Origin of the sequence: Planococcus dechangensis (assembly GCF_042654465.1) — a bacterium.
Classification (GTDB): Bacteria; Bacillota; Bacilli; order Bacillales_A; family Planococcaceae; genus Planococcus; species Planococcus dechangensis.
The window spans coordinates 1,691,423-1,748,058 of sequence record NZ_JBHSGL010000005.1 but is presented as its reverse complement, the minus strand read 5'-3'; the positions used below and the strand labels follow the sequence as shown (position 1 = coordinate 1,748,058).

Below are 56,636 nucleotides of genomic sequence, written 5' to 3'. Positions count from 1 at the left end.
CACAACTTCATCCAGTTGGCCTTTCGACATTTGTTCCGTCATCTTTTGTACATGGTAAAGGTGATGGGTAATTGTTTTCTCCCATAAGTCATCTTTGTTCATATTCTCTAAATTCAGTTTTAGCCGGTTTTGGGGTGCGGTTTGGTCCCGCAATAATTGCTGCAAACCTTTTTGAAACTCACTATAGCCTTTATAACCTAGATTTGAAGTTAAACGCATAATTGTTGTGGTGCTGGTATCCACGCGTTGAGCCAGTTGATTGATAGTCAGAAAGGCTACTTCCGAAGAGTTTTTCAAAATATAGTCCGCAATAGCTCGTTGAGCGTTTGTTAATTTGGAGAATTGTTCTTTTATAACGATAAGGGGATCTGTCATTTATACTCTCCTTTTTGGTGATTTATTATCTATAGTTTATAGGTTTCATACAGTTTACTACATTTGATTGATGAACTTATCATTCATTTCATTGAACAGTTTTAATACTGCAGGTCGTTATCTTAAACTAGTTCCGGCAATAGCCCCATAGAATCCCGGATTGTAATGATAATGCGTCTTATTGAAAAACAGAAGAATCGAACTTCCTTCTAAACAAAAATGTTAAAATATTCTCATAACGAATTGCGAGGAGGACGGCTATGGAAACGTGGTTTGCGGCGAGGTCCGATTCTTCTTTTGAACTTTTTTCCTTTAGCCATTTGCTGGTGTTGGGCATCGCCCTCACTGGATTGCTTTGCATCGTTCTTTTGAAAGGCCAATTAGCTGTAAACGCCAAGCTGTTTCACTGGCTGCGTTGGCCATTGTTTGCCGTCCTGTTGATTACGGAAATTTCTTATCAATATTGGGCCGTTTTCCATGGATTTTGGAGTTTCGGCCTTCATGCGCCGCTTCACTTATGTGGCGTCGCTTCTCTGACGGCGATGCTCGGCTTGTTGACGCTGCGTCCTTTGTGGATCAAAATCTCTTTTTTCATCGGCATCTTTCCTGCGTTTCTAGCTTTGGTGACTCCGGAAATGCCATATGACTATCAGCATTTTCGGTTTTGGGTTTTCTTCGTCCAGCACACCGCGATTATTTGGGCGTGCTTGCTGCTCGGTGTAAAATTTTCCACTGTCATCACCGTTCGTTCGGTGTTTTTCGTCTATATTTTATTGCTCATGTATGCCGCAGTGATCGGATTCTTTGTGAATCCGCTGGTGGACGCCAATTACCTTTACTTGGCGGGACGTCCGACCACCGCTTCTCCATTGGATTTTTTCGGGGACGGCGTCTGGTATTACATCAATCTATGTTTGGTGGCATTGCTGTTGTTCTTGATTCAGTACGGGATGTTCCAATTGTTCTTCAAGAAGCGCCGCGAGAAAAGAACCAGTTTCAACTGATGCGCGCCGTCATCGTTTATATAATTCGCCGTTAGTTTCCTGTAAAATAATAGCATACTAGTTTAGGACGTGAAGAATTTGCCGGATTGGACTTACCATACGATGTTCAAGCCGGTGCTTTCCGAGTTGCCGGCGAAAACAGGGAGAGAGTTTATCCATCGGGGCATGCATAGGATTGCAGCGGTGCCGGGTGGCAGTATATTAATCGAATACTTGGGGCATACCGCGCCTGCTGAACAGCTGAAAACGCATCTGTTCGGATTGGAAATCTCCAATGCGGTCGGCTTGAGCGGAAAAATCGACCCTCAGCTTACAGGGACCAAAGCATTTGGCCATTTGGGCATGGGGTTTATAGAAATCGGTCCGGTAACTAGCGAGGCCGAAAAATCCGGCGCGCCGGTCTTCACCCAATCCAAGGAAAATATCGTTTTTCCTCGCGTCTTGGAGTCGCTCGGTGCCTTGCAAACGGCCGCTAAGCTGAAAAGCTTGCGGTCATTCAATAAGCCGATCTTTATCCGTATCGGGAAGACCAGCTCTTTTGATGAGACGCTGTTTTTGCTGCAGGAAATGTCCAGCAATGCTTCAGCATTTATCGTCGAAGACCGTTTCACCGACCATGAATGGCAATCTTTGAGGCGCTCAGGAATCGTTCAGCCTTTGTTATATGCATGTCCAGCTGATCAACTTGATGTCTCCTATATTGATAATTTATCAGAGAGAAAATTAATAGACGGCATTATCATCGATGAGCAGGGAACGAACGAAGGTGAAGGCATGGCATACGCCATCGCCCAAGCGGATTATTTATCCGGAAAAGTAGCGGAAGTTAAAAAGCACAGCGAGCTGCCGGTCGTCGTTTCCGGCGGCGTCACTGAACCGAAAGATGCGTTGGAATTGTTCCGTGCAGGAGCGGATTTGGTCATGCTGACAGCAGGCTATGTGTTGAGCGGCCCAGGATTGCCAAAGCGCATCAATGAAGGCTTGCTGGATACCCAACAACAATCACCCGAGATCTATAGCGGGTGGATATGGCATTGGCTATTCGGGTTTCTCATGCTGTTGGGCGGAGCCGTCGCCATGCTCGTCAGCATGACCATCGTCATCATGCCGTATGACGAATCGTTTCTGGGTCTGACGCGGGAGGAACTGATCGCGATCAACCCGAATATTTACCGCTTTATGCAGCATGACCGAATGACTGTCGCCGGAACGATGATATCGGGCGGGGTGCTGTATATGCAATTGGCACGGCACGGCGTCCGCTATGGGCTTGAATGGGCGAAGCGGGCCATTCATATTGCCGGCGTGTTAGGATTTCTCGGCATTCTGTTGTTTATCGGATTCGGCTATTTCGACTGGCTCCACGGCATCCTGTGGCTGATTTTGTTGCCGTTTTTCTGGAAAGGCTATAGGACGTCAAAAGATCATAAAGAACATGCATCTTCCCGCAACCGGACCAACCATAAAGCGTGGAAGAAGAGCCTATGGGGCCAGCTGGCATTTGTGGCACTCGGCTTTGCGCTCGCCATTGCGGGGCTGGTCATTTCCATCATCGGGGTCAACGGCGTTTTCGTCCAGACCGATATCGCATACATTTGCATGAGCCCCGAGCAAATAGCGGCGATCAATGAGCGGCTGATTCCCGTCATCGCCCATGACCGTGCAGGGCTCGGGAGCGCGTTGGTCAGTGTCGGCCTGCTATTGTTGATGCTCGCCCTTTGGGGGTTCCAGGAAGGCCAGAGGTGGGTCTGGTATACGTTTTTATTCGGCGGCATCCCGGCGTTCAGTGCCGCAATACTCATCCATTACGTCATCGGTTATACAAGTTTTATCCATATTTTACCGGCGTATATCGCTTTATTGATGTTCGCAATCGGCTTATTCTATTCAAGAGCATTTTTTTTCAAGCAATCGGCATAATCGTGCACCCTTTTGGCTTTGAAAAGCTGAAAGGGTTTTTTTGAGCGGATTAAAAGCGAAACGATCGGCCAACCCAGCTGAAATGGAGTTGGCCAATCGCCTTTTTTCTTATTCATGAATGCGACGTTGCTTATCGCAATAACAGCGTGATGAAGATGCCGATAGCCGTAATCAATCCAACGAGTGGGCCGCCTTTTTCATGGGCTTCCGGCATCATGGTAGAGGCAATCATCGCAATGATCGCACCTGCAGCAAACGAGGAAATGACCGCTTGCATCGATTCAGGGGCTTGGTCAAGCAGCGTAAAGCCAAACAAAGAGCTGAGTGTGGAGGCAATGACTACAGAGATCCACATGAACATCACTTTCTTGGTCGTGTATCCGGATTTTTTCAAGCCTGTCGTGCTCGAAATCCCTTCCGGTAAATTGCTGAGGAAGATGGCTGTGATTAATGCGATGCCCACTCCACCGCCTTGTGCGATGCCGAGGCCGATCATTGCGGATTCCGGGATGGCGTCCATGACTGTTCCGATGAAAATGGCAAGCCCGGTTCCTTCTTCAGAACTTGCAGGCTGCTCACTGCCATGGCCGGAACGCTTGCGGTGCCTGCCGCCTTTGCGGTTAATAAGTGCATCAAACGCTGTAAAAATGGCTGCGCCGCCTAAAAACCCGAGTGCGATTTCTTCGAGTCCGCCTAATTCCAGCGCTTTTCCCAATAGTTCAAAACTGACCACCCCGATCAAAGCGCCGGTCCCAAGGGCCATCACATACGCGATGAACCGCTGTGGAAATGGAACAAGCAATACTAGAATCGCGCCGAGCAAATTGGCTGCCCCGGCAATGGCTCCCCACAATAAGGCTGCTTCCATTAAGCCCATCCCCTAACGGTTAGTGTTTTCTTGGCTTTACCCTTTATAAACTTTTCCTTAACTTGCGGTCACTGCTTATGAAGTCGGACCAAGCTTTAGTGAAGAAGGTGGATTCATAAAAGCGCATTGATATGAACCAACCCCCGAAGAGTACCACTTTGAAAAAAGCGTCTCTGCAGGGGTTGGTTTAAATTCAGCTTTATATCGGTGAAAATACAAGTCCGAAAGTAGAAGATTCTATAAAATTATATACGTACTTCCATTATTTCTCGGTCGTTTTTTTCCAGCTGTCATCCATGACCATCTTGCCCGGCCATGTGTAAGCGGTGATGCCGCCGTCCACTACAATGTCTTGCCCAGTCAAATATGAGCTATCGCTTGAGACGAGGAACAAAACGGTAGTGGCGATTTCTTCCGGTGCGCCGAGACGCCCTAAAGGTGCGAGCCATCGATTGCTCTCTCTGAACTCGCGGCCAGCTTCTTCCTCTTTTGATCCGGCGAGTTCATCGATCAATGGTGTTTCAATCGTTCCAGGCGATACGGAATTTGCGCGGATGCCGGATCTGCCATATTCGATGGCGATGGATTTGGTGAAGTTGATGATGCCGCCTTTCGCTGCGTTATAGCCTGAGCGGTCTAAATCGGCAAAGCTGCCGGACATGGAGGCGTTGTTGACGATCGCTCCGCCTTCGTCCATCATGAGCGGGATGAAATACTTACTCATCAGGAAAGTGCCGCGCAAGTCTGTTGCTGTAATTTCATCGAATAAATCGACGGGATATTCATGGACCTTGCCGCCTTCTTGGTCGATGCCGGCGTTATTGAAAAGCGCATAAACCGTTCCGTATTGTTCTTTCACTTGATTCGCGAAATTTGTAACTTCCTCTTCCTTGGCGATGTTCACCTGGAAGCTTTTTGCCGTGCCGCCGTTTTCGTTGATTTTGGCGACCGTTTCTTTCAGTTCGTCTTGTTTGATGTCCGCGAGCAGGACGATGGCGCCTTCTTGTGCAAAGACCTCTGCCGTCGCTTTCCCGATGCCTGTCGCTGCGCCAGTAATGACCGTTACTTTATCTTGTAGTTTTCCCATCATCTTTTCCTCCTCTAAATTTCTCTTCGTTTTATAAGCAAACCGGCTCTCGTGAAGGGCCGTAATTTCGCTGTTGTTTCAACGATACTTCTTTAAAGTACCACCATATTCTGGGATTAAACCGCATTTTATAATGTAACCGCTTCACTCATATGAAATTTTTTTTAAGAAAATATGATCTAATTTTGCACTCGCTCCGTTGAGCTTATAAGAAAACAAAAACAAGGAGTGGTTTAGATGAACATGAAAAAAATGTTAATCCCCGTATTAGGAGCATCGTTATTGATCCCTGGAATGGGCTCTAACGTATTGGCAGCTGAGGAAGTACCACCGACGGAAACGACAGGCGTAGAACTTCGCGCCACATTGGACTCCTTATTGTCCGAGCATTACGCACTCGCTGTTGATTCCATGATGAAAGTATACGATGGAGACGAGGCCGCAGATGCAGCCGTTGCCGCACTTGATGCCAATGCTGCGGACATGGAGCCAGTCCTCGCTTCTGTATACGGTGACGAAGGCGGAGCTGCTTTTGTTGAAATCTTCGACAAGCACAATATGGGCACCGATGATTATGCCGCAGCAGTAAAAGCGGATGATGAAGCGATGCAAGAAGAAGCTTTGGCACAAATCCAGTCGTTCGTTGACGAAATGGGCGAATTCCTTGGCACCGCAACAGAAGGCAATCTTCCAGAAGACGGCGCGACTGCCGCACTTCGTGAGCATGAAGACTTTATCCAGGAAACATTCGATTTATATGTAGAAGGAGATTACGAAGCAGCTTATACATCGTACCTAGATGGCTTCACTCAAATTTTCGGAGCAGGCAGTGCCATCAGTGGCGCGATTTCTGCTCAGTTCCCGGATCAGTTCTCCGATCCGAACACACCAGCAGGTGATTTCCGTGCAACGGTTAACCGCATTGCTGCAGAGCACTTTGCTTTAGCGCAATTGAGCATGACAAAAGGCTTTAATGGTGCAGAAGACTTTGATTTCGCTGACTGGGCACAAGACCAGAACACAGAAGAGTTCCGTACAGCACTAGCATCTGTCTACGGTGAAGAAGCAAGCAACCAATTTGTGGAACTATGGAACAACGAACACATTTCTGTACAAGGCGATTTGGCCAATGCAACAGCTGCTGACGATCAACAGGGCGTCGAGCAAGCAAGTTCTACCTTGACGAGCACATTCGCAACAGAGCTCGGCACGTTCCTGAACAGCGCAACAGAAGACCGTATGCCATTGGATGAAACCATTGCTGGCGTACAAGCGCATGAAAACTCAGTCGTTGATACATTCGAACAATATGTAGCAGGTGACTACGCAACATCTTATGAAACATACCGCGCTGGATATGCGATCATGTTTGATATCGGAAAAGGATTGAGCGGCGCGATCGTCGATCAATTCCCTGAGAACTTCGAAAACACAGCACCTGAAAAAATGCCGGCCACTGGATTTGGCGGCACTGCAAACCAATCGAACACAATGCTTCTATGGGTTGCACTGAGCATGATGATCTTGCTTGGAGCTGGAACTATGATGTATCGTCAAACTAAAAAACAGCAATAAGATGGGGGAGAGGGCTGCTGGCTCTCTCTTTTTTATTAGATCTGATGTAGAAGCACCCTGTTCGTTGCAATTGTCGAAGTTCTTATAGTATCTTTAAAAAGTGATGCAAATATCATTTGCGTACATGCCCTAAGAGGAGGGATATCATGGAACATAAGACAATTGGCCCTTCCAGGAAATTTCAGAGCTTTAATGATGCAGCCAATCAGATACTGAAGATGCTGAGCGATCAACTAGCGATCAATACCTTATTCATTGCTGAAAATGATGGGAAAACCAATACAATTAAAAAAGCGTTTAATAGAAATGAAGAATTGGTGAAAGAAGACAGCCAGTCACCTTTGGATCAGACCTTTTGCAGTTTATCGATCAATTACGGCCAAGAGCCACTGTTAATTGACGATATTTCAAAAGACGCAAATGCAGGAAAATTGGCGATCGCCTCCCAGTTCGATAACGGCTCGTTCATCGGCATCCCGATTTATTTTGATGACGGGGAAGTGTATGGCACCATTTGCGGCTTGGATAAGCATCCGTATACCTTTACCGAGGAAGATCAGAAATTATTTGAAATGATGTCTTCTTTGCTGACCTATATTCTGGAACTGGAGAAGGCACGAAAGGAAATTCAAACCCTATCGTCCCCACTTGTTCCACTGACAGACCAGATTTCCATCTTGCCGATCATCGGCCATATCACCCTTGAGCGAGCCTATCAGCTCATTGATGATGTCGTTATAAAATCAAGTGAAGGCATCGATTTTTTAATCATGGATTTTTCAGGAATTACACAAATCGATCCGCGCATCGAGCAGCCTTTGCTGGACTTGATCAAAACCTTGAAAATCATGGGCATTACCCCGATCATTACTGGCATTCTGCCTACCATGGCGATGCAGGTTCCGCATTTTGCCCATTCCTTGAAAGGGGAAAAGATGGAAGCGACGCTGAAAATCGCTATCGAGCAGCTTGGGTTTGTCTTGATACAGAAAAATGCATCCGCAACTGCCTCTTTGAAATAAAACTTAAGTGGCGGTAGCAAGAGTGAAAACCAGCTTTTCCCTGCTTGTCTATCGCCCGACTGACGCTGCAAATCTCCTACATAGTATGGTCTGGAGAATAAGCGCAACAATTCCCTAAAAGCTTGAGCCATTTTGGCCTCAAGCTTTTTTTGTGCCTGTTTTTCAAATCAGCTGTTTTCGGAAATGATGAAGAGAAAAAGATTCTATAAACCGTGAAAATCGTATACTATGACAAGAGAAGAAATTTTACAATGAAGGTTAAATTTTGAAATTTTTTAGCTATAGAAATGCATAAAGGGCAGGGGGCAGGGCATCATGAATAAACGATCGGAAAAAGGCATCAGGCATAAGTATCTTCGATTAACATTATCTTCTTTGCTTGTTTGTTCGCTATTGATTGCCGCAATTTATTTTTATATGAACAAACAGCAACAGGACCAGCAGGCGGAATATGATTTGCTTGCTGAAAAGCAGGAAACCCTGCAAGAGCTCTCCGAATCGCTGAACCAGCTGTTTTTCCGGACAAGGGGATATTATGCTTTCCAAAACCAGGAAGAGCTCCGGCTAGCCTATGTAGAATTGGAAACCTTGAAGGATTCGATTGACCGGTTGGAGAGCTTACCTATAAACATGGTAGAGCAAGAGCAAATTTCAGAATTAAAAACGTTCATCACCACGTTTGAAGAACAAGTCTTCCCTCAAGCCGTTGAAGCGGTGCAAAACGATGACTACGCTGCATTGCGGGCAATTTCTAGTGATGGCACAAATGCGACCGTGAATGAATTCGTTGCTTTCGCTGATGAGTATAAATCTACTTCCGAGGCAGAGTTGCAGCAATTGAACCAGGGCATGGTCCGGCAGGCAGAGAATTTTTCCTTTGCGTTGGTTTTATTGTTCATCCTATTATTCATCATCACCGCTTTGATTATCTACAGGGCCATGAATGATATCGTCAAGCCTCTAGAAGGAATGCGGGAATCGATCGAAGAATTCGGCCAAGGCGAGACAGTATCGTATAAACCTCTCCAACGTCCCGATGAAATCGGCTTGCTGTCGAGGACTTTCCATAAGATGATGAACACCATCCACAAAAACCAAGAAGACCTGACTTCCCAAAACCAGGCTTTATTAGTGAACAAAGGCCAGTTGCAGGAAAAGCAGGCAGAACTCGAAGATGCGTTGGAAGAAACCGGGAAAACCAAAGATCGCTTGCTTCGCTTCAACGATTTGAACCATATCCTGTCGTTTACTTTGGATAAACAGAAATTGATCGATGCCACGCTTCAGTATTTCACTGATACGTATGAAATCGATACGGGTGTGCTGTGGCTCGCAGATTCCGGTGAATATGCGTTAAAAGGATTTACCGACAGCATGTTCGAGCAGTTCCAGCACCAGCAAATCCCTTATCTGTCGTCCAGGCTGAGAGAAGATGAATCTTTCACGGTTAGGCGGGAAGCGCAAGAGGAAAAAGGATTTGTAGACGGCCCTGTCTATATTTACGATCTATACGCTTCTGTAAGAAACCAAGACAACGAAGGCATTGCGTTGATCGGCTTGTCACGCGTTGGACGGGCTTTTTCAAAAGAGGAAGAAATCGATATCGACGGGCTACTGAAACGCATCCATTTGGCCATCGACCGGATTCAATTATATGACGCCGCAATCCACGAACGCACCTTGAATGAACGCATCGTCAATAATATCAATGAAGGCATTCAGTTTATTGCAAAAAATGGCAGCATGGTGCAGCGCAATGAAACGATGTGCAAAATGCTGAGCTGTGGAAATGCGCCGCTGGATGCCGCCATTTCACAAGATGTGTGGATTCACAGGATGGCCGAACAAACGACAAACCCATCAGCAATGGTAGAGTTTCTCGATATGTGCATCCGAGAAAAAGAAAGCGAAGCAAAGACGTTCCAATATACTGTCAAAGAGCCATATGAACGGGTCATCGATGTGTATAGCACACCTGTTATCGTCGACGGGGAGCGGACAGGCACCATTTTAGTGCACCGTGACATTACACGTGAACACGAAGTCGACAAGATGAAATCTGAACTGGTCAGCACCGTCAGCCATGAGCTTCGGACGCCGCTGTCAAGCGTGCTCGGCTTCACGGAGCTACTGCTCAATAAAGAACTAAAGCCGGATAAGCAAGTGCGTTATTTGAAGACAATTTATAAAGAAGCGAAACGTCTGACGAATTTAATTAACGACTTTTTGGACTTACAGCGCATGGAGTCCGGAGACCAGGTTTACCGGATGGATAAGCTGTCGATGAATGAACTGGTTATCGAAGCGGCGGAGAAATTTAGGACACAGACAACCCATTCCATCGTCTTGATTGATGATGCTTCGGATGTGAAAGTCGAAGGCGACCGGGAGCGGCTGGCGCAAGTATTGATGAACCTGATCGGCAACGCCATCAAGTTTTCCCCTGAAGGCGGCAATGTAACTATTTCCATGACGAACAAGTTGAACAACCTGCGCGTCTCGATCCAGGATGAAGGAATCGGCATCCCGGCTGAGGACATTCCGAAGCTGTTTTCCAAATTCCAGCGTATCGATAATAGTTCGCGCCGAAAAATCGGCGGAACCGGGCTAGGCCTTGCAATATGCCAAGAAATCATCCTGAAGCATGACGGCAAGATTTGGATAGAATCGCAGGAAGGGCAAGGTTCGACCATCCACTTTGAATTACCGCTTGTGTCTGGGATTCAGGAATATGCTGTGCAAGAAGGCGCTGAAGAGAACCCGACGGTGATGATCGTAGAAGACGACATGAGCCTGGCATTGCTGCTGTCAGAAGAGTTGAAACTAAATGGCTTTAAAGTGATTTACCACACCTCGCCAAGAGAAGCATTCAAAGAGGCAAAGCGCACGGCTTTAGTCGGTGCGGTCATAGACATTATGCTCGGGGAAGAATTGAGTGGCTGGGACCTGGTCGATATGATGAAAGAAGATCCTTCTACACAGGAGATTCCGATTGTCATTTCTTCTGCCCTCGATCCATCGGCTGATGCCAACAAAATCAACAAGATCAATCACTACCTGACCAAACCGTATGCCCCGGTGAATTTATCGGAAGTGATGAAGAACCTGCAAAACGGCCAGGAGCAAAACGGCGTCATCTTCTACGCCACATACGGCCTGGACAACGAGCCGGAGAGCTAAGGAAGAGTATAGGGAATAAAAAAACGACCAGCCCCTAAGTTAGGGGCTGGTCGTTTTTGTAGCGTTAACTATTTTTAAATTTTACATAGATACATAGGGCGCGAAAGCTTTTCGCATCTTAATGAAGCAGTGGGCTATCCAAGTGTTCGGAGAACACAGCTTATCAGGACACCAAAATATCTTCCACAAGCGCCAAGAGTTCCATCGGGCTGAACGGTTTGGACATGAAATAATCCGCCCCGTTCAAGATCGCTTTCTCGCGGTCCGCATCTTGTGCTTTCGCCGTCAGCATCAATACTTTCGTATCGTTCTGGTCTTTTCTTACTTCCTCGAGCACTTCCATGCCCGTCAAATAAGGCATCATATAATCCAGCACGACCAAATCGTAGTCATTGGACCGGATCTTCTCCAAGGCTTCTTTGCCGTCCTCGGCTTCTTCGATCAGGAAGTCGTCTTCCAATGTGTCTGCAATCAGTATGCGCAAAATGTCTTCGTCATCTGCGACCAGTATTTTTTTCATATCTATGTCCTCCTTGCGATTAAGTCGAAATTCCTTTGCGTTTCATGTCGCCCCAATGCGCTTTCTTTTGGAATGCGGCGAAAATGCCTCTGACTCGCCATAGCACCATAAGCGGGCGGTACCAAAAGGCCTCAGTCAAGGCCCAGAAATACAGGCGCATCAAATGGGAAACTTTCGGGTATTTGTGGAGCGTCAATTCTTCCAATAATACGGCGAGTGCCGAAATGAGTGAGCCGTAGAACACCGTCACCAAGAACATGATTCCAGCTATCTGCGGATCGACCAGCGAGAAGAAAAAGCCGCCGAAAATGATGAAATAGCCGATAAATTCGAATACGGCACCAAGAAGTTCGATAAACAAAAAATAAGGCATGGAAAACAAACCGATCGAACCATATTTGGGGTTCAGCATCATTTTCCTATGCGTCCACAAAGTTTCAAACAGCCCACGCTGCCAGCGAATGCGCTGAGACTTCAAAACGTCGAGCGACTCGGGAGCTTCTGTCCAGCATACGGGATCGGGAATGTACTCGATGCGCTGCTTGGATTTTTCCTCGCGCAGCAGCCTGTGCAGCCGGACCACCAATTCCATATCCTCGCCGACTGTATTTTTATTATAACCGCCGGCCTGGATGACCCGTTCCTTGTTGAAGACGCCGAACGCCCCAGAGACGATCAGCAAAATATTCAAATGGCTTAAAGCGAGACGCCCGATCAAAAAGGCACGGAAATACTCGACCACTTGCATGATAACGACGGGGCTTCTCGGAAGGCCGACGACTTCGACTTTACTCCTTGATATGGTCGAGCCATTGGCGATTCGTACCGATCCGCCGGTGACGATGATTTGCCCATCCGATTCGATGATCGGTTTCATGCACTTTAGCAGGCCGTCGTATTCCAATATCGAATCCCCATCAATAGCGCAGAAATAAGGGAAAGAAGATAAATTGATCCCGGCATTCAGTGCATCTGCTTTGCCGCCGTTCGCTTTTTTAATGAGGCGGATGTAAGGAAAGATGGAAGACTGATAAATGTCCTCTATTTCCGCGGTCTCGATGTGCATGCGGACAGCGAAAGGGACTTTCTTCATTTTGAATTCTTCAATCATCCGCATCGATGTGCTGTCTTTCGATCCGTCATCGATGACGATAATTTCTTTTTCAGGATATTCCAGTGCCAATAGCGAGCGCACCGTGCTGACAACGCCGACTTCTTCATTGTAAGCAGGCACCAAAATCGATACTGGATAAGTGGATTGATTTCTCAGAAAGTCCTCTGTGGACTCCCGTTTATCAAGCTTGTTCTCTCTTTTCACTTTGCCGAACGCAAGCGCAAAAAGCCCGATGTAGCTCAGGCTTGAAAAAAGCATATAAGCGATGACGATATAGGCTAAAATCAGCGCAAATTCTTGCATCATTGTTCACTTCCTAAAAGAGAGGTTTTCCATTGATTCGCCATGTCGCGTGCATAGCGGTCGGGATGGCTTTCTGCGAGATGGGTGAGCACGATATCTCCTTCAGAAAACTGTGTCAAAGCCTCGGCGGATGAGTAGCGGACCCACCACACCGGATCCCCGAGCAATTCACTAAGCGTTTCTTTGTAGCGCGATAATTGCAGCTTGCCTGCAATCTGCGCGGCAAACATGCGCTCGGGCCAAGATTGAGATTGGAAAAAAGGCGCAAGAGCGCTTGGGGAATTCATGTATTGAAGGTGGAGTACAGCTTTCAATGCCTGAATCCGCATCTCAATCTCAGAGTTCTGTAATTCTTCCTCAATGCGCGGAAGAAATAGCGTCATGCCGGCCATGCCGATATACGAAACAGCCGCGTGCTTGAGCGTGTCATTGGAACTTTCGTTTTTCAAGGCTGCGTCCAATTCATCCAACTTGGTCAGCTCATCGAGCCGTTTGAACACATCGATATAGAGCCGTGCCGGGGCAGCCGGATATTTCGCCAGCGCTGCAATGGCCGATGTCTCGTTCAAGGAAGCGAGTGTGCGGATCAATTGCTGTGCCTCTTGGTCGAGTCTTGAGCTCTTTGCTAATTTGTCTTTCAATAGCGGTATGAGCGATTCCATCCGGAAATCTTCGATAAAATACAAAGTATTCATGCGCATGGCCCAGTTGCTACGCTTGAGCCGCTTGCGATAGCGCTGGGCAAGAAACTCTTCCGACAGATATGCAACCGCTGGAGAAGCGGCGCCCGCTTTTGCCACTGATACGTAATGGTTCAATAAGCGCTCCAGCACAACGAGCCGGTACGGGGAAAGCTTCAATTCCTCAAGAAACCGTTCGTCTGTCGGATCCATCATATAGGAACTAAATGAATCGGTTAAGGCGTTGTATTGCCGCTCAATCCCGGCTTCCCGTTTGTTCGATTGCTGTTTGCGCCAAGCTAAAATCAATAAAAGAAGCAATTGGCCGATGAATAAGGAGACAATGAGGATCCAGAAATGCAGCAAATTCAACTGAACATCCTCTTCGTGAGCCGCTGAACACGGGCTAACACTTCTTGTGCATAAAATGGCTTGACGATATAATCATCGGCTCCGCTTTTCAACGCCAATACGATGTCGGATTCATTGGTCCGTGAAGTGAGCATGGAAATCACGATGTTATCGTGCGGGTATTGTGAGCGTAAGTGGCTCAGTACTTCAAGCCCATCCATTTTAGGCATGACACCGTCGAGCAAGATCATGTAATTCTCTTGAGGGCGGTACCAATCGGAATCGACGAGAGCAAGCCCATCTGGATATTCCTCGATGTGAATATCGAACTCCTCGGCTTTCCAATTGGAAAACTGCTTAGAGACCAATTTGCGGACGAGTAAATCGTCATCAACAATGACGATATTCAGTTTGCGCTTAAAGTCGTTCTGTTCAGATTCATTGACCATTGTCTGGTTGCGGCCGTTTCTTTTTGCTTGGTATAAGGCTTGTTCTGCCTTGTTCACAATCGTTTCCTGCTTAAGCCGGTACTCACTGATTCCGGCGGAAAAAGTAAGATGAATCGGTTCTTCAGGGATGATGGAAAATCCAGTTTCAGCAAGTGTTTGATGCAGGCGTTCCATTAAAGCAACAGCTGCTTGGGGTTTTGTTTCAGGAAGGATTAAGGCGAATTCCTCTCCACCGTAACGGAAGAAATGGTCCGAATCGCGCTTCGCGTTCATGACAAGTTGGCTGAACGACCGCAACACTTCATCTCCAGCCGGATACCCATATTGATCATTGATTTTCTTGAAATAGTCCAAATCGAGCAAGGCCAAGGTGAACGGCTTGCCGTTTCTTTCTGCCAAATTCGTCATTTGCAGCAAAGACTCATCAAATTTGTTGCGATTTCCGGCTCCAGTCAATTCATCTATTCGCGCACCTTGCAGGATGATCTCCTGGCTCCGCAGACGATTCACGATATAAGGAAGGAAGTATGCCATATTCAATGGCTTGGGCAAGAAATCTGTGGCTCCGATTTCCATTGCCCGGATGTAGTTGTCGATATGCCCGTCTTCACTCATGACGGCAAGCGGCAAGTGGCGGCTTCTGCCGGCTTCTGCGATTCGTTCGGCCAGGTGGAATCCATCGACATCCGGCAAATTCGTATCCAATAGAACCATCTGCGGATTCAGCGTATAGAATAATTCCGTGCCCTTTTGGCCATCCAGCGCAATGACGACAGGAATTCCTTGGCGCTCCAGTAGCTCTTTTAGCTGTGCCGCGAATTCAGCGTCGGAATCGATGACCAAGACGAGCGTTTCGCCGTGAGCGGGCGGATCAACAGCTTTTTCCAAACTTGGTAGCGCTTCGGGTGAGACTTCCTCTTCAGTGAAATAAGACCGGAACGACGCCATGAAAGCTGACAGCGACTCAACCGGCAGCAGGGTGGTGCTATGCTCTGAGAAAGAGTCCAGCTGGCTCGTGCAAAAATCGGACAGCTCCATCATCCCGATCGTGCCTGCTGTGCCTTTCATTGTATGCAAAAAACGATAGACTTCATGCTCCTGAATGTCGCCTTGGGCAGTCCATTTTGAAAAGTCCCGTTCCATGCGAGTGGCAAGTAAAGCCTTATAATCTGTTTGGGCCAATTCAATTCAACCTCCTTAAAAAAATGCCGCAAAATTATACAGGACCATATACGGATAGTTTATGGTTGGATAATAGATTCCATAATATGTAATTTAGGCAATTAAATAGATAATATTTTCCACTAATAGAATAACACCAATCAGCTTCCATGTAAGAGATTTACCCCTTGAAACCTGACTTTTTCGTAACATCCTTCTGACAATCCCTTGAATTAAGAATCCGGAAAATAAAAAGACACTTCCAAAAAGCATGAGAAGTGTCTGTATTTTTTATGGCTTGAGCGTCATCCAACTGCCGACATGATGAATGGCAATTCCTTCATAAGCAGCATGCTGCGAATAATGGGCAGCCACTTTAGCCAGCTGAACATTCATATATGCTTCACCTTCTTCAGCGAAGGTGATGATGCTGCCTTCATCGGTGACACCTGTTTCCACGCCTACTACAACGTTCTTGCCGTGTTTTTGGGCCATAGCGATTTCATTTTTGACAATGTCGATAATCATCGGTGCGGAATCCCGGTAAGCCATTAACGTTACCCCGTCCGTGTTTTTGATGACCCATTCAGCCAATAAGCCGCTGCCGTAAGTGTTTTTATAGGAGATTTCATCAAACCAGAAAGGCATATCAGCTTCAAGCGGCAAGTTCAGCTGTGCTGAACTTACTGCCGCTCTTTGAAGAAGCGCTTGATAGGATTTGACTGTGGCGGCGCGGTTTGACTTCCAACCGCTGTACAAATATGGCTCCACGTCCAGGTGGATCCCGTCAAAGCGTGCTTGCTGACTCGATCCGCCTTGGTAATTGCTCAGCCAGTTCATCAGCAAGTTCTGGCTCGTATAACCCTTCGGCGCAACCCAAGCAGGGGCACCGTCCAGTGCGAAAACGGCGATGCCGCGCGCATGTGCTTGAGCTATAAAACTGCGGTAAGTATTTTTCGGGATGTCCCGGTCGATTTGCACGTAAACTTTATTGACGTTTTTATTTTCGAGAAAAGCCAGTACAGAAGCTTGGTCTTCCACGAACATCCATGGATTCCATAGCCAAGTAGCACGGGTTTCAGGCGTTCCGCCGCTTGCTTGGACATTTTCTGCATGAAACGCCAGCATGAGAGACATCGCGAACATTAGTATCGCCGCTTTCTTCAACATATTCTCTTCCTCCATTCTGTGAGCCGAGGCCCGCAAAATGGGTGCCTGGCAACCTGACGACCGTGCACTGCGCAGGCAGTGGATAGGCTCATGGCTTTGCGTCCTTCCTTTTCAGGTAAGTTTGCCTTTTTCAGTTTTTCCTTATTATAATTCCAGTATGTTGAATTTAAATAGTAACTATGTACCTATTAAAAGTTTTACAAGTAATGTGATGCGTTGAACATTTACCAAACTTTATATAATCGTCATAAAGCCCAGATTTTTTTCTCTAATTGCCGAGCGTTCCCTAATTAATAGTAGAGCCGGCAGGAGAACTGCTATAGACTGGAAATATAGAGCACTTCCTTTTGCGACATTCATTTTCATATACGTGGTCAACAAGTGTTTATTTTCAGTGTGTATAGCTTGAAAGGGGGATTCTGGATGAAAAATTCAAAGTATTTGGATCTACTGGCGCAAAAATACGATAGTGAAGAAAAAGTGGCAACGGAAATCATCAATCTAGAAGCCATTTTGAACCTGCCGAAAGGCACCGAGCATTTCGTCAGTGATCTGCACGGCGAGTATCAGGCGTTCCAGCATGTGTTGCGCAACGGCTCCGGCAATGTCAAAGTGAAAATCAGGGATCTTTTCAAGGATGAACTGCAAGAAGATGAATTGAACGAATTTGCGACACTCGTCTATTATCCGGAAGAGAAATTGCAATTGATCAAAAGCCATTTCAGCAGCAAAAAAGAATTGCGGGACTGGTACATAGAAGTCATCGAACGGCTATTGAAGCTTGTTTCGTATGCTTCGTCCAAATACACCCGCTCGAAACTGCGCAAAGCCTTGCCGAAGCAGTTTGTTTATATTATTGAAGAACTGCTCTACAAAACCGATGAATTCACCAATAAAAAAGACTATTACGCGAAAATGCTTGAACAAATCATTTCCTTGGGCCAAGTGGATAAACTCATTATCGGCCTGGCGTACACCACACAGCGTTTGACGGTGGACCATTTGCACGTTGTCGGGGATATATACGACCGGGGCCCGGATCCGCATAAAATTATGGACACGCTTATCGGCTATCATTCCGTCGACATTCAATGGGGCAATCATGATGTGTTATGGCTCGGCGCCTACTCAGGTTCGAAAGTATGCCTCGCCAACATCATCCGCATCTGTGCGCGGTACAATAATTTGGATATCATCGAGGATGTCTACGGCATCAATTTGCGGCCGCTATTGAATTTGGCAGAACAATACTATGACGACAATCCGGCATTCCGCCCGAAACGCATTTCAGATGAAAAGCTGACCGAGCAGGAGCAGCTGCAAATCACCAAAATCCATCAAGCCATTTCAATCATACAATTCAAGCTCGAAAGCCCGATCATTAAAAGGCGCTCGTGCTTCGACATGACCGACCGCCTGCTGCTCGAGAAAGTCGATTACGCTAAAAATGAAGCAACGATCCACGGCAAAACCTATGCTCTCCAAAATACATGCTTCGCGACAATCGATCCCGAACAGCCGGACCGTCTGCTCGACGAAGAACAGCAAGTGATTGACAAATTGCTGTTTTCCATCCAGCACTCGGAAAAACTGGCGCGCCATATGAAGTTCCTCATGAAAAAAGGCAGCCTTTACTTGCAATACAACGGCAATCTATTGATCCACGGGTGCATTCCACTCGAAGAAAACGGCGATATGAAAAAGATGGACATCGAAGGGGAAAGCTACGCAGGCCGCGAATTGCTTGATGTATTTGAGCAGTACACACGCTATGCCTTTGCCCACCCGGAAGAAACCGACGATTTTGCCACCGACATGGTGTGGTATCAATGGACCGGCGAAAACTCTTCGCTATTCGGCAAACGCGAAATGACGACGTTCGAGCGTTATTTTATCCAAGATAAAGAAACACACAAAGAACGCAAAAACCCGTATTACCATTTGCGCGAAGACGAAGAGATGTGCCGCAAGATGCTCGCGGAATTCGACTTGAATCCAGAACACGGGCGCATCATCAATGGCCATACGCCGGTCAAGGAAATCGACGGGGAAGACCCGGTCAAAGCGAATGGCAAAATGATTGTCATAGACGGCGGCTTTTCGAAAGCGTATCAATCGACGACCGGCATCGCCGGCTATACGCTATTGTACAATTCCTACGGCATGCAGCTCGTCGCCCATCAGCTGTTCAATTCCAAAGAAGAAGTATTGCAAAATGGAACCGACGTGCTATCGATCAAGCGCTTGGTAGACGAGGAACTGCAGCGGAAAAAGGTGCGGGAAACGAACATCGGTGAAGAATTGCTGCAGGAAATCAGCAGTTTAAATAGCTTGAGAAAGCATCGCTATATGGAATAATAGAACGCTAGTGGAAAAGGCAAAACCGGACTCTGGTTTTGTCTTTTTTCGTTGGACGAAAGCATGCATGATCAGGCAATCTCCTTTGTATATCCCAGTTAATTGGAATTCGACGTGGGAATTTTTGGATTTCTCTGTTAGGCTTATAGGAGAACTTGCCACGAAATTGTGAAATTATACGCTTTGTCCATTTAAACCATTAAGAAGGAGGGACACTATGCCAATCTGTCAGAATTGCTACGAGCAATGGAACTGGAAACAGACGGTGAAAAAGATGTTCACGCTCGCAACAGGGATCCAATGCCCTTACTGCGAAAAAACGCAATTCCTCACAACGCGGTCGAGAAAAAGAAGCAGCATAACGGTTTTCATCGCGCCGCTCGTCATGTTGTTGGGTATTTTAATCAATCTATCGCCTGTCACCACTTTAATGCTATTAGCAGCCAGCTTCTTCGCGGCTATTGCGGTGTATCCGTTTTTGATCGAATTAACGGATGAAGAAGAGCCGCTTTGGTAGCTTATTAGCCAGCGGGATTTTATTTATTCGTTGAAACATGAATAATCAAAGGTGGTGCGCTTATTTTTTACCCAATCAGTTTTTACATAGCCATTGTCATCGCCATCGTGTACTGTGCTGTCTTGTGAATGCTGCGAAACCTGGAGAAATTCAGGATTCCTCTGTTTATCTACGGGCTTGTGGTGCAGCTATCGTTCCTTGTATTCTTTTTTGGAATGAGCCGTTATTTCAGGACTAGCGATAGTGTGAACCGGGATTATTTCGATGTCTTTGGGAACGGCCTTGCCATTTTCTATTTTTTGATGGTCGTTCCGCTAGCCATTGCCCTATGGGTGCAAGTCTATAAAGGCATATGGCGGTTGGATGTCGGAAAAGTTTCCAAAATCATCATGATGGGTTTATTTGTCCCGGTGACTTTGATGATTTCTTTCGTCGGTTTCTATGCACACATCTTGTTTTACTATGGATTTGCGCCGTGAAATGGCTGTGGACAACAGAAAAAACTTGCTGCACCGGTATCGGCGCAGCAAGTTTTTTACTAGTGAGTTGAATGTCTTTGTTTAGGCAGTCGTCATGCCGCCTGTGATGCTGTAGATCTGCCCTGTGACGTAACTTGATTCGATAGAAGCCAAGAAGACATAGACAGAAGCAAGTTCTGCCGGCTGTCCTGCGCGGCCGATCGGCGTCTCCGGTGTGCCCTTGCCGAATTCCGGGATGTTTTCCTGCGGTTGTCCGCCGGAAATTTGAAGAGCTGTCCAGATTGGGCCTGGCGCGACCGAGTTGACGCGGATGCCTTTGTCCGCCAGTTGTTTGGACAAGGATTTCGTGAAGCCGATGATAGCGAATTTCGTTGCTGAATAATCGAGCAGCATCGGGCTTGGGTCAAATCCTTCCACAGAGCTCGTCGTGATGATCGACGCGCCTTCTGGAAGATACGGCAGCGCTGCTTTCACTGTCCAGTACATGGAAAAGACATTGACTTGGAATGTTTTTTCAAGTTGTTCTGTCGGAAGGTCGGCAATGTCTTTGACGGCTTGCTGCTTGCCGGCCACCAATGCCAAAATGTCCAATCCGCCAAGCTCAGCGTTCGCTTTTTCCACCATTTCCTTATTGAACGCTTCATCGCTCAAGTCGCCGGGGATCAACACAGCTTTGCGGCCTTCTGCTTCGATCAATTGTTTTACTTCATCGGCATCAGATTGTTCCGCCGGCAAATAGTTGATCGCTACGTCTGCACCTTCTCTGGCATAGGCGATTGCTGCGGCACGGCCAATTCCGGAATCGCCCCCAGTGACTAGCGCTTTGCGGCCTTCGAGTTTGCCGGAGCCTTTATACGTTTTTTCGCCACAGTCCGGCACAGGCGTCATTTGGTTTTGTACACCAGGCGCTTCCTGGTATTGTTTCGGAAAATCTTCTGTCGTATATTGTGTTTTCGGGTTTGGAATGTTGGGCATTTATATCTCTCCTCAGTTTGGTAATAGTTGGTTTCTACCTTTATCTACCACTTGCGGGCGAGCTCAAACCTGTTTGAAAAATGTAAGCGCTGCATGTGAAAAAGTTATTTTATCGCATTGAAAATAATGTGGTTTTGTACCTTGCCTATTTTTTGAGCGCAGCTGTGAAATGAAACAAGCCCTCCATCTATGTTATAAAGAAACAGGAAAATACATAGGCCTTGCGCGGATATTCGGCAGTAGCGCCGGCACCAGAATGGAAAGGATGATTTTTTTTGTTGGATTTTGCGAGTTTCAATTGGGAAGCATTGCTTCTGGATGCGGGAATCATTGCCGCTCAAGTTATCGGGATTTTGATTGCATTTGCTATCGTCAGGGCGATCGGTAAAAAGCTGATCAACCGTTCATTCGATAGGCTGACGAAAAAAGGCGATGTGACGAATGGCCGCGCGTTGACATTGCGTGCCTTGTCGGAAAATGTGTTTTCATACGCATTGATTTTTATTTTGGTCGCGACTCTTTTCAATATTTTCGGGCTTTCTGTAGCAAGTCTCATTGCTGGGGCGGGAATCGTCGGGCTCGCGATCGGCTTCGGGGCTCAAGGCCTCGTCAGCGACGTGGTCACTGGTTTCTTCCTGCTGTTGGAAAAACAGATTGATGTGAATGATTTTGTCACGGTCGGTGCCATCGATGGCATCGTCGAATCGGTCGGCTTGCGCACGACGCAAATACGCAGCTTTGACGGGACGCTAAACTATATCCCGAACCGTGACATTACGACCGTCAGCAACCATTCGCGCGGCAATATGCAGGCGCTTGTGGATATCGGCGTGTCCTATGATGAAAATATCGACGAAGCGATGGCGGTCGTGCAAGCAGCTTGTGAGGGTGTGAAAATGGAAGAAGGTATTATTGTGGAGGCACCAAAGGTCATTGGCGTGCAAGCTTTGGGGACCTCCGATGTGACCTTGCGCATCATTGCAAAAGCGAAAAATGGCGAGCAATGGGCCGTCGAGCGTGAATTGCGCAAAACAATCAAAGAAGCATTGGATGCGAACGGCATTGAAATTCCGTATCCTCATCAAGTCAATATTCATAAAGGAATCGGCAATCCGGTCCAATCGTAGTCTATCGCGCTTTAGATAGTGTCGATGAACGGAACGGGGATGCGTGACACTAATGAAGGAGTTGTACAAAAGTCGCTTGGCGATGATTTGTGCAGCTTTTTTAATGGAATACTCTTAGAAAAGATCAGAAAGGATTCTTTGTGTAAACCAAAAAATTATGTATTTTTTTGTTAATCAAAGTTTCTTTTTTTCTTCTTGTGGGTATTTAGTTTAAGGAGAAAGAGGTGCTAAATGACTACGGATGGCCAATTGATTGAAAGATTGCATTTTAAAGATCCTACTGCCCTGGAATTAATATATGATCAATACCATCCGTTGTTATGGAACATCTGCTCTCGAGAATTTGCCGATCCGGTAATTTGTGAACGTATCCTGAGCGGCATTTTTCAAAAGCTATGGCAAAAACCACAAAAGTTTAGCGGTGAAAGACGCTTGTTATTTTATTTAATCATATGCTTGAAAGAGGATATACACATAGAAAAACAGGCATTATGCGGACTTCGAGGCGAAAAAACCTGCAGTTAATGATTGCGTTTTAGCCGGTCCCTCGGCAGATCAAAAAATCACATTCAAAATTGATGCATACAAAAGGGTGACTTCATTGAAGTTATCTTTTTTTATATATTTTTGGAGCGGAAAAGGATGAACAACGATGTGTCCTAAACTACTAAGAAAATATGAGAAAATGTTGACAAGGGAACTTAACATGCGTAGTTTTTAGAGTATTAAAAACAAACGGCAAGATGAAATTGAAGAGCTTTTTTTCTTGCTGGGGGATTTTGCTTTGATGGGGAAATAGAGAAGAGGGAATAACTTGAAAAAACAATTTGTAGTAATTGGTTTGGGGAGATTCGGCAGCAGCATCTGCAAAGAGCTGTTTAAGCTTGGGCATGATGTCATGGCAATCGATTCATCTCCGGAGCGCGTGGATGCCATCCGCAATTTCGCCTCTCACGCCGCCGTGGCGAATGCGACGGACGAGATGAGTTTGCGTGAACTCGGCGTGCGGAATTTTGAGCATGCCGTGGTGGCGATCGGCGATAATTTGCAGACCAGCGTATTGTGCACATTGATGCTTAAGGAAATCGGCATTCCGATTGTCTGGGTCAAAGCGAAGGATTTGCAGCATCAAATGATTCTTGAAAAAGTGGGAGCGGATCGCGTCATCCAGCCCGAAAGAGAAATGGGCATCCGCATCGCCCACCACATGGATTCGGAAAAAGTTATCGATTATATCGATTTGTCCGAAGACTATAGCATCATTGAACTCGTGGCTTCCAAAAAACTTCATGGCCAGACTTTGCTGGAATTGGATATCCGTGCGAAATACAAATGCACCGTTTTGGCCATCAAGCGCGGGGAAACGGTGAACGTTGCGCCGATGCCGGAAGATGGGATCGAATTGAAGGATATATTAGTCGTCATGGGCCATCGCAATGATTTAAAGCGCTTCGAGGAAAAAGGGATTTAAAAAAGATGCCCATTGCGTGCAGTGCATGGAGTAGGGACCAGACAGGAAACTTGAAAGAAAACCGCTTTAATAGAAGCGGTTTTTTATATGGAATAGGGATGGGCTGATATGCAGCAGGAGAATGCCCGGTGAGGAGGGAAATAGTTAAACCATGGGACAACAGCGGGTGGCGCAATCCACCAGCAAAAAGAATGGAGACTACATCATGGCAAAGGTCTGTTTTGGAATGATCATGTCGCTTGATGGATTCGTCAACGACCGGGGCGGAAAACTCGACAAGCTTTATGAAAGTTTCGAGCCGAACGCGGAAATCGAAGCGACCATGGCCAATACCGGTTCTGTCATCATGGGGCGCAAGACGTTTGAAATGACTCCGGATGTCGATGCTTATGCCGATAATTACGAGTTTCAAGTGCCGATATTCGTCTTGACCCATCATCCGCCGGCGAAGCATCCAAAAGAAAATGAAAACTTGACCATCACCTTCGTGACCGACGGCGTCGAAAGTGTCGTCCGACAAGCCAAAGCCGCAGCAGGCGAGAAAGACGTCGTAGTGCTGGGTGCGGACGTCGGCCAGCAATTATTGCGGGCGAAACTTGTAGAGGAAGTGCAAATCGCGATCGCCCCAATGCTTCTCGGAGCAGGAACACGGATGTTCGACCATTTAGAAGACTTGGAGATCAAGCTGGAAAAAGTGCGGGCCATCGAAACAAGCCAGCAAATCGAAGTCTATTACAAAGTGATCTACCCGCGCTAGGAAACGATGCTCGTGTGTCAGTTTTCATTCGAAAGAATCGCAAACACTTGGTGGTCTTCCCAGCGGCCATTGATTTTCACGCCTTGTTGTTCGATACCTTCTTTGTGGAACCCGGATTTTTCCAAAACACGCATCGAACCGATGTTGGTTAGCATGACACCGGCTTCCACGCGGTGAAGTTTTAAATGACGAAACGCAAACTCGACGGCCAACGAGACGGCTTCGGTCGCATAGCCTCTGCCGTTATATTCTTGGTCCAGTGAATAGCCAAGCAAAGCCCGCTGGAGTGCGCCACGCGCAATGCGGGCTAAGGTGACATCACCGATTAATTGCTCATCGTGTTTTGAAAAGATGCCAAAGGTGTATTGTTGGTCTTCTAATCTTTGCTTGGCACAATGATTGATATAGTCCTGCTTGGAGTCCAATGTGTAAAAATCAGCCCCGAAAGTCGGTGCGTATTGCTGGAAAAAATCACTGTTGCGTAGCTGCAGATCGAGCAATGCGCTGGCATCTTTGTCTTCAAGAAAGCGGATGAAAATATGTTCTCCGGTCAATTCCATAACAAATCAGCTCCCTTATAATGTTGGTTCATATATAGAAGGTTTGAGAATTGGTTATCTTATGAGGAAACGGCTTAAACAGTGCAAAAGAGCAGGCCGCTATCTTATTATAATTCAATAACGACCTTGTAAGTATCGCGCTAGCTTCGTTTTTATAAAAAGAGAAAAGCTATTCTTGGCTGAACATGTTGCGATTAAATAAAAGCTAGTGATTATTGAGCTAACAACTTGCGTCTTCAGCTCCATTATTTCCCCGGAAATAATGGAGCTGAAGAAACGTGGAACGCTTTTTTAACAGAATAGGAGTGTAACTGTGATTAAAATTCGAAAAGCTGAAAGCCGCGACGCAGAACAGATCGTGCAGGTCATTAAAAACGCTGAGGATTCAGGATACATGATGTTCAATCCAGGTGAACGGCAAATTTCAGCCGAATCGTTCGTAAAGTTCATCGATGTGTTGAATGCTAATGAAAAGTCAGGCGTTTTTATCGCGTGCGAAGAACATCAAGTTCTAGGATACCTGATTGTTCAACATGAAACCCCCCAGCGAATTTCACACCGCGCTTATATTGTAGCGGGTGTCTATAGCGATAGCCGCGGAAAAGGTGTCGGAAAGGCATTGTTTTCCCATATGATCTCTTGGGCAAAATCTGTCCAACTGCACCGCTTGGAGCTAACGGTGATAGCAGAAAACACATCAGCAGTCGCTTTGTATCAGAACATGGGGTTCGAAATTGAAGGCGTGAAGCGGGATTCGCTGCTCGTCAACGATGGTTATGTGGATGAGTATTATATGGCAAAGCTGCTTTAATAAGCTGCATAAAAGGAGGCTATCAGCATGGCGAAATCCAAAAGCATTGCATTGATCACCGGCGTCAGCAACGATACCGGAATCGGAGCGGCCGTATGCCGGAAACTGGCACAGCAAGAAAAGGATATTTTCTTCACCCATTGGCAGGCAGAACCGGCTTTTCCAGAGCGCTTCCGTTCTGAAATCATGGATCTGGGCGTGTGTTGTGAGTTTGCGGAGGTCGATTTGCAGCAGCACGACGCCGAAACGGCTATCCTAGCGCATGCAACAAGCGCCATCGGTTTCCCGAATATCCTTATCAATAACGCGGCACATTCAATCGATTCCAACTATATGGAGCTGACCGGTAAGGTCTTGGACGATCATTATATGGTAAATATGAGAGCGACGTTTTTATTGTCCACAGAGTTCGCGAAAGGATTTCAGCAGACTGGCCGAAACGATGGGCGCATCATCAATTTAACCTCCGGGCAGGAGCAGGGGCCGATGCCAGGAAACTTGGCGTATGCCGCAACAAAAGGCGCGATTTCTGCATTCACTTCCTCTTTGTCCGCAGAAATCGCGGAACTGGGCATCACAGTGAACGCCGTCAATCCAGGACCGACTGACACCAATTGGATGGATGACAACATCCGGGATTATTTGCGGCCGAAGTTCGGCTTAGGGCGCATCGGTAAGCCGGAAGATGCCGCGAACCTCATCGCGTTTTTTGCCAGTGAAGAAGGCGGCTGGATCACCGGTCAAGTGATTCATTCAGAAGGCGGGTTTTTAAGAAGTTAAAAGTTTGTATAGAAAACAGGCTGCCGAAAATGAACATCCACTTGCTGGGGGAACAGGAACAAATCAAAATAACCAAAGTAAAAAGAAGTTATTTAGCTTCAGTGGACTTTTGGGACGCTAATTGGCTGGATACGGAAATCACCATAAAAATCCCTGGATACTCTGCTCATTTTGACACGTAATTGAGGACAGATGAATTCAGGGATTTTTGTAAACAGTTAAAGAACATGAATGACAAACGAAAAGGAAAAGCTGAATTGACTTCAATGGAAGGAGTTATTGAGGTGCAATGCCGGACAAATTTACTTGGACGAATTGCTTGGCAAGCAAAAACCCAGTACCCCTCCGGAACCGGAGCGGTGCTCACTTTCGAGTTTGCTTCGGACCAAAGCTATTTGTTGCTCTTGCTGAGAGAGTTGGAAAATATTTTGGCAAGCTATCCCGTAGTTGGCACATCCTAATGCTCATTCTTCTAGCATTAGAATTAAAACTCTTTATAAGGGAAGATCTTTTCTGTTAAAGACTATGATGCCAAGAATATGCAAAGCCAATGCGAGCCCGGCAAGGACGAGCAGTTGCACGCCATAACCATCTCCTGAAATGATTGCGGCAGAGTCGAATAGCGTGACGATTGTCGCGTTTTCGAGTATTTCCAAACTTTCATTCATGCCGGCGAGCATATTCGCCGCAAAGAAAAATACCGTCAGTCCAGCGCCAAGGGCCAGCGAATGACTGGAGCGGTTGAACAAGCACGAGGCAAAAAAAGTAATTCCGCTGATAGCCAAACTTAACAACAAGAAGCCTAAAGTGAGTATAGAAAAGGTTTGTATAGGCAGTTCACCTGGCTGAACCAATTCTGCCACGCCAACCCCTACGAGAAACACCAATGCAAACATTGCCGTTAGGGAAGAGATGAAGTAGACAGAGCTCGTAAACGTATACTGGGTTCTCGTAATTGGAGTGGAAAGATGGTAGGCCATGCTGCCTTTGTCCACTTGGTCGGCCACCAATTTGTTTCCTATCATAACGCAATAAATCATCGCGAAAATAAGGGCGAAGTTGCCGAAATACTGATTGGCGACAAAGGCGATCAATGTGGAAATATCACCTAAAGGATTCACGGGTGCATCCATATTAGTTTGGGCGATATCATTCATCGTCTCAGGGGTAAATACACTCATGACAATGCCGATTAACACCGAAAGGGCCGTCGCAATGATCAAAAAGGATCTGTAGTTTGTTTTCACCAAATGGGCAAATAAATTCGGGTTAAACATGATCATGTCCTCCCTTATAGAAGTTCATAAACGAATCTTCTAAAGAATGTTTTATTTCACGGAGCGCTGCCACTTCGCGTTTTGCAAGAGCGCGCAGCAACATATTCAATTGATGGTCATCTATGTCGATGACGATGTGCAGGGTATCCTCATAGGCTTCGCGAATATGAAATTCCTCTTGCTGGATCGAATGGAAATCGTGCAGGCTTCGGAAGCTGATTTTGAAAGTGGTTCTATCAAACTTCTTCACACTTTGGGCATCCATCACCGAAATCAAGCGACCTTGCTTAATCATGGCAATCCGATCGCACGTCCCTTCAATTTCTTCGAAGAGGTGGGAGGACATGAGAATGCTTTTGCCCTTTTGCTTTTCCTGGTGGATCAGATCTACAAATACGGATTGCATGAGGGGATCAAGTCCGGTTGTAGGTTCATCCAAAATCAGGACTTTGGGGTCGTGCATAAACGCACACACAATCCCTACTTTCTGTTTCATCCCTTTGGACATTCGCTTTATCTTTGCAGAAGGATCCAAGTCGAACATATCGACCAATTCCTCGGCTTTTGCTGTGTCGCGAATACCGCGCATCTTGGCGGTATGTTGAATGAGTTGTGTGCCGGTCATATTCTCCGGGAAGGCGATTTCTGCAGGCAAATATCCGAGATTTTGCTGAATTTTTTTTGCTTCGCTCCAGCAGTCCAATCCCAAGATGGCAGCTCCTCCGCTTTGCGCTTTGGTGAATCCTAGTAAATGACGTATGGTTGTAGTTTTCCCTGCACCGTTAGGACCCAAGAACCCAAACACCTCGCCTTCTTCGATTTGCAGCGAAAGATCAAAGACTCCTTTTTGATTGCCGTAATCCTTTGTAAGCTTTTCAATAATTATCGTCGTCATGATAACATCACCTGCTCATTCATGTTTATTTTTCCGACAACGTGTCGTATGATTTAATTGTATGGCGGACTTATCTTCCCATCAACCGACAGTTTATCCGAAATGTCGGATTTTGAAATCGAACAGGAGGGAGCAGAGATGAAAAAGAATTCAGCGGTGGCTGCCCAAACAAAACAAAATTTAACCGATGCTTTCTGGGACATCTATTGCAATAAACGAATCGAAAAAATAACGATTAAGGAAGTCACCGTGAAGGCGGGATATAACCGTTCCACTTTCTATGAATACTTTACCGATGTGTATGATGTTTTAGAGCAGCTGGAAGACACCTTAATTTCCAAGCTTCAGGAACTCCCCGTGCAACAGCTGTCGTCGACCGATTCTGCCTTTTCATTTGAAGCGCTGATCAATGTGTATGTGCAACATAGCAAATACCTCGCCGTCTTACTTGGTGATCACGGAGACCCGGCTTTTCAAGCCAAAACCAAACGCAGCATGAAACCTTTGATGAAAGAGGTGTTATTGAAACAAGGGGCAAAAGACGATTTCGAACTGGACTATACCCTGGAATATGCCTTGTCGGCGATGATTGGCGTATTGAGCTATTGGTTTAACCAAGAGCATGCACCGCCGCTTGAAAATCTGATGGAGTTATTGGGACGGCTTTCAACTGAAGGGGTGATGAAGAATCCCGATGGTCGATAAAAGCTTTTGTTGTTGAGCCGTTTCAGCAAAAATGAGGCATGAAAAAAAGCAGCACCGCAGAAACAGATCTGCGGTGCTGCTTTATTGTGTAATTGGCTGGTATAAGATTCACCCTGTAAAGACATCGCCTTTCGGGTGGCTGACCGGTTCCCGATGTTGGCGTGCCAGTGCAAACGCCAAGGTGACCGGGCCGATGCGGCCGATAAACATGAGCGCCATGATGACCAGCTTGCCGACGCTGGATAATTCACCGGTCAAGCCCATCGACAAACCGACGGTCCCAAAAGCGGAAAACGCTTCGAAGATGATCCATTCGAATGGCGCACTTTCGGTATAACTCAAAATGAGGATCCCGATAAAGATGGCAGACATGCTGATGAAGACAATCGCCAGTGAACGTTCCAGCAAGTGGGAAGGAATAGCGCGTTTAAAGATGACGGCTTCTTTTTTTCCGTTAAGGTGAGCAGCGACCACCAATAGGATGACAAAAAAAGTGGTCAGCTTGATGCCGCTCCCGGTCGAGGCGCTGCCCGCACCGATGAACATCAATAAAGTAATGAGCACGATAGAGCCGGTTTCCATACTGCCGATATCCAGTGAATTGAATCCCGCAGTCCGCGGCGTCACCGCTTGGAAATACGAAGCCCATAGCTTGTCGCCAAGAGTCAGCGAGCCGAGCGTCTGCATATTGCTGTATTCCGAAACGAACAGGAACAACATGGCGATTATATTGACGACGAGTGTTCCGACCAGCATGATTTTGGAATGCAGCGACAAGTGGCGAAAGTCCTTGGTGGTCCACATATCATATAAGACGGTAAATCCGATGCCGCCGGTGATGAATAATAAGGTGATGATGATATTGACGGTTGGATCGCCGACATAGCCCATCAAGGAATCATCCCACAATGAAAATCCTGCATTATTGAAGGCAGACACCGAATGAAAGATGCTAGTGTAAAGTCCGACTCCCCAGCCGTGCTCCGGGACCCAACGGATGGCTAAGAACACGGCCGCCAAAAATTCAATGGCAAACGTGAAGATGAAAATGGTGCGGACAAGGCGGATCATGCCGCCCAGAGAGTATTGGTTAAACGACTGCTGAATCAAGATTCGGCCCCTCAAGCCGATTTTCTTCCCTAGAAGCATGACGATCAAAACAGCGAAAGTCATCAATCCGAGCCCGCCGATCTGCATGAGCACCATAATGACGGTTTGGCCGAATAAAGTGAAATCATTTCCCGTACTGAGCACCACCAGTCCCGTCACCGTAGTAGCGGAAGTGGCAGTAAACAAGGCATCAAGAAAAGAAATTGGATCAACCGTCGAAATGGGCAAATACAGCAAAACTGCGCCGAACAAAATAGTAATCAGAAAGGTGATGGACAGTACTTGCGGTGGAGATATATGGATTTTCTTAAGCAAATAGGATTTTTTCATCTTATAGGCCCACTCGATCAAAGCGGTGAATGCTTTTCTTGGTGCCGAGTACAGTAAGGATATCCCCGGCTTGCAATGTATCTGCTGGCATCGGAGAGATATTCAGTTGTTCACCTCGTTTGATGGCCAGCACCGTCACGCCAAACTTGGGGCGGATGTTCAATTCATTTAATGATTTATCATTTACTTTGGGAGTAGCCAGCAATTCCGTAATGCTATAGTCGGCAGAAAGGTTAATCGAGTCGACAATTTTCTGTGAGCCTAAAGTTTCGGCGATCTTTTTTCCCATCTCAATCTCGGGTTGCAGTACTTGTTCGACCCCGATTTTCATCAGCACTTTTTGGTGATAACGGTTTTGCGCTTTGACATAGATTTTGGGGATTTCCAGGTCTTTCAAGATTAGCGTTGTCAGTATGCTAGTCTGGATATCTTCGCCGATTGCGACAATGACATGTTCGAAATTGGTAACGCCTGAACTTTTCAATGCGCGCTCGCTTGTCGAATCCAATTGAAGGGCGTGTGAGGCGAATTCCGCATATTCCGCGACTTTTTTCTCGTCCAGATCAATTGCGAGTACATCATGTCCCATTTGGTGCAGTTCTTTACAGACGCTTCCTCCGAATCTACCTAATCCGATCACTGCAAACTGCTTCTTCTTCCATCCCATCTGTTCTTCCACTCTTTTCCGTTAAAATTGAGCACAAAAAAACCATTTCAAAGAAACGGTCTGAGATAGACCTTTTCTCTCTTTTCTACGCTTACGGAGTTAGCTGCCGGATTAGGGATGGAGAGTACCCCTTCTTCAAATTGAAGATTCACCCCGAGATCATATTGCGATCAAATTGGTTCCCCCGTACAGAATTTCATTCTGTCTCAGCGATATTAAAAGGTGGATTCTGTTGTACAAGCTAAAATATACGCTTCTATTCGAAGAAGTCAATAGCATTTCATCACCTGTAATAAAAGATAAAAGGCTTTCTTCCAGCATAATCTCCTGGAAGAAAGCCTTTATACCATTTTTATTTTGAAAGATTTAATGCTTCTTTCGAGACGTAGAAATCTTTTCCGTTGTAGACGGTGACTCCTTTAAGTGTCTTTTCGGATATCTTATTGTTCTTGGTGATGTGGGCGATGTTTTTATTGATCGGTAATTCGATGCTGATTTTGTTCTTTTCCGCGATAAAGACCGGATTGTTGGCATCCGTTACATCGATGCGTGTCGAATAGCCTTTTTGTTCAAAAGCTTGTTTGGCATTGACGAACAACTCATCGCTTGTCTTTTTAAGGTCGAAATCCATGAACTTTGCCATCGTTTTAGCGATGTCGGTATTGTCTACAAGACCGGACGGTTTGCTCGGGCCGTATGCGTACAAGAAGACGTCCTCGCCGGTATGGCCGCTAGTGGAGTAGCCGATATTGGCACGCTGTGCAAGCATGTGGGCCATATCTGCCTGCAGTGATTTCGATTGCTTCAATTGATCCAGTTCTTGATCGGTTAAATCGTCCAAGCCATATAGCTCAGCAGCTTTTTTCATATTTGAGCGATCCGGCTTCAAGGATTTCAAGGCTCCTTCAACTGTCATCGTCGCTTTTTTCAGCGGATCGATATAAGTGGATACAGGAATTTCAGGGTAGTTGGAGTTGGTGTTTTCATTGCCCATAGTAATGCCGCTGTTGCCGTGGTCGCTGACGGCGATGACCATCGTATTGCCATCAGCTTTCGCGAAGTCGATGGCTTCTTTTACCGCGGCGTCAAAAGCGAGTACGTCGCTGATGATTCCGATGGTGTCATTGCCATGCGCTGCCCAGTCCACTTTGCTGCCTTCGACAAATAGGAAGAAGCCGTCTTCGTCTTTCGACAAGGTATCGATGCCTTTTTTCGTCATATCTGCAAGGGAAGGCTGCTCAGGATTCGTCGTTTCGCGGTCGAAATCATAGGCCAAAGCCGATGGGGCAAATGCTCCCCATAGTTTATCGGATGTCGAGTTCACTAACTCATCTTTCGATTCAACGAAGTCGTAGCCGTTTTCATCAATCACATCAAGCAAGTTTTCCCCATCGACACGTGCATTTTTAGCCGTTCCGGGAGCCAGTGATTGTTTTCCTCCACCAAGGACGACGTCGATGCCTTGATAGACTTGTTGCTCGGCGATGTCCTGGTAGTTGCTGCGGTGCGTCGCGTGTGCTGAGAATCCTGCAGGTGTGGCGTGTTGGATTTCGGAAGTGGAGATGATACCTGTCGCTTTGCCGAGCATTTGGGCGCCTTCGAGTACATTTGCAACCGGTTTATATGCGTCGGCCGGATCGACCGGGTCTTCACCAGGCGTGTTGACGAGTTCAGGGAGCAGGCCGATGACTTTGTCATTGGATTTATTGCCGGTGGCAAGTGCTGTCGCAGCAGGAGCCGAATCGGTGATGGCGGATTCCGCCGAATGGGTTTTCATGCCGCCGACTAAAATCTCATCCATCGCCAGGTCATTGCCTTTATACCAACGAGCTAGTGTGGTCGCGCCCGCGCTCGTTCCGTCCATGACCATCATGATGACATTGGTCGGTTCGTCTTTCTTATTCTTCGCTTCGGTGCTCGTATTGTGCAGCCCTAAACTTAATGAAGAAAAGGCGACAGCGGCAGCGATGGTAATCCCGGCCGTTTTCTTTTTCATGTTTTGGTTCATCAATTGATCGACTCCCTTGAAAGTAGTTTCAGCAACTTGCTTGCCGACTCCTATAATAGAGCATGACTGTTTCAAGGGTGTTGAGGCTTCATGAAGATACTGTAAAAATAATGTAAATTTAAATGGAAAATATAAACATTGATAAATAAAGAAATTTCAATTCACATTGGTGAAGTGTTCCGGTCGAAATAATGGTCTTGTGCAAATTGCGCTTTTCCATCAGCCGTAACAAAAAAGGAGCGCATGCCTACACGGCATACGCTCCTTTTTCCGGTTATTTTTGCAATTGATAACCGAGTTTGTTGAGCGCCGATTCGATATCGGTGACGTAGTCGGTTTTCAGCTGCGACAGCTGTTCGCGGGCGTCCTGCATTTGCACGAGCCTCGGCGGCAAGCCGGTCATCATCACTTGCACGCCCATGACGTTGAGGCCAGACACCAAGTTCTTCAAGAGGTCCGGAAAGCGGTTTTCCAACAAGGCAAGCTGCGACAGATCGATGACAAATGAATGGATGCCTTTGTCTGCTGCATAATGTAAGGTTTCCTCCATGATCTTGCTGGAGCGCTGTTCATTGACATTGCCTTGGAGCGACAGAATCGCCAAGCCTTTTTTGATCGGAATGATCGGCACGCTGATGAGTTCGATGTCCGCGACCGTACTGTCCAAATGAATGATGTATGACAACACTTCTGCCATGCTCTTCAAGAAGTTGATATCTTTGTCAGTGAAGTTTTTTTCTTCTGGGTCCATGACGCATAATGTACCGAAAATATTGCCGTGGAAGTCACGCAGCGTCACGCCCAAAAACCCTTTGACATCCAACTCTTCAGTGACATCAAGGTTTTTCGTTAACTTGAATTTGCCGAGATTGTGCGTATGCATCGTCTCGTGATCACTTTGGAGGATCAAACGGCAATACGTGCCATCGTAATCGACCGAATAACCTTCCGGGATGATGTAATGGTCTTTATTGAATGAACTGATGACGTCCATGGCTGTCGGACTACGCTGTGTGACATAAGCGGTATTGACGCCGAGTTCATCACTGATTACTTGAAACAATTTATAGGATACGGCTTTTAATGCATCGTGGTTTGGCTGTCTTCTTAATTGTTGCATAGTTGCTGATTCCTCCTCAATGGCTATTGGCGGGGACCATAATTAATTTGATGTAAGCTAAGCATCCTGAAATCCCCGTTTAGCCAGGACTTGGATATTAAAGTACTGATCCAATTCCTTATTATGAACGTGGTTCAGCGATAGTGTCCAATACATAAAGAATACCCGTTAATCCAAAGCATTAACACTGTCCTTAAGTGAATGTTAGCAACCCCATCTAATTTAGATTCAGAAAGCGAGCAACTATAGCTTTAATCAAGCCTCGACAGTGGACTCGGCAAGCGCATCTTTTGAATCAAGGCGGTAGCTGAGGGACGCGAGCCCTGCTGCGGTCAAAGCACACAATCCGCCGACCCAAGACAGATGGACATATCCGCCGTTTGCGACAACGTAACCGCCGAGTGTCGCACCGAGTGCAATGCCGACGTTGACCGCAACAGGCGTCAGCGATGAAGCGAAATCTTTCGCCGCCGGGAAATAAACCGTCGCCAAATTCATCAAATACATTTGGATGGTGGCGTTCATCGCATAGATCATTACTGCCATCAGCATCAGGCTAATGAGACCCGCGAATGTAGTGCCCATCGTAAAGAACAGGGAAGTTAAAATGATCGCCTGCACGATGAAGACATAGCGCAGCTTGCTGACGCCATTGTTGCTGGCAATCTTTCCGGCCAGCACATTGCTGAGGATCGAGAAGGCGCCGTAACCGAGTAGAATGGCACTGACGTAACTTGTCGGGATTCCCATGCCGTCTTGCAGGATCGGCGTGATGTATGTGTAGATTGTATACGTGCCGGCAATGGAGAAAGTTGGGATGAAGAATGCCAAAATCATCCGCGGATTGGCCAACAAGCCGAGCTGATCCTTGGCCGAAGCTTTTACCACTTTCAATTTGCGTGGCAAGATGAAGATGGCCAACATCAAGCTGATGACACCGAGCAAAGTCGTGAACCAAAATGTCAGCTGCCAGTTGCCGAGCTGTCCGATCAGTGTCCCTAAAGGAACTCCGATGACATTGGATATCGTAAAGCCGGCGAAAATCAATGCGATGATCGCGCCTCTTTTGTTTTCAGGCATGATGTCGCTGGCAATGCTCATCGACAAGGCGACCAACACACCGCTGACGACCGCCGTAATGACGCGGGAGAAAATGAGCAGTTCATAGGATCCGGATAAAGCGCTAATAATATTACCGATGATGAACAATACGATCAAGGTCAACATCAGCGGATATTTTGGAAAGCGGCTGACAAAGGCAGTAAGTAAAGGCGTCCCGATGGCATAGGCGATGGCGAAGCCGGACACAAGTGTGCCTGCGACAGCGAGGCTGATATTCAAGTCGGTCGATATTTCCGCGAGCAGGCCGACGATGACGAATTCGCTCGTTCCCATGACAAAGGTCAAAAGCGTCAATGTGAACGCCAAGAATTTCTGTTTCGTGCTGAGCAATTGTTTCGGTAAAGCTGTGTCCATAATAAATTCACTCCAAATTTTTAATCCATTGTATGGGTATGCATCGATATGTACATGGTCATATAGAAATATCTAAAATTATCGATATAAGAAATCAAAAAAAGACAGTGGGCAATCTCAAATTTCTTCATTGATGAACTTTGAAATCTTTGCCAATGTCTCTTCGTTGCGTCTATAATACGTCCATTGCCCGTGGCGCACGGCTTCGAGCAGGCCAGCTTTTTGCATAAGCGACAAATAATGCGACACGGTCGATTGAGATAAATTCACTTTTTCTTGAATATCGCCGACACAGACGCCGCCTTTAATGCTGACCTCCTTAGGCAAATGCGCTTGCTGCACCGGGAAATTCTTCTCGGGTTCTCTCAACCACTTCAAGATGTTCAGGCGGGTTTCGTTTGATAAGGCTTTGAATATATCTATCACTTTTAAATTTTCCATGGGGCTATCTTATATCGAATATGTTCGATATGTCAAAGGGTTTAGCTGCAAGATCTTTCAATCCCCCTTGATCTCAGCAGTTAAATGCTAGGCAGAGGGGACAAATGGGGCTTTAGCTTTCGCAAGAATATGGTAAAATCAAGAAAAAACAGAATAGTGGGGCATTTATTATGAATTTGGATGAATTTGAACTAGCGATTCACAAGCTTTTTGGTGAGGAGTTATTGAAAGAAAAAGATGAATACGGCTTTACGAGCACTTCGAATGACGCCATCAAAAAAATTGGCTACGCAACGAATTTGTCACTTAAGACGGTGGATCTGGCCATCAAGCACGGTGTTGATTTAATGGTGACGCATCATGATGCCTGGGATTTTTTACAAGGATTGCGCGAAGCTTGTGTCGAAAAGTTGGAAAAACATCATATCAGCCATTTTTGGATTCATGCGCCGCTGGATTTCGTCCATTTCGGCACGTGTACATCGTTGATGAACGAGTTAGATGTCGATGAGATCAAACAATATTCTTCCTATAGTGAAGCGGGCGGAGAACTGCCGGGCATCGCTGAATTTTCAGCGCCTCTGGAGTTTGGGCAGTTGACGGAAAAAATGCGGGCAAAATTAAAAGAGCCGGTGCGTGCATGGAAAAACAACGACAAGCAAATCAAACGGATCGGCGTCTTAACGGGTGCGGGCCATTCCTCCATGCTGATCCAACGGGCACTCGACGCAGGCTGCGATACCTACATCACCGGTGAAGCGACGCTTTATTCGATCCAGTATGCGCAGTATGCGGGGATCAATTTACTGGTAGGCAGCCACACGTTTACAGAAGTGTTCGGTGTGGCAACCTTAGTAAAGAAAATTGCCGAACTGAATCCGGGTCTCGAAACACTCGAGTTGATCGAAAGTCATTTTGAGTTGAATCATTGATAGAGGTGGAATTACTTTCGGTCTTATCTGTATCAAATTGAACGTAAAAAATTGTTGTTAGGTGTTCTTCAACCGGGGAGTGGGAATGGTGAAAAGCTTCATACTTATTAATAACAAACGGAGAGGACTTTCAGTTGTCTGCGACAAGCGGGGAGGTGAGAGCGATCGATGCGCTCATAAAAGAAATACCGTTCATTAAAAACTACCGGAATATCGTCAAAATCGATAAAGGTTTTTCTTCGGACGAAAAATACAGGGTCCGGATGCCGGCTGAGCAATCGGATCTGCTGCTACGGCTATTCAGCGTCGAAGAGCTTGAACAATAAAAGCTGGAATACGACGTCATGGAACATATGCAGCGGCTCGGCATACGCTGCTCTAAGCCACTGGCGACAGGAAAAGTCGGAGATAAAGGATATATGATCACGTCGTATCTAGAGGGGGAAGATGCGGAGCATGCACTTACGCATTATTCTCCTGAGGAACAATTCAAAGTCGGCTTCGAGGCAGGAATGGAGCTGCGGAACATGCACCAATACGAGGCGCCTGTCGAAATGTCCCCGTGGGCTGTCAGAAAAACCGCCAAGCACCGAAAGTATTTAGTAGCATACGCCGACTGCGGCATGAAAATCCGCAATGACCAGAAAATTATCGACTTTATTGAAGAGCGTATCCAACTGATGGACGGGCGGCCCAACCTATTCCAGCACGATGATTACCACCCCGGGAACCTCATCGTGAAGGATGGCACATTCGCAGGAGTGGTGGATTTCGGCAGGCATGATTGGGGAGATCCGTTTCATGAATTCTTGAAAGTCGGCCTTTTCAGCCGAGGGCAGAGCGTTCCTTTTTCAATAGGGCAGATCAAAGGTTATTTCCATGACTCGGAGCCGGACGACATATTTTGGGAGCTGTATTCCCTTTACTTGGCGATGTGCGTGTTCTCGAGTGTCGTGTGGACCTTAAAGCTAATGCCGGAACACATGGACGACATGCTCGAGAAAATCTATCGGCTTTTGGAGGATCATGATCACTTCGACAGCATCAAGCCGAAGTGGTACAGCTAGGGACAGATTTTTGGGTTCGGCTCCACGTGAACGTGGACATCGGACACATCGTAATGTTCCATCAGCTGGTCTTCGACTTCGGTGGAAATATCATGAGCGAGCTGGATATCCAAATCGGGGCGAACCAACACCACCACATCGACCACGGCACGGTTGCCGTAATTGCGCGCGCGGATGTCCCGCACTTCGGTGACACCTTCAACATCGAGTGCTGTGTCTTTAAAAGACTTAATCAACTCTTCATCAAAGCCGTCGGTCAAGTCGTGTGTAGCTTCCCAAAAGATGCCCCAACCGGTTTTGCAAATCAGCAGGCCGACCAGTAACGCGGCGAGTGGATCGAGCCACGGCAAATAAAACTGTGCACCGACAATCCCGATGAGTGCTGCAATGCTGACCCAGGCATCGGACAAATTGTCTTTCGCTGCCGCTTTGAGCGCTTGGCTATTGATGCGTTTCCCTAAGTTGTTATTATATCGATATACAAAATACATAATGATTGCTGAAAATCCTGCGGTCCAGGCAGAAATCATATCCGGAGCCTCGGCGCTGCCTTGGAAGACAGACGTAACGGCTGTAAAAACGACCTGCAGGCCGACCGCGATAATGATGAATGAAGCAACCAGTGAAGCGACAGTTTCCGCGCGCCAATGCCCATAAGGATGGTTAGCGTCAGCCGGTTTTTGCGATAATTTCAAACCGATCAATACCGCAATCGATGCGACGATGTCCGTCACATTGTTCAAGCCGTCTGCCCGCAAAGCTTCGGACCCTGCGCTAAAGCCGATAACTAGTTTTATGATAGATAATATAAGATAAACGGCGATGCTGAGCATTGCCCCTTTTTCGCCTAATTTCAAATTGTCGAACCGTTCTTGATCCATGTTTTGTCACCCTCCCGCAAGTACTTGAGTATGATAACACCTGCATATCGAGTGGGTCTATAGCAAAGGTTTTTCAGTATAGCAACTGAAACGAGGGTGGGCAAAAGAGTTTCGATAGGGAAAGTTTAAAAGGATGTTTTACGAAGGGGGATCGACATGAAAACCATCGGGTTGATCGGCGGGATGAGCTGGGAATCGTCAGCGGAATATTACCGTCTGCTTAATGAACAAGTAAAACAGCGTTTGGGTGGCCTGCATTCAGCTAAATGTCTCATGTACAGTGACGACTTCGAGGAGATTGAACGCTTTCAGTCAGAAGGAAAATGGGAGGAAGCGGGCGAGCGATTGGCGGATGTCGCCCGTTCGCTTGAAAAAGGCGGTGCGGAGCTGATTGTATTGTGCACGAACACGATGCACAAAGTCATTTCTTCTATAGAAGAAGCCGTTTCGGTGCCTGTTTTGCATATCGCAGACGCGACCGCAAAAAAGATCGAGGCAAACCATCTCCATACGGTAGGCTTACTCGGCACCAAGTACACGATGGAGCAGGAGTTCTACAAAGAACGCATTGCAGACAGCGGTATCAAGGTTTTGATTCCGGAAGCCGCAGAACGCGACATGATCAACCAAGTCATTTTTGACGAATTGTGTTTAGGAGAAATTAAAGACTCGTCAAAAGTGAAATACCAACAAGCCATCCAAAATCTCATCGATCGCGGAGCCGAGGGCATTATTCTTGGCTGCACAGAAATCGGCTTGTTGATACACGAAGAAGATGCAGAGGTGCCGCTGTTCGATACGGCAAAGATCCATGTCGAAGCAGCGCTAAATGAAGCATTAGATAGCTGAAGATAGAAGGGGGAAGCCGAAATGGGGTCACGCATGATACATTTGATCATTGCTGAGCATGCAACAAAAATATCTACCGGCAAAGATTTGGAGATATACATGGTTGAAGAAATTAGCAGTTATATCAAATCCGCTACAGAACAGGCAGTCCGCGTATGCTTGTCTCTTGGGATGCAGGAACGGCTAAGGAGTGGTCACCTTGGCCATTAGAAATTCCGCAAAAGCGATTATTGTCAAAGACGGCAAAGTGTTGCTGACGACCAACGAAGATGCAGAAGGCAGTTATTATCTATTTCCCGGCGGCGGCCAGGAGCTCGGCGAGACTTTGCCGGAAGCAGCTGTGCGTGAATGCATGGAAGAAATCGGCTGTTCCGTTGAAGTAAAAAGCTTGATCCACATCCGCGAATACATAGGCGAGCGCCACGAACATGCCGAGACCGATAGCGGCATTCACCAGATTGAATATTATTTTGAATGCCAATTGCAGGATGACTTGCAATTGGCTGTACCTTCGAATCCCGACACGCAGCAAACCGGTTTTGAATGGGTGGAGATCGAGGACTTATTGGCGTACCGGATCTATCCGAGAGGCATACGCTGCTTTATCCAGGAGTTTGAGAGCGGTGGCAGAAATTCGGTTTATTTGGGAGCGTTCAATTAAATTATTGAGAATAAAAAGGCCAGCCGAAATTTTCCGGCTGGCCTTTTTCGTATATACATCTATTCCTGAATCGTGCGTTGAAAGGAACTGCGGCCGCGGTAAGCGATCCAACTGGCGATAGCGAGCAAAAGACCGGACAAGACAAAGACCGAGCGGATGCCGAACAAATCGGCCAATATCCCCATCAATAGCGAGGAAACGCCGAACGTGCCCATGCCGATCGCCCCGAGCGTTGTGAACACTGTTGGCAATTGTTCTTTCGGCACGCTCGTCTGCACGACGGTCTGCTGCGGAATACTTTTCAGCTGGCTGAAGACGCCGACGAGAACGGAGAAGCCGAGTGCTACGAGCGGCATGCTGTTCAACCCGAACAGGACAGTCGCCAAGCTGCTGAAAATGGCACCGGTTAGTATGAAACGGCTGAGATTGCGTTCAACCCATTCTGTAAACCTTAGGCAAATAAGGCTGCCTGCGATCAAACCGATAAAGAACGAACCGTTGATAAAGCCCCACCATTTCTCATCGACTGCGAGCGCTTCGCTGACAAATACATACAAAATCGCGGCAATCCACACGGCGCCAGCAATTGTCTCGAGCATTTCCATTAAGGCAATGCGCTTTAATACCGGCGTCTTTGAGACGGTTTGCCAGCCTCTGGTGATTTGGCGCCATTTGTTTTGCGGTTCTGGCGGAGTGCTGTCGACCCGAGCCAAGCGGTTCAACAACAGGCTTGAGAACAGAAACAGTCCCGCCGTCAGCCAGACCAGTTCGATAGCGGTGAGCCAAATCAATAAGGAACTGCCGACAAACCACATTGAGGTCTGGATCAGCTGCGTCACGGTCTCCATGATGCCATTCGCTTTCAATAGCTGCTCGCTTTTCACGTAATTCGGGATCAAGGCCTGTGACACCGGATTGGCGCAGCCATCCAAAAGCGCCACCAAACTGATCAATAAAAATAGCACGATAAAATTGGCCGTTGTGATATGCGGCATCAGCATTGCCAAGGCTATCAACAAGCCGGTCTTGCCCATCTGCGATCCTGCAAGCAGCCATTTCAAATCAAAGCGCTGCATGAGAAGTGGTGTTAAGGTGTTCGAGACGAACATCGAACTAGTAATGACAAAAGGCACCAAAGCGGCAGCTGTGGCGGAACCGGTCAATTCGAAAATCAGGTAAATGATGCTGACAATATACAGCACATCACCGATGTTCGCAAGTGACTGGCCCGTCAGCAGTAAATGGAAATTTCTATTCAGTTTCATTATGAATCCCCCAAGAGTCTATTTCGTAAATGACTACTAATGCAAGGGAGAACTTAAATTGGACTGATCGTCACGTCGGATGTTCCTTTCGTAAAGAAGACAAACCTTGGGGAATTTATCTTCAGGATGGATTGTATTCATTATACTCGAAATAATTGGAAAACAAATGGCGGATACAGAAAATATTGGATATAGTAAGGAAAAGAAACGTTCTCTTATTTAGATTAGAAATATTCTCTAAAGGGGTGAAAGTATGTTGCCTTATCCAATTGCCACAACTAGAAAACAAAAGCTAGAGATGATAGAGCTCCTTAAGGGGCGATTGCTCCATTCTTATGGAAACCAAATTCTCGCTATTGGCGCCTATGGTTCAATTGCGTTAGAGTCTGAAGGGCCATTTTCGGATATTGAACTTCACGTTATTACAAAAGATGCGCAGCTGATTGAAAGCTTTGAATTCATCTATGGCAAATTTAAAATCGAAATCGGCTCAATAGAAAAAAGCCTTTTTTTCGCCAAGGCAAAAAAACTAGACGATTCCTGGGCCATAAAAGCGGGTGCTTATAGAAATATTCTTCCTATATACGATCCAGATGATGTATTCGGACAAGTTCAGCACCTTCCGATGGAGATTTCAGATACTGCTATTAAAGAGCTTATGAAAGAGTTCATGGTTTGGGAACCTTATGAGACGGTAGCGAAGATCAGAACTAATTACCACAATGGCAATCTAGCATATCTGACGCTCGGCGCACATGATTTACTTTGGCAAACAGCTAAGTTGATTGGGCTTGCGAATAAGAGTTATTACAGCACAAGAGCGAGAACGTTTGAAGAGTCGCTAGAGATGCAGTCTCTTCCATCAGGATATAAAGAACTATTGAATCTTTTCGTGGACGGAAAGTTAGAAGATAAAGAGCAAGTCTATCACTTATGCGAAAACTTGTGGATAGGTTTGAACCAATGGTACGAGAAGATGGGTTTGGACTATCGACAGACAAATTTTCCATTTTGATGCTTCATCGAAGTACCGTAAAAAGAAAGCAGGAAACTAAATGAATCAAACAAAATTGGAAGCCGCATTAATCGATGCTGGTGTTGAGTATGCAAAGTATATAGGAGAAGGCGCATGGCACGATGCATGGAAGGTTTCGAAGGATGGCTGTGATTTGGTTTTGCGGATCCCAAAAGAAACAGTATACGGAAAGCGGGTTTCGTTCAACGAAGAAGAGCTACAAGCTGAATACGCGGGGACGGAACTTTACTACCGTTCGGTCAATCAGGCTGTGAAGGGCGCGGCACCTGAGTTTTTCCGATTCCACGTTTCTGAACAATTGAGCTATACGCTCGAATCGTTCGCCGGAAAGCATATCGATCTGCATGAACTGACACGAGCACAAGCGGTTGAGACCGGAAAGGCACTCGGTGAGATTTATCGGAAAACGGAAGAGATCCCGCACGGCTTGGACGGTTTTGGCTATCTGCATTGGACGAAGGATAGTGGGCTGAGAGGCAGCATCACCGGAGATGTCCGCCGTTTCTTGAAAGAAGAAAGTGAAGAGCATCTGTCGGATTACCGGGAACTCAGCGAGACGCGTCCTGAATTTCGGGACGACACCGTGAGCAAGGCGTTGAAATTGGCAACGGAACTCAGGGAGCGAGGATTCACCCAGCCGCTCCTCAGCAATCAAGACGCGTCGCCCGAAAATATATTGATCAACGGCACGCAGGTTTGCCTGATCGATCCGTTCCCGAATACTTATTACCCGAGGGGAATGGCCGGGAACTTCATGAATCTCTATGAAACGTTTTTTATCGCATTATCGGAGACAGACCGCTATAAAAAACATCAGTTTGCAAAGTGTGCAAGCAATCTGAAGGCCATTGCAGATGGATTTTTGGACGGTTATAGCGATCGCGACAAACAGGTTGCGGCCGAAGTCAGAGGCGAGCAATTGCTGCAGCTGCTGGAAACCGCCTATAGCCATTTTCATTTATTGTCTGGACAATTGACGGTAGAAGCGCGTATCCGCTACGGCGACAAGCAGCAAATTGAAGCCAGGCTCTCAATATTGGCGGTTGAATTGAAAACATTGGCAGCATCGGAAATCAGGAATCTCGAAAAAGTATTGGAGAACGGGGTAAGCTCTTAAATATATTTATATGCAGTAGGTAAAGAAAATGGAAACCTTGAGGAGGGCTCATATGAGTAGTAAAGAAGTACTTTCTGCGTTTCAAAAGGAGCTTAGTATCTATTCACCTGAGCAGCTGCGGAGTATTCCCGAAGCAGGCGTGTGGTCTATTGGTCAAATGTACGACCACTTAATCGTAGTGGCGCATGAGTATCTCGATAATGTATCCGTTTGTTCACAGGCAAAAGAGGAATCATTCTTAGAGAAAACTCCTGCTGGCTGAATGCAAAAGAATGGCTGGATTTAGTGGAAATGCACTCTCGCCACCATCTGCGTCAAAAAGAAGAGCTGGAAAGTTATCTGAAGTAGGGTAAGAATTTAGCACGCTGGTGCAGCAAGTTCCCATATACCCAACAACTCAAAGGAGTGTCCGGATGGCCAGCCTAGCTATCGATTTTTGAATTGGATCCGTCCTTAAAACTGGATCAATAATTACTTATCTTTTAATCACATGCATGATGCAGGAAATAATAAATAAACCCAAAGGGCGGACGCAATCTTACTGTGTCCGCCCTTTGGATTTATAAACAAACTCGAAAAATTAATTTTTGGGCAGTTGCAGTATTATACTGCTGACATCGTATGAAGATAGCTGCCTTTAGTATGGACATAGCCTTCTAGGATGAGGCGGGCGGTTCTAACGACTTTGATATTGCTGATATGCCCGGCTATAAGATCCACTTTCGTTTCGATGATTCCGGACGGATGGCCGAGTCGCACGATATTGGCATCAATCTGGATTAGGTCATTCAGGATGGTATCCGGCAAGAAAGCTCCTGCTGTTGTGCAGATTGCGCCGGTTATGGCCAATGCCTGATGCGGTTTTTGCATGGACATCATCCGGATTCGGCAATCCATGGTGTCGGCTTCCCGCTGTAGGCCGTTGACGTCCGAGTAAGCGGCGGGCGCGGCTACAAGTGTCAGCTTTGGCACGGCGGGGGATTTGATTGTCGCTTCATCTTTTGAACAGAATCCACATAACTCTGCGGCAGCTGAGCGGATTTCTTCCAGCTTCTCGAGCATTTGCGGAGTGAAATCGGACGGCAGTTCAGAACCGGTCAATCCCACATCCTGCGCTTTAACAAAGACCAAAGGATTCGCTACATCGATGATCGAAACGGCAATCGTACCGAAAGCGGTCTTCACATGATCAACTGGCTTGCCGGTCGGGAAGAGCTTGCCCGTGACGGCGCCTTGCGCATCGGTGAAAGATAGATAGATGGGAGAGCCGGTGCCTGGGACGCCGGGAATCTCACATTCACCTTCCGTTTTTACCTGTCCATGTTCGACTTCCACTTCGGCAATGATCACTTTCTGGGTATTGGTATTGAAGATTTTCACGGTGGTCATCGGCTCGACTGCCGGCACGAGCCCTTGTTCGATGGCGTAAGGGGCGACTGCGGAAGAGATATTTCCGCAATTTCCGCGGAAATCGACCAATTGATTTTCGATGCTCACTTGCGCAAACGTATACTCCACATCAATATCCGGAATCGCCGATTTTTTGATGATGGCCGCTTTGCTTGTCAATGAATTGCCGCCGCCAAGCCCGTCAATTTGCCGCTGATCCGGGCTCCCCATAATATCCAACAGAAAACTGTCCCAAAGAGCACGGTCCACGGGCATATTCTCAAAATTGATAAAAATGCCTTTACTGGTTCCTCCACGCATTACTGATATTGGTACTTTCATGCTGCTGCCACCTTTCATAAGTTCGATTGCTTATGAAAAAAGCTTATGGTATTTTTAGTCATAAGTGAAATAGATATTATTAAGCTGTTGTTCTAAAAAAAACTTATAACATGATCGGAGTGAATAGAATGGACGAGAAAGATTGGGAAGCCATGCAAATTTTATATGAAGAGAAAAACATCAGCCGTGCTTCAGAACGCTTGTATATTTCGCAGCCGGCTTTAACGTATCGGTTGAAGAACCTAGAGAAAGATATGGGGACAAAGCTCTTCTTTAAAACCAAAAAAGGCGTCGAGCTGACGGCAGAGGGTGTCTATCTCGCACAATATGCAGATGAAATGATCACGAAATTACAAAACGCCAAAGACTATATACAGAATATGAACGAGGAAGTTCAGGGGATTCTGAGGCTCGGGGTATCCAGTAATTTCGCGCAGTATAAATTGCCGGCCTTATTGAAAGAATTCATCACCGCCCATCCGAAAGTCCAGTTCAGCGTAAACACCGGATGGAGTGCAGACGTCATGGGGCTGCTCAATTCATCTGAGGTCCATCTAGGAATTTTGCGAGGCGACTATAACTGGACCGGGTCAAAATCGCTGTTGCATACCGAACAATTGTTTTTGATCTCGAAACACGAAGTCAATATGGAAGAAGTGCCTGAATTGCCGTTTATCAATTACAAGACCGACAGTTCGCTGAAAGACATCATTAATAAATGGTGGCACGATCAATACAGTGACCCGCCGATCATTACGATGGAAACCGACCGGCAGGAAACGTGCAAGGAAATGGTCAAGAACGATTTGGGAATTGCCATCCTTCCTGAAATTTGCCTGCGCCCCTCGGATGAGCTTCATAAATATCCGCTGTTCTATAAAGATGGTGAACCGGTCACGCGGGACACGTGGCTCATGTACAACCAGGAATTTTTGAAGTTGTCGACGGTCGAGAAGTTTGTGGATTTCCTGAAAAATCATCCATCACTATAGATGGCTAGGTTATAAGTTTTTTTGCCTCTTTATTATAAATTCTCTCTATTTTACTTATTTGAAGTAATGGAATATTCTTAAAACTAATTCGTATCGCTAATTTGACAAGGGGTGGGAAATTTAGTCGTTATGTAAGCGAATACATTTAGAGGGGGAATTTATATTCTTACACTTTTAGGGGTTTCCATGGTAGTTGTCTTTACGTATTTGATAATGGCGAAAAAAATGTCACCAGTTTCTGCACTGGTAGTGGTCCCGATTGTATTTGCTTTAATCGGCGGGTTTTGGTCCGGATTAGGCACGATGATGATGGACGGGCTAAAACAAGTCGCACCATCCGCCGCTTTATTGCTGTTTGCTATTTTATTCTTTGGCATTTTAATCGATGCCGGGCTGTTTGATCCCTTGATCAAAAAGGTCATGAAGTTGGTGAAAGGGGATCCGGTGAAGATTGCGATCGGAACAGCGGTTATCGCCATGATTGCGTCATTGGACGGCGATGGCACGACGACACATATGATCACCATTTCGGCGATGCTCGCTCTTTATATCCGTCTCGGCATGAACCCGTTAGTGCTGGCGACCATTTCCATAATGTCCGTCAGTATCATCAGCGGCATGACGCCGTGGGGTGGACCGGCGACAAGGGCTATCGCTGCGTTAGGCTTGGACGCCAACGAGTTTTTCATCCCGATTCTTCCGACGATGTTTGCGGGGATCCTGAGCATTTTGGGGATTGCGTATATGATGGGCAAAAAAGAGCGCGAGCGGCTCGGCATCATTAAAGTGGAAAACATTCCTGCCAATTCTGAGAGCATGCTTCAAGTTGCCGCTACACATGCATTGGACGATGACTTGAAAAAGCCGCAATTGATCTGGGTCAACCTTGTGTTGGTGCTGGCCGTTATGACCGTATTGGTGATGGGCCTGTTGCCAGCTGCCGTCAGTTTCTTGATCGGCTTCGTGTTGGCGGCTGCGATTAATTATCCCGACCTGCAAATGCAAAAGGAACGCATTTTGGCACATTCCGGCAATGCCATCACTGTCGTGGTATTGGTCTTTGCGGCCGGCATCTTCTCCGGAATCTTTTCCGGAACTCAAATGGTGGATGCGATCTCCAACTCGTTGATTTCGATTATCCCTGCTTCTGTCGGCTCTTATTATCCGCTGATCGTTGCCATTACGAGCATGCCGTTCACTTTCGCCTTATCGAACGATGCTTATTATTTCGGAGTGTTGCCGATTTTAGCGGAAGCAGGCGCAGCGTATGGCGTGAGTCCCCTTGAGATCGCACGCGCTTCCGTTTTAGGGCAGCCGATCCACTTCTTGAGCCCATTGGTAGCCTCGACCTTATTGGTTGTGGGAATGATAAGAAAAGATTTCGGGGAAATGCAGAAATTCGCATTCAAATGGGCGTTTCTTTGCTGCTTATCCATTATTATAGTTGCTTTCATTACTGGGGCAATTTAACTTAAAAAAGATTCCGCCCGACTGGGGCGGAATCTTTTTTATTGGCTTGCTTGTTGTTCGCTTTCTGTGATGATGTGAGCGATTAATTGAGACAGTTTCATGACTGTATGGAGGCGAGTGTCGTTCAAGAACTGCGAGGTCGGGAGGGGATCTAAATAGTTCACGATCCCTTGGAAATGATAATCGCCGGTTTCAGGAAGCATTCTCTCCAGCGCTTTTCCCGGCAGCAGGGGAGCGTCTACAAACAACACATCGCCGACTTGTTCTTTCGTGCCGAGGCTGGCATCTACGCAGATGATCAGCGGGGCGTCATAGGTTTTTTGGATGTCTTTTAAAGCAGGCTTTAAATTGAACGCATGGATTGGCTCTTCCAATGTCCCGTATACGCGCTGGGTCTTGGCGTTTTGTGCAATTAAGCTTCCGGTGAGAGGCCCCAAGGAATCGCCGATGTACCGGTCGGATCCGATACACAAATAAACGACTTCGCGCTGCTGTGTGCGGGCTTCGCTGAGGATTGCCGATAATTTATCGATGATTGCCCGGAGCTCTTCAGGCGCTGTCTTCTCATTAAACTGAAGCGTATGCTTGGGTTTGGGTGCGACTTCATGCAGTTTATGTTTGTGGAAGGTATTCATCATCTTATACCACCTCTATACGTACTTTTATCGATTGGTTTCATTATAACTTTAATTAAACCGAGTGTATAAAATGAGGGTGTAAATGTCTTGAAATTAATAAAGCGGAGAAGTTCCCTTGATGGCGCAAGTCCTAAAAAAGCGTATTCGATTTTATCGAATACGCTTTTTTCAGGCTGTCGAGAAACCTTGACAGCTTTTTTGCGTTTCGCTCCAGCCGGACGCTTTCCGCGGGCACGGCCTCAGCCGCTTCGTCGCTGGCGCTCCTGCAGGGTCTTCGGCTCGCGCTGTTCCCGCCGGAGTCACCGGCTTCCGCTTCACTCCTCCGGTTTGGGTTAAATATCGCTTTCTCTAAACACTTAAAGATTGGAATGTGTTTATTATGTAGCAAAGAATCTATTTTTGATAAAAGGAGAAGAGTTTAGAGTTATTCAACACTCTGAAAAAAGCGTATTCGATTTTATCGAATACGCTTTTTTATTTTTATATAAAATTAATTCATTTTCGCAAAAGCGACCAGCGTCCCTGCATCACAGGAACTAAAACCATTCTTTTCATAAAAATGGCGCACATCCGGCGCTTCTTCCGTCAGCAGCACTTTCTGGCGAACATCTTTGAATTTTTCTAGCGTTTGTTTCATGAGGCCAGACGCAATTCCTCGACTTTGATGACTCGTCAACACGAGAATGTCTTGGATATACACGATGGTGAGCCCGTCACCGACGACTCGGATCAACCCAATTAAATGGTCTTTTTCCCACGCCGATAGTACATAAAGCGAATGGGCCAAGGCTTTCTCCAGCTGAGCCATATCCTTTGTATAGGCGAACCATTCCACATCTTCATAAAGTGACTGCAATTGGCTTTGAGTGATCTCTTGTCCTTCTTTAAATACAATGTCCACTATTTTTTCCTCCTCAAAATGTTTATTTTGAAGAGTGCATGCGCAATTTTTCCACTGTCTTATACCTCCTTTTATATAAATTTCTCACTTTTCTAATGCTGTGAAGTCTCAAAATCCGGTATAAGATGTTTTTTTACATTGTACTACAATATTCTGTAAATTAGTTGGATGTATATACAATAATTGGATATAGTAAGAGTGAGGCAATACTGCTTTTTTATCTAATAAGGAATATTCGAAGGAGGTCAATTGTGAATAAAAAAATCCAAATCTTTTTAGTTATTATCCTAGCAATCAATACGTTCAGATACGGAACTTATTTATTGGAAGGCGATACGCATATATATTACTTCATCATGTTTTTGGCCAATCTTATCGCTATGCTGTTTGTTATCGTGTCCAGGTTAAATAGAAGAAAACTTGCGGCTGAGGGTTCGATGAAACAGAGCCGATGAACGAACTGAACTAGCCCATCGTGATCTCCATTGCCAGTTGGAATCGGTCAGTTTCCTGTCCTCCAATTCAAGAAAAAAAGCCGAGCTAATAAATTCATTCAATAGCCAGATAGGCGTATAATCCTCCTTGCAGAAAATAAAGCTTTTGAAAAGGAGAAGTAGGATGAATACTCAAAAACAAGGGGAAGTGAACTGGAAGTCGCTCTTGATTTGTGTCGCTATCGGAGCGATTATCTGGTTCATTCCTGCACCTTCTGGGTTGGAAACGGATGCCTGGCATTTGTTTAGTATTTTTGTAGCGACGATTGTGGCATTGGTGATCAAACCGGTCCCGATGGGAAGCACGGCCATCATCGCACTGACAGTGATTGCGTTAACTCAAATTCTTACCTTGGAACAATCGTTAAGCGGATTTCAAAATACGACAATCTGGTTGATTGTCATCGCTTTTTTCATTTCCCGCGGATTTATCAAAACCGGTTTGGGCACACGGGTTTCTTATGTGTTTGTCCGGATGTTTGGCAAGAAAACGCTCGGCTTGTCGTATTCTATGCTGCTGAGTGATTTGATCTTGGCACCCGCCATGCCATCCAATACCGCGCGAGCTGGCGGAATCATTTTCCCGATCATCCGCTCTCTTTCTGAAACGTACGGATCGAGAGTCGGAGATGGCACAGAGCGGCGCATCGGGGCGTTTTTGGTCAAGGTTTCTTTTCAAGGAGATATGATCACTTCAGCCATGTTCGTAACAGCCATGGCTGCGAATCCGCTCGCTGTCCAGATTACACAGGAAATTACAGGAGAGACAATCACCTGGGGCGGTTGGGCGCTCGCAGCGTTGGTGCCCGGCTTGATTAGTTTAGCGCTCATTCCTTTTGTCATTTACAAACTGTACCCGCCTGAATTAAAGGAAACACCGGAAGCCTCTGCAATTGCGGTAGAGAAATTGAAGGAAATGGGCCCGCTGAAAAAAGAAGAACGCTATATGATCGGCGTCTTCGTCCTGCTGTTATCGCTATGGATTTTTGGCGGAAACTTCGGCATCAGTGCGACGACCAGTGCGTTCGTCGGGCTCTGTGTCCTGCTGCTCAGCGGTGTGTTGACCTGGTCGGATATCAAGAAAGAACAAGGCGCCTGGGATACGCTCGTCTGGTTCTCCGTGCTGGTCATGATGGCGACATATTTGAACGAATTGGGCATGATTCCTTGGTTTAGCGATTTGATGGGGAATTCGGTCGGACAAATGTCTTGGATAATGACCTTAGTGATTCTGGCGATCGTCTATTTCTATTCACATTACTTTTTCGCCAGCAACACGGCTCACGTCAGCGCGATGTATGCGGCGTTCTTATCCGTCATCGTCGCGTCAGGTGCACCGCCGCTGTTGTCAGCGCTGATCCTCGCATTCTTCTCCAACTTGTTCAGCTGCTTGACGCATTACGGCGCAGGGCCCGCACCCGTCTTCTTCGGTAGCGGCTATGTCAGCCAAAAGAAATGGTGGAGCCTTGGGTTCATCATTTCCCTTATCCACATAGTCGTCTGGTTTGGCGCAGGAGGCCTGTGGTGGAAAGCGCTTGGCCTTTGGTAAAAAAATACTATGCTCTCTTTTCGTGAACTAGAAAAAGTTAGACCCTGTGGATAAAAATATTGAAAAGCGTACGGAATCTATCCACAGCATGTATTAGCTGGAGCGGGAAAGTGACTGTGGCAGCTTGACGCTTGAAATTGAGCTGATTTTATAGAGAAAACGGGGATAACTTGTTGAAGGAGCTGTAGGAAATGATGAAAACCGCCAATATGTTTTCCACAGGCTTAATAATGTTCATGGCAGGTGTATATTTATCAACATCCTTATCCACTTTAGCGGTAGCAGTTGGCGCTGGACTTGCAGCAATGGGCGGTTATTTCAGGGGAGGCGCAGTCTTTTTCTTGCCAAAACCTAATGGAAAGTCCAATTAGGATGTTCCATTCCATTAGAGATGAAAAAAACGGAGCCGCTCGAAAAGAACAGCTCCGTTTTTTTGGATTATTTTTATTCAGAAACTAGCTTGGCCAGTCCTTTTTCGATCGGTGTAAGGGAACGGCCCAAAACTTTTTCGAAATCGCTGTTTTCCACTTCAAGTGAACCGTTGCGTATGCTTTGTTGAATGCCGACGACGATCGGAATTGCAAAATCCGGCAGTCCAGCGCTTTTCATGATTTCCGCATATTCCTCGTCGCTGACTTGTTTCACTTCAATGAGTTTGTCCAGCACCTTGCCGACAGCAGATGCCAATTGTTCCTGCGTTAACAGTGGGCCGGAGAGTTCATAGACTTTATTTTCATGGCCGCTGCCAGTCAATACGGCTGCTGCGGCGTCAGCATAATCCTGCTGCAAAGCCCAGCCGACTTTGCCATCTCCGGCAGACGTTGCCCACGGGGCGCCTGCCTTTACCGCTTGAATGCTGCCGATTTCGTTTTCCAAATACCAATTATTGCGCAAGAATGTATAAGGAATACCGGTTTTGATGATTGCGGCTTCCGTTGCGACATGAGGAGGCGCCATTAAATTTTCGCTGTCCGTTGCGTTGGCGATGCTTGTGTAAGCGATGAACTTGACCCCAGCGCGTTCAGCGGCTTGAACCGCATTGCCGTGCTGGCGGATTCTGGTTTCATTATCGCCGTCCGTTGAAATGATCAGCAAGCGGTCAACATCTTTAAACGCATGGTCCAACGTATCAGGATGATCGAAATCTCCATGACGGACGTCCACTCCGAGTTCACGGAGTTCCTCGGCTTTGTTGGGATTGCGGACACTTACTGCAAGATCCTCGGCAGCCACGGATTTCAATAAGGATGATATTACTTTTGAGCCCAGTTTGCCGGTTGCACCTGTCACCAATAATTTCATCAAAAATTCCTCCTCTTCACTCTTCATGTCATCATTTGCGTTACACGTACATATTCTATTAAGGATCGCGGGGTTGTCAACAAGTTGGTTTTCGCTTGTTTCCATTTTTCAACTAGGTGGCCGAGCTTATCCTCTAATATCGAAGAGCCAAAAGAAGAGCATGCGAATTTTGGTTTCGATATGCTCCACTTAATTTATAGGGGGCGACCTTCAAATGAAGAAATTAAGTATTTCGTTGATGGGTGGATTGGTTTTAGGTTTAGTTCTTTCCTTCTTCTTTTTCGATTACGAAAGCATCACCAACGAGCATAAAAATTTAGCCGGAGTCGATCAAACTGTAAGGGAGATGGATTTTGATTTTGTATTCAATGCTTCGTTGTTAATGATTGGGATATCGATTTTTATCTATTTAGTATGGAGTTTAATTAGTATGAAGAAGGAGCAGAAGTTTTTGAAGGACTATGCTGAAAGAAAAAGAGAGAAAAAATAATATGGAGGGATCACAATGAAAGCTTCAGCGATCATAAAAAGTTTTGGGTTTCAAATCGAAGAAGAACCGATCAGCATTTATCCTTTTTCGCCGGTTTATCGCATCAAGGGAGCGGAAAACGATTGGATCATCAAAAAAACACAGCATCCGTACCAAAAAGCACAGCGTTTTGTGGCGTACACGAAAAATTTAGAACAACAAGGCATTGATGTGGTGGTGCCGGTGGAAATGTCAGCGCCAAACCCGGCGACAATTGGGGAAGCGACTTATGTCGTGTATCCGTTTATCGAAGGCCATCCGTACTCGGGAAAAGACGCAGAAATTGTCGAAGCCGGCAGATTATTGGGGAAAATCCATTCGTTTTCTCCAGTGGAAAATGAATTCGGCTTGGATCCGTATGATGTATTTGATTTCAATGAAGAAGAAGTAACCCAAAGTGTGAACCGCATCGCTGTGCATGCCAGTACACACGAGGTGGAACTTCCAATAGAACTGGAAAAGCGGCTCTTTCAAGCGGTCGCTCAGCAAGACGAGCTGAAGGGTGCGGGGTTGGTGCATGTGGCCACACCGCACGATTTCAAAGCGAACAACCTGGTGTATACGCCGCGCCCTCATTTGATTGATCCTGACAATGCCGGATGGGTTCCCCGGATTTTCGACTTAGCGCTCGTGTTGCTGCTATTTCACAATGAACTGCCTTCTGCGCCGGATAAACCGTTCACTGAAAGCCAGTGGAAGCTGTTTTTAACAGGATATAACGAGTTCATCACATTGACCGCGGAAGAAAAATTGCTTTGGCCAAAAGCGCTTGAGCATGTGTTTCTTGATGAAGTCATGTGGCTCATGGCGGATGTAGAAGAAGATTGGCACAATCCGGCGCAGCGCCACTTGTTTCAACAGCTGGCGGCATTGTTGGTGGATACGAAAGCGTATGCTTTAACTTAGGCTTGCAGTTTGAGGGGGAAGCAGAATGGGCAAAAAACTCAAAGGATGGAAAGATCCATCGGTTCTCTTACTGTCGCTTGGGATTGCAGGCATCGGGGATTTCATCTATTTAGTGGCAATCAATATCATCGTCTATCAGATGACTGGTTCTGCGGCAGCTGTCGCGGGGCTATGGATTGTTGGCCCGATCGTCAATATTTTAACGAAGTTTTGGACAGGCAGCTTCATCGATTACCGGAGCAAAAAAGCGGTCATTGTCTCCACGTATTTGTTCAGGGCAGCATTTATCGCACTTATACCGTTCGCACCTAATGTTTTCATCATTTACATCATCTTAATTTTCCTTAGCATTGCAAAATCCTTTTTCGGCCCTTCGTCGGTCACTTATATTACCATGCTGGTGCCGAAGCGGAAGCGAAAACGCTTTAACGCGATTCGTTCGTTTACTTCTTCCGGTGCGTTCATTATCGGGCCGGCTATTGGCGGTGTGTTGATTCTCGGCAGTTCCATCGAAGCGACGCTATGGGTAAATGCGCTGTTCTTTATCCTGGCAGCATTGTTAATCGTTCAGCTGCCGAAAATGGAAGATATCGACCGTTCAGCGATTCCTTCTTTAACGGTTTCGCAAGTGATGCGCGATTTTTCAGTTGTCACGGACTTTGTCTCCAAACATAAATACATCACGTTTATTTATCTGAGCTTTACCGTGGTCCTGATTTTTTCCTTCGCAATGGATGCGCAGGAAGTGGTCTTCACCCAGCGAGTTATCGGCTTGTCTGAATTGGATTATAGCTTATTGATCAGCATCACCGGCATCGGTTCGGTCAGTGGCGGCATGTTGCTGTCAATTTTTTCTTCCAAACTGTCCTTGCGCTTCATGATGGTCTTCGGCTTGATTATGACGACGATTGGCTATGTGGTCTATGCATTCTCCTGGTCGTTCACCTCCGTGATGGTCGGATTTTTAATCCTCGGATTCTTCATCGTCTTTATGAACGCCGGAATCGCCACGTTTTATCAGAACAATATTCCGGTAGCGCTAATGGGACGCATCACCAGCATCTTCCAGCTATTCCAAAGCGTCCTGCAAATTGTCATTCTGCTGGCGGTCGGCGTATTTGCGGACGTCATTTCGCTGCGAATCACGATCGTCGCCTTAGCGGTGGCCATGCTCATGGCAGCTATGGTGCTAGCGTTCTTTGTGATGAAGCCCGAGAAAGCCAGGTTCTTTGAAGAAGAGGAAGAGGAGCGTGAACATGAAGTGCTCGTTTAGCAGGAGAGATCTAAAGGAGAGGTTTTTGTGGAGTACAACTGGGACAATGGCTCATACGAAATAAAGCCTTTTTTACATGAATTGATTGGCAAGCTCGCAGTCCTACTCGACGGAAAGATGGTAGGTGTTTATTTACACGGCTCCCTGGCGATGGGCGGATTCAATCCAAGAAAAAGCGATATCGATTTGATTGTTGTGACAGAGCAGCTCCTATCCGTTCAAACGAAACGTGTATTGGCTCAGTTCTTTTTGCAGCATTCCAACCGGCCTTTTCCAATCGAAATCAGTTCACTAAGCCTCTCGCAATTAGAAAATTGGAGGCATCCAATGGTTTATGATTTTCATTTCAGTGAATTTTGGCGGGAGCGTTTTGAGGTGGAATTGAAAAACGCGACTACTT

The 56,636-nt window shown here is 46.5% G+C and carries 58 protein-coding genes and 2 riboswitches (2 of these 60 running past the window's edge); of the genes, 34 read left to right on the top strand and 24 right to left on the bottom strand.

The window, feature by feature from the left end; translation table 11 throughout:
• Positions 1-375: the 5' portion of a MurR/RpiR family transcriptional regulator gene (locus ACFO5U_RS11755; protein ID WP_377279256.1), read on the bottom strand. The gene continues 489 nt to the left of window position 1, outside the view; the window shows 375 of its 864 coding nt (coding positions 1-375); it begins with the start codon at positions 373-375; its stop codon lies beyond the left edge, outside the window.
• Between the two features lie 260 nt (positions 376-635).
• On the opposite strand from ACFO5U_RS11755, the gene ACFO5U_RS11750 reads away from it, so the two are divergent.
• Entirely contained in the window at positions 636-1,379 is a 744-nt protein-coding gene (locus ACFO5U_RS11750) for a YwaF family protein (RefSeq protein ID WP_377279255.1), read from the top strand.
• Between the two features lie 69 nt (positions 1,380-1,448).
• Positions 1,449-3,299, top strand: coding sequence for a beta/alpha barrel domain-containing protein (locus ACFO5U_RS11745; RefSeq protein WP_377279254.1), 1,851 nt, complete (start codon positions 1,449-1,451; stop codon positions 3,297-3,299).
• A 130-nt stretch (positions 3,300-3,429) separates the two neighbouring features.
• Here the strand turns inward: ACFO5U_RS11745 and ACFO5U_RS11740 are convergent, their stop codons facing one another.
• Both ACFO5U_RS11740 and ACFO5U_RS11735 read right to left on the bottom strand, forming a co-directional pair.
• Positions 3,430-4,167 (bottom strand): ZIP family metal transporter, encoded by a 738-nt coding sequence (locus tag ACFO5U_RS11740; protein WP_377279253.1) that lies wholly within the window; start codon positions 4,165-4,167, stop codon positions 3,430-3,432.
• A 262-nt stretch (positions 4,168-4,429) separates the two neighbouring features.
• Positions 4,430-5,254 (bottom strand): SDR family oxidoreductase, encoded by an 825-nt coding sequence (locus ACFO5U_RS11735; RefSeq protein WP_377279252.1) that lies wholly within the window; start codon positions 5,252-5,254, stop codon positions 4,430-4,432.
• Positions 5,255-5,491: 237 nt separating this feature from the next.
• Here ACFO5U_RS11735 and ACFO5U_RS11730 point away from each other — a divergent pair, with 237 nt between their 5' ends.
• From ACFO5U_RS11730 to ACFO5U_RS11720, 3 genes are all read left to right on the top strand, one after another.
• Positions 5,492-6,829 carry a hypothetical protein gene (locus ACFO5U_RS11730; RefSeq protein WP_377279251.1) on the top strand — a complete coding sequence of 446 codons (1,338 nt, stop codon included), beginning with the start codon at positions 5,492-5,494 and terminating at the stop codon, positions 6,827-6,829.
• Between the two features lie 146 nt (positions 6,830-6,975).
• A complete protein-coding gene (locus ACFO5U_RS11725) occupies positions 6,976-7,851 on the top strand; it encodes a GAF domain-containing protein (RefSeq protein WP_377279250.1) in 876 nt (291 codons plus the stop codon).
• Positions 7,852-8,166: 315 nt separating this feature from the next.
• Complete coding sequence (locus tag ACFO5U_RS11720) at positions 8,167-11,031, top strand: ATP-binding protein (protein ID WP_377279249.1); 2,865 nt, start codon at positions 8,167-8,169, stop codon at positions 11,029-11,031.
• A gap of 163 nt (positions 11,032-11,194) precedes the next feature.
• Here the strand turns inward: ACFO5U_RS11720 and ACFO5U_RS11715 are convergent, their stop codons facing one another.
• From ACFO5U_RS11715 to ACFO5U_RS11695, 5 genes are all read right to left on the bottom strand, one after another.
• Positions 11,195-11,551, bottom strand: coding sequence for a response regulator transcription factor (locus ACFO5U_RS11715; protein WP_211655463.1), 357 nt, complete (start codon positions 11,549-11,551; stop codon positions 11,195-11,197).
• A gap of 19 nt (positions 11,552-11,570) precedes the next feature.
• A complete protein-coding gene (locus ACFO5U_RS11710) occupies positions 11,571-12,971 on the bottom strand; it encodes a glycosyltransferase family 2 protein (RefSeq protein ID WP_377279248.1) in 1,401 nt (466 codons plus the stop codon).
• On the bottom strand, positions 12,968-14,020 hold the full coding sequence (locus ACFO5U_RS11705) for a HEAT repeat domain-containing protein (RefSeq protein WP_377279247.1): 1,053 nt from the start codon (positions 14,018-14,020) through the stop codon (positions 12,968-12,970). Before ACFO5U_RS11705 ends, ACFO5U_RS11710 begins: the two co-directional genes overlap by 4 nt.
• Entirely contained in the window at positions 14,017-15,630 is a 1,614-nt protein-coding gene (locus tag ACFO5U_RS11700; protein WP_377279246.1) for a GGDEF domain-containing response regulator, read from the bottom strand. The genes ACFO5U_RS11705 and ACFO5U_RS11700 overlap by 4 nt, the downstream gene beginning before the upstream one ends.
• A gap of 270 nt (positions 15,631-15,900) precedes the next feature.
• Positions 15,901-16,779, bottom strand: a complete 879-nt coding sequence (locus tag ACFO5U_RS11695) for a glycoside hydrolase family protein (RefSeq protein ID WP_377279245.1) — start codon at positions 16,777-16,779, stop codon at positions 15,901-15,903.
• A gap of 44 nt (positions 16,780-16,823) precedes the next feature.
• Positions 16,824-16,915: riboswitch (cyclic di-GMP riboswitch) on the bottom strand.
• Between the two features lie 287 nt (positions 16,916-17,202).
• Here ACFO5U_RS11695 and ACFO5U_RS11690 point away from each other — a divergent pair.
• The 3 genes from ACFO5U_RS11690 to ACFO5U_RS11680 all read left to right on the top strand — a co-directional run bounded on the left by ACFO5U_RS11690 (position 17,203) and on the right by ACFO5U_RS11680 (position 20,133).
• On the top strand, positions 17,203-19,137 hold the full coding sequence (locus ACFO5U_RS11690; protein ID WP_377279244.1) for a fructose-1,6-bisphosphatase: 1,935 nt from the start codon (positions 17,203-17,205) through the stop codon (positions 19,135-19,137).
• 217 nt (positions 19,138-19,354) lie between these two features.
• Complete coding sequence (locus ACFO5U_RS11685) at positions 19,355-19,654, top strand: TIGR04104 family putative zinc finger protein (RefSeq protein ID WP_377279243.1); 300 nt, start codon at positions 19,355-19,357, stop codon at positions 19,652-19,654.
• 245 nt (positions 19,655-19,899) lie between these two features.
• Positions 19,900-20,133, top strand: coding sequence for a hypothetical protein (locus ACFO5U_RS11680; RefSeq protein ID WP_377279242.1), 234 nt, complete (start codon positions 19,900-19,902; stop codon positions 20,131-20,133).
• 81 nt (positions 20,134-20,214) lie between these two features.
• Here the strand turns inward: ACFO5U_RS11680 and ACFO5U_RS11675 are convergent, their stop codons facing one another.
• On the bottom strand, positions 20,215-21,108 hold the full coding sequence (locus ACFO5U_RS11675; RefSeq protein WP_377279241.1) for an SDR family oxidoreductase: 894 nt from the start codon (positions 21,106-21,108) through the stop codon (positions 20,215-20,217).
• 275 nt (positions 21,109-21,383) lie between these two features.
• On the opposite strand from ACFO5U_RS11675, the gene ACFO5U_RS11670 reads away from it, so the two are divergent.
• The 4 genes from ACFO5U_RS11670 to ACFO5U_RS11655 all read left to right on the top strand — a co-directional run bounded on the left by ACFO5U_RS11670 (position 21,384) and on the right by ACFO5U_RS11655 (position 24,463).
• Positions 21,384-22,235, top strand: a complete 852-nt coding sequence (locus ACFO5U_RS11670) for a mechanosensitive ion channel family protein (protein WP_377279240.1) — start codon at positions 21,384-21,386, stop codon at positions 22,233-22,235.
• Between the two features lie 231 nt (positions 22,236-22,466).
• Positions 22,467-22,760, top strand: a complete 294-nt coding sequence (locus ACFO5U_RS11665; protein WP_377279239.1) for an RNA polymerase sigma factor — start codon at positions 22,467-22,469, stop codon at positions 22,758-22,760.
• A 289-nt stretch (positions 22,761-23,049) separates the two neighbouring features.
• Positions 23,050-23,706, top strand: coding sequence for a potassium channel family protein (locus tag ACFO5U_RS11660; protein WP_377279238.1), 657 nt, complete (start codon positions 23,050-23,052; stop codon positions 23,704-23,706).
• A 151-nt stretch (positions 23,707-23,857) separates the two neighbouring features.
• Positions 23,858-24,463 carry a dihydrofolate reductase family protein gene (locus ACFO5U_RS11655; RefSeq protein ID WP_377279237.1) on the top strand — a complete coding sequence of 202 codons (606 nt, stop codon included), beginning with the start codon at positions 23,858-23,860 and terminating at the stop codon, positions 24,461-24,463.
• 17 nt (positions 24,464-24,480) lie between these two features.
• Here the strand turns inward: ACFO5U_RS11655 and ACFO5U_RS11650 are convergent, their stop codons facing one another.
• Positions 24,481-25,023 (bottom strand): GNAT family N-acetyltransferase, encoded by a 543-nt coding sequence (locus ACFO5U_RS11650; protein WP_377279236.1) that lies wholly within the window; start codon positions 25,021-25,023, stop codon positions 24,481-24,483.
• Positions 25,024-25,336: 313 nt separating this feature from the next.
• Between ACFO5U_RS11650 and ACFO5U_RS11645 the strand changes: the two genes are divergently transcribed.
• From ACFO5U_RS11645 to ACFO5U_RS11635, 3 genes are all read left to right on the top strand, one after another.
• On the top strand, positions 25,337-25,834 hold the full coding sequence (locus ACFO5U_RS11645) for a GNAT family N-acetyltransferase (protein ID WP_377279235.1): 498 nt from the start codon (positions 25,337-25,339) through the stop codon (positions 25,832-25,834).
• A 27-nt stretch (positions 25,835-25,861) separates the two neighbouring features.
• Positions 25,862-26,614, top strand: a complete 753-nt coding sequence (locus ACFO5U_RS11640; protein ID WP_377279234.1) for an SDR family oxidoreductase — start codon at positions 25,862-25,864, stop codon at positions 26,612-26,614.
• Positions 26,615-26,796: 182 nt separating this feature from the next.
• Positions 26,797-27,075 (top strand): WapI family immunity protein, encoded by a 279-nt coding sequence (locus ACFO5U_RS11635; RefSeq protein ID WP_465264076.1) that lies wholly within the window; start codon positions 26,797-26,799, stop codon positions 27,073-27,075.
• 33 nt (positions 27,076-27,108) lie between these two features.
• Here the strand turns inward: ACFO5U_RS11635 and ACFO5U_RS11630 are convergent, their stop codons facing one another.
• Positions 27,109-27,891: an ABC transporter permease subunit gene (locus ACFO5U_RS11630; protein WP_377279232.1), complete on the bottom strand. Its 783-nt coding sequence runs from the start codon at positions 27,889-27,891 to the stop codon at positions 27,109-27,111.
• The gene (locus ACFO5U_RS11625; RefSeq protein ID WP_377279231.1) at positions 27,884-28,786 is read right to left on the bottom strand and encodes an ABC transporter ATP-binding protein; all 903 of its coding nucleotides are present in this window, start codon (positions 28,784-28,786) and stop codon (positions 27,884-27,886) included. Before ACFO5U_RS11625 ends, ACFO5U_RS11630 begins: the two co-directional genes overlap by 8 nt.
• Before the next feature lie 138 nt (positions 28,787-28,924).
• Between ACFO5U_RS11625 and ACFO5U_RS11620 the strand changes: the two genes are divergently transcribed.
• Positions 28,925-29,491, top strand: coding sequence for a TetR/AcrR family transcriptional regulator (locus ACFO5U_RS11620; RefSeq protein ID WP_377279230.1), 567 nt, complete (start codon positions 28,925-28,927; stop codon positions 29,489-29,491).
• A 108-nt stretch (positions 29,492-29,599) separates the two neighbouring features.
• On the opposite strand, the gene ACFO5U_RS11615 is transcribed toward ACFO5U_RS11620, so the two are convergent.
• From ACFO5U_RS11615 to ACFO5U_RS11590, 6 genes are all read right to left on the bottom strand, one after another.
• Positions 29,600-30,931 (bottom strand): TrkH family potassium uptake protein, encoded by a 1,332-nt coding sequence (locus ACFO5U_RS11615; RefSeq protein WP_377279229.1) that lies wholly within the window; start codon positions 30,929-30,931, stop codon positions 29,600-29,602.
• Position 30,932: 1 nt separating this feature from the next.
• Positions 30,933-31,598: a potassium channel family protein gene (locus ACFO5U_RS11610; RefSeq protein WP_377279228.1), complete on the bottom strand. Its 666-nt coding sequence runs from the start codon at positions 31,596-31,598 to the stop codon at positions 30,933-30,935.
• A 73-nt stretch (positions 31,599-31,671) separates the two neighbouring features.
• Positions 31,672-31,820: riboswitch (cyclic di-AMP (ydaO/yuaA leader) on the bottom strand.
• A gap of 130 nt (positions 31,821-31,950) precedes the next feature.
• Entirely contained in the window at positions 31,951-33,606 is a 1,656-nt protein-coding gene (locus tag ACFO5U_RS11605; RefSeq protein WP_377279227.1) for an alkaline phosphatase, read from the bottom strand.
• A 274-nt stretch (positions 33,607-33,880) separates the two neighbouring features.
• Positions 33,881-34,726, bottom strand: coding sequence for a GAF domain-containing protein (locus ACFO5U_RS11600; RefSeq protein ID WP_377279226.1), 846 nt, complete (start codon positions 34,724-34,726; stop codon positions 33,881-33,883).
• A gap of 255 nt (positions 34,727-34,981) precedes the next feature.
• Positions 34,982-36,202, bottom strand: coding sequence for an MFS transporter (locus ACFO5U_RS11595; protein ID WP_377279225.1), 1,221 nt, complete (start codon positions 36,200-36,202; stop codon positions 34,982-34,984).
• A gap of 117 nt (positions 36,203-36,319) precedes the next feature.
• On the bottom strand, positions 36,320-36,643 hold the full coding sequence (locus tag ACFO5U_RS11590; protein ID WP_377279224.1) for an ArsR/SmtB family transcription factor: 324 nt from the start codon (positions 36,641-36,643) through the stop codon (positions 36,320-36,322).
• A 170-nt stretch (positions 36,644-36,813) separates the two neighbouring features.
• Between ACFO5U_RS11590 and ACFO5U_RS11585 the strand changes: the two genes are divergently transcribed.
• The 3 genes from ACFO5U_RS11585 to ACFO5U_RS11575 all read left to right on the top strand — a co-directional run bounded on the left by ACFO5U_RS11585 (position 36,814) and on the right by ACFO5U_RS11575 (position 38,642).
• A complete protein-coding gene (locus ACFO5U_RS11585) occupies positions 36,814-37,575 on the top strand; it encodes a Nif3-like dinuclear metal center hexameric protein (protein ID WP_377279223.1) in 762 nt (253 codons plus the stop codon).
• A 134-nt stretch (positions 37,576-37,709) separates the two neighbouring features.
• Positions 37,710-37,901: a hypothetical protein gene (locus tag ACFO5U_RS11580; protein ID WP_377279222.1), complete on the top strand. Its 192-nt coding sequence runs from the start codon at positions 37,710-37,712 to the stop codon at positions 37,899-37,901.
• Between the two features lie 18 nt (positions 37,902-37,919).
• Positions 37,920-38,642: an aminoglycoside phosphotransferase family protein gene (locus ACFO5U_RS11575; RefSeq protein WP_377279221.1), complete on the top strand. Its 723-nt coding sequence runs from the start codon at positions 37,920-37,922 to the stop codon at positions 38,640-38,642.
• Here the strand turns inward: ACFO5U_RS11575 and ACFO5U_RS11570 are convergent.
• Positions 38,639-39,523 carry a cation diffusion facilitator family transporter gene (locus ACFO5U_RS11570; RefSeq protein ID WP_377279220.1) on the bottom strand — a complete coding sequence of 295 codons (885 nt, stop codon included), beginning with the start codon at positions 39,521-39,523 and terminating at the stop codon, positions 38,639-38,641. The two genes, ACFO5U_RS11575 and ACFO5U_RS11570, sit on opposite strands and share 4 nt — an antisense overlap.
• A 156-nt stretch (positions 39,524-39,679) precedes the next feature.
• Between ACFO5U_RS11570 and ACFO5U_RS11565 the strand changes: the two genes are divergently transcribed.
• From ACFO5U_RS11565 to ACFO5U_RS11555, 3 genes are read left to right on the top strand one after another with little or no spacing between them, the layout of a single operon-like run.
• Entirely contained in the window at positions 39,680-40,372 is a 693-nt protein-coding gene (locus ACFO5U_RS11565) for an aspartate/glutamate racemase family protein (RefSeq protein ID WP_377279219.1), read from the top strand.
• 21 nt (positions 40,373-40,393) lie between these two features.
• Positions 40,394-40,582: a hypothetical protein gene (locus tag ACFO5U_RS11560; RefSeq protein WP_377279218.1), complete on the top strand. Its 189-nt coding sequence runs from the start codon at positions 40,394-40,396 to the stop codon at positions 40,580-40,582.
• Positions 40,572-41,033, top strand: coding sequence for an NUDIX domain-containing protein (locus tag ACFO5U_RS11555; RefSeq protein ID WP_377279217.1), 462 nt, complete (start codon positions 40,572-40,574; stop codon positions 41,031-41,033). The genes ACFO5U_RS11560 and ACFO5U_RS11555 overlap by 11 nt, the downstream gene beginning before the upstream one ends.
• Positions 41,034-41,092: 59 nt before the next feature.
• On the opposite strand, the gene ACFO5U_RS11550 is transcribed toward ACFO5U_RS11555, so the two are convergent.
• A complete protein-coding gene (locus tag ACFO5U_RS11550; RefSeq protein WP_377279216.1) occupies positions 41,093-42,298 on the bottom strand; it encodes an MFS transporter in 1,206 nt (401 codons plus the stop codon).
• A gap of 253 nt (positions 42,299-42,551) precedes the next feature.
• Here ACFO5U_RS11550 and ACFO5U_RS11545 point away from each other — a divergent pair, with 253 nt between their 5' ends.
• From ACFO5U_RS11545 to ACFO5U_RS11535, 3 genes are read left to right on the top strand one after another with little or no spacing between them, the layout of a single operon-like run.
• The gene (locus tag ACFO5U_RS11545) at positions 42,552-43,313 is read left to right on the top strand and encodes a kanamycin nucleotidyltransferase C-terminal domain-containing protein (protein ID WP_377279215.1); all 762 of its coding nucleotides are present in this window, start codon (positions 42,552-42,554) and stop codon (positions 43,311-43,313) included.
• Between the two features lie 40 nt (positions 43,314-43,353).
• Positions 43,354-44,451, top strand: coding sequence for a hypothetical protein (locus tag ACFO5U_RS11540; protein ID WP_377279214.1), 1,098 nt, complete (start codon positions 43,354-43,356; stop codon positions 44,449-44,451).
• Positions 44,452-44,503: 52 nt separating this feature from the next.
• Positions 44,504-44,713 (top strand): DinB family protein, encoded by a 210-nt coding sequence (locus ACFO5U_RS11535; RefSeq protein WP_377279213.1) that lies wholly within the window; start codon positions 44,504-44,506, stop codon positions 44,711-44,713.
• Between the two features lie 341 nt (positions 44,714-45,054).
• Here ACFO5U_RS11535 and ACFO5U_RS11530 read toward each other — a convergent pair whose 3' ends face one another.
• The gene (locus ACFO5U_RS11530; protein WP_377279212.1) at positions 45,055-46,182 is read right to left on the bottom strand and encodes a 2-methylaconitate cis-trans isomerase PrpF family protein; all 1,128 of its coding nucleotides are present in this window, start codon (positions 46,180-46,182) and stop codon (positions 45,055-45,057) included.
• A 128-nt stretch (positions 46,183-46,310) separates the two neighbouring features.
• Here ACFO5U_RS11530 and ACFO5U_RS11525 point away from each other — a divergent pair, with 128 nt between their 5' ends.
• Together ACFO5U_RS11525 and ACFO5U_RS11520 are read left to right on the top strand one after the other, a co-directional pair.
• On the top strand, positions 46,311-47,174 hold the full coding sequence (locus ACFO5U_RS11525) for a LysR family transcriptional regulator (protein ID WP_377279211.1): 864 nt from the start codon (positions 46,311-46,313) through the stop codon (positions 47,172-47,174).
• Between the two features lie 162 nt (positions 47,175-47,336).
• Positions 47,337-48,644, top strand: a complete 1,308-nt coding sequence (locus tag ACFO5U_RS11520) for a CitMHS family transporter (RefSeq protein ID WP_377279497.1) — start codon at positions 47,337-47,339, stop codon at positions 48,642-48,644.
• A 38-nt stretch (positions 48,645-48,682) separates the two neighbouring features.
• Here the strand turns inward: ACFO5U_RS11520 and yyaC are convergent, their stop codons facing one another.
• Positions 48,683-49,282: a spore protease YyaC gene (yyaC, locus tag ACFO5U_RS11515; protein WP_377279210.1), complete on the bottom strand. Its 600-nt coding sequence runs from the start codon at positions 49,280-49,282 to the stop codon at positions 48,683-48,685.
• A 490-nt stretch (positions 49,283-49,772) separates the two neighbouring features.
• Positions 49,773-50,183, bottom strand: coding sequence for a GNAT family N-acetyltransferase (locus ACFO5U_RS11510; protein ID WP_377279209.1), 411 nt, complete (start codon positions 50,181-50,183; stop codon positions 49,773-49,775).
• Between the two features lie 251 nt (positions 50,184-50,434).
• Between ACFO5U_RS11510 and ACFO5U_RS11505 the strand changes: the two genes are divergently transcribed.
• From ACFO5U_RS11505 to ACFO5U_RS11495, 3 genes are all read left to right on the top strand, one after another.
• Positions 50,435-50,638 carry a hypothetical protein gene (locus tag ACFO5U_RS11505; protein WP_377279208.1) on the top strand — a complete coding sequence of 68 codons (204 nt, stop codon included), beginning with the start codon at positions 50,435-50,437 and terminating at the stop codon, positions 50,636-50,638.
• A gap of 163 nt (positions 50,639-50,801) precedes the next feature.
• On the top strand, positions 50,802-52,226 hold the full coding sequence (locus ACFO5U_RS11500; protein WP_377279207.1) for an anion permease: 1,425 nt from the start codon (positions 50,802-50,804) through the stop codon (positions 52,224-52,226).
• Between the two features lie 191 nt (positions 52,227-52,417).
• Complete coding sequence (locus tag ACFO5U_RS11495) at positions 52,418-52,597, top strand: hypothetical protein (RefSeq protein WP_377279206.1); 180 nt, start codon at positions 52,418-52,420, stop codon at positions 52,595-52,597.
• Between the two features lie 73 nt (positions 52,598-52,670).
• On the opposite strand, the gene ACFO5U_RS11490 is transcribed toward ACFO5U_RS11495, so the two are convergent.
• The gene (locus ACFO5U_RS11490) at positions 52,671-53,528 is read right to left on the bottom strand and encodes an SDR family oxidoreductase (protein WP_377279205.1); all 858 of its coding nucleotides are present in this window, start codon (positions 53,526-53,528) and stop codon (positions 52,671-52,673) included.
• Between the two features lie 214 nt (positions 53,529-53,742).
• Between ACFO5U_RS11490 and ACFO5U_RS11485 the strand changes: the two genes are divergently transcribed.
• The 4 genes in view from ACFO5U_RS11485 to ACFO5U_RS11470 are tightly spaced (at most 27 nt apart) and all read left to right on the top strand, a layout consistent with a single transcriptional unit that may run on beyond the window.
• Entirely contained in the window at positions 53,743-54,018 is a 276-nt protein-coding gene (locus tag ACFO5U_RS11485) for a hypothetical protein (protein ID WP_377279204.1), read from the top strand.
• Between the two features lie 15 nt (positions 54,019-54,033).
• A complete protein-coding gene (locus ACFO5U_RS11480; RefSeq protein ID WP_377279203.1) occupies positions 54,034-54,963 on the top strand; it encodes a phosphotransferase in 930 nt (309 codons plus the stop codon).
• 25 nt (positions 54,964-54,988) lie between these two features.
• On the top strand, positions 54,989-56,236 hold the full coding sequence (locus ACFO5U_RS11475; protein WP_377279202.1) for an MFS transporter: 1,248 nt from the start codon (positions 54,989-54,991) through the stop codon (positions 56,234-56,236).
• A 27-nt stretch (positions 56,237-56,263) separates the two neighbouring features.
• Positions 56,264-56,636, top strand: partial view of an aminoglycoside adenylyltransferase domain-containing protein gene (locus ACFO5U_RS11470; protein WP_377279201.1) — the beginning only. Its footprint extends 425 nt past the window's final position; only the first 373 of its 798 coding nucleotides appear in the window; it begins with the start codon at positions 56,264-56,266; its stop codon lies beyond the right edge, outside the window.

Excerpts from the sequence above, each read along its gene's own strand:
- ACFO5U_RS11750 (WP_377279255.1), top strand. The coding sequence starts at position 636 with ATGGAAACGTGGTTTGCGGCGAGGTCCGATTCTTCTTTTGAACTTTTT.
- ACFO5U_RS11740 (WP_377279253.1), bottom strand. The coding sequence starts at position 4,167 with ATGGAAGCAGCCTTATTGTGGGGAGCCATTGCCGGGGCAGCCAATTTG.
- ACFO5U_RS11735 (WP_377279252.1), bottom strand. The coding sequence starts at position 5,254 with ATGGGAAAACTACAAGATAAAGTAACGGTCATTACTGGCGCAGCGACA.
- ACFO5U_RS11730 (WP_377279251.1), top strand. The coding sequence starts at position 5,492 with ATGAACATGAAAAAAATGTTAATCCCCGTATTAGGAGCATCGTTATTG.
- ACFO5U_RS11725 (WP_377279250.1), top strand. The coding sequence starts at position 6,976 with ATGGAACATAAGACAATTGGCCCTTCCAGGAAATTTCAGAGCTTTAAT.
- ACFO5U_RS11720 (WP_377279249.1), top strand. The coding sequence starts at position 8,167 with ATGAATAAACGATCGGAAAAAGGCATCAGGCATAAGTATCTTCGATTA.
- ACFO5U_RS11715 (WP_211655463.1), bottom strand. The coding sequence starts at position 11,551 with ATGAAAAAAATACTGGTCGCAGATGACGAAGACATTTTGCGCATACTG.
- ACFO5U_RS11710 (WP_377279248.1), bottom strand. The coding sequence starts at position 12,971 with ATGATGCAAGAATTTGCGCTGATTTTAGCCTATATCGTCATCGCTTAT.
- ACFO5U_RS11695 (WP_377279245.1), bottom strand. The coding sequence starts at position 16,779 with ATGTTGAAGAAAGCGGCGATACTAATGTTCGCGATGTCTCTCATGCTG.
- ACFO5U_RS11690 (WP_377279244.1), top strand. The coding sequence starts at position 17,203 with ATGAAAAATTCAAAGTATTTGGATCTACTGGCGCAAAAATACGATAGT.
- ACFO5U_RS11685 (WP_377279243.1), top strand. The coding sequence starts at position 19,355 with ATGCCAATCTGTCAGAATTGCTACGAGCAATGGAACTGGAAACAGACG.
- ACFO5U_RS11675 (WP_377279241.1), bottom strand. The coding sequence starts at position 21,108 with ATGCCCAACATTCCAAACCCGAAAACACAATATACGACAGAAGATTTT.
- ACFO5U_RS11665 (WP_377279239.1), top strand. The coding sequence starts at position 22,467 with ATGACTACGGATGGCCAATTGATTGAAAGATTGCATTTTAAAGATCCT.
- ACFO5U_RS11655 (WP_377279237.1), top strand. The coding sequence starts at position 23,858 with ATGGGACAACAGCGGGTGGCGCAATCCACCAGCAAAAAGAATGGAGAC.
- ACFO5U_RS11650 (WP_377279236.1), bottom strand. The coding sequence starts at position 25,023 with ATGGAATTGACCGGAGAACATATTTTCATCCGCTTTCTTGAAGACAAA.
- ACFO5U_RS11640 (WP_377279234.1), top strand. The coding sequence starts at position 25,862 with ATGGCGAAATCCAAAAGCATTGCATTGATCACCGGCGTCAGCAACGAT.
- ACFO5U_RS11630 (WP_377279232.1), bottom strand. The coding sequence starts at position 27,891 with ATGTTTAACCCGAATTTATTTGCCCATTTGGTGAAAACAAACTACAGA.
- ACFO5U_RS11625 (WP_377279231.1), bottom strand. The coding sequence starts at position 28,786 with ATGACGACGATAATTATTGAAAAGCTTACAAAGGATTACGGCAATCAA.
- ACFO5U_RS11620 (WP_377279230.1), top strand. The coding sequence starts at position 28,925 with ATGAAAAAGAATTCAGCGGTGGCTGCCCAAACAAAACAAAATTTAACC.
- ACFO5U_RS11615 (WP_377279229.1), bottom strand. The coding sequence starts at position 30,931 with ATGAAAAAATCCTATTTGCTTAAGAAAATCCATATATCTCCACCGCAA.
- ACFO5U_RS11610 (WP_377279228.1), bottom strand. The coding sequence starts at position 31,598 with ATGGGATGGAAGAAGAAGCAGTTTGCAGTGATCGGATTAGGTAGATTC.
- ACFO5U_RS11605 (WP_377279227.1), bottom strand. The coding sequence starts at position 33,606 with ATGAACCAAAACATGAAAAAGAAAACGGCCGGGATTACCATCGCTGCC.
- ACFO5U_RS11600 (WP_377279226.1), bottom strand. The coding sequence starts at position 34,726 with ATGCAACAATTAAGAAGACAGCCAAACCACGATGCATTAAAAGCCGTA.
- ACFO5U_RS11595 (WP_377279225.1), bottom strand. The coding sequence starts at position 36,202 with ATGGACACAGCTTTACCGAAACAATTGCTCAGCACGAAACAGAAATTC.
- ACFO5U_RS11590 (WP_377279224.1), bottom strand. The coding sequence starts at position 36,643 with ATGGAAAATTTAAAAGTGATAGATATATTCAAAGCCTTATCAAACGAA.
- ACFO5U_RS11585 (WP_377279223.1), top strand. The coding sequence starts at position 36,814 with ATGAATTTGGATGAATTTGAACTAGCGATTCACAAGCTTTTTGGTGAG.
- ACFO5U_RS11575 (WP_377279221.1), top strand. The coding sequence starts at position 37,920 with ATGGAACATATGCAGCGGCTCGGCATACGCTGCTCTAAGCCACTGGCG.
- ACFO5U_RS11570 (WP_377279220.1), bottom strand. The coding sequence starts at position 39,523 with ATGGATCAAGAACGGTTCGACAATTTGAAATTAGGCGAAAAAGGGGCA.
- ACFO5U_RS11565 (WP_377279219.1), top strand. The coding sequence starts at position 39,680 with ATGAAAACCATCGGGTTGATCGGCGGGATGAGCTGGGAATCGTCAGCG.
- ACFO5U_RS11560 (WP_377279218.1), top strand. The coding sequence starts at position 40,394 with ATGGGGTCACGCATGATACATTTGATCATTGCTGAGCATGCAACAAAA.
- ACFO5U_RS11550 (WP_377279216.1), bottom strand. The coding sequence starts at position 42,298 with ATGAAACTGAATAGAAATTTCCATTTACTGCTGACGGGCCAGTCACTT.
- ACFO5U_RS11545 (WP_377279215.1), top strand. The coding sequence starts at position 42,552 with ATGTTGCCTTATCCAATTGCCACAACTAGAAAACAAAAGCTAGAGATG.
- ACFO5U_RS11540 (WP_377279214.1), top strand. The coding sequence starts at position 43,354 with ATGAATCAAACAAAATTGGAAGCCGCATTAATCGATGCTGGTGTTGAG.
- ACFO5U_RS11535 (WP_377279213.1), top strand. The coding sequence starts at position 44,504 with ATGAGTAGTAAAGAAGTACTTTCTGCGTTTCAAAAGGAGCTTAGTATC.
- ACFO5U_RS11530 (WP_377279212.1), bottom strand. The coding sequence starts at position 46,182 with ATGAAAGTACCAATATCAGTAATGCGTGGAGGAACCAGTAAAGGCATT.
- ACFO5U_RS11525 (WP_377279211.1), top strand. The coding sequence starts at position 46,311 with ATGGACGAGAAAGATTGGGAAGCCATGCAAATTTTATATGAAGAGAAA.
- yyaC (WP_377279210.1), bottom strand. The coding sequence starts at position 49,282 with ATGATGAATACCTTCCACAAACATAAACTGCATGAAGTCGCACCCAAA.
- ACFO5U_RS11500 (WP_377279207.1), top strand. The coding sequence starts at position 50,802 with ATGAATACTCAAAAACAAGGGGAAGTGAACTGGAAGTCGCTCTTGATT.
- ACFO5U_RS11495 (WP_377279206.1), top strand. The coding sequence starts at position 52,418 with ATGATGAAAACCGCCAATATGTTTTCCACAGGCTTAATAATGTTCATG.
- ACFO5U_RS11490 (WP_377279205.1), bottom strand. The coding sequence starts at position 53,528 with ATGAAATTATTGGTGACAGGTGCAACCGGCAAACTGGGCTCAAAAGTA.
- ACFO5U_RS11485 (WP_377279204.1), top strand. The coding sequence starts at position 53,743 with ATGAAGAAATTAAGTATTTCGTTGATGGGTGGATTGGTTTTAGGTTTA.
- ACFO5U_RS11480 (WP_377279203.1), top strand. The coding sequence starts at position 54,034 with ATGAAAGCTTCAGCGATCATAAAAAGTTTTGGGTTTCAAATCGAAGAA.
- ACFO5U_RS11475 (WP_377279202.1), top strand. The coding sequence starts at position 54,989 with ATGGGCAAAAAACTCAAAGGATGGAAAGATCCATCGGTTCTCTTACTG.